Raw genomic sequence first — 57,671 nt, 5'->3', positions numbered from 1 at the left:
CATCTTCAGTTTTAGCAAAAAGTGCATTTACTGCTACGCTTGAGATGAATAGGGCGCCTGTTATTTTTAGCGCAAAAGATCTAGTAAATTTATTCAAAATATCTCCTATATTTTTTGGCTCAATTTTATTAACATTTGGCTAAAAAAAGCATAAATTTAGCCTTATATTTTTAGCTTTTGTCTATTTTTAACACAAATTTATAACAGCAAATTTTAGCAATTAAATAAAAAGAGTGACAAATGTTATAAAAATACTTGACAATATAAGACTAAAGTTATATAATGCTGCCATTATAAAATAACTTAAGGAGCTTTAATGGCTGACATAACAGAAAATTTAACAGCGCAGATGCAAGAGACACTTGAAAAAGGCGTTAGCTTAGCGATCTTTTCTAAAAATCCACAAGTTGTGCCACTTCACGTCTTTTGGGCTTTGCTCGCTGATAGTAATTCTATTTTAAATCAAGTATTTAACAAGATGAACATAAGCAAAGACGCAGTCGAGCTTGAGATAAAAAGCAAGATCTCGTCACTCCCAAGCAGCTCAAACGTCACAAAAGATAACGTTTCAGTTTCAAGAGAGCTTATAAATTCACTTGAAAATGCAAAAGCTTTAATGGTAAGCATGGGCGATAGCTACATAGCTGTTGATACATGGATCATCTCGGCTCTTGAGCTTAGTGAGATCAAACAAATTTTAAGCAAATTTTGCGATATATTAGAGATCAAAAAGAACCTTGAGAGCATAAGAGGTGGTAAAAAGATAGATAGCCAAACTGGCGATGATACCCTTGATAGTTTAGAGAAATTTGGTATCGATCTCACACAAAAAGCGCTAAATAAAGAGCTTGATCCAGTCATCGGCCGTGATGAAGAGATCACTAGGATGATGCAAATTTTAATAAGAAAGAGCAAAAACAACCCTATCTTGCTTGGTGAGCCAGGTGTTGGTAAAACAGCCATCGTTGAGGGGCTAGCTGAAAAGATAGTTGCTCGAGATGTGCCAACAAGCCTTGCAAACAAGCGTGTCATCGCGCTTGATATGAGTGCAGTTGTAGCTGGCGCAAAGTATAGAGGCGAGTTTGAAGATAGACTAAAAGCTGTCATCGACGAGGTTAAAAAAGCTGGCAATATCATACTTTTTATAGATGAAATTCACACCATAGTTGGAGCTGGTGCGAGCGATGGCGGAATGGACGCTGCAAATATCCTAAAACCAGCTCTTGCGCGTGGTGAGCTTCACGCTGTTGGTGCGACAACATTAAAAGAGTATAGAAAATACTTTGAAAAAGACGCAGCACTTCAAAGACGTTTTCAACCAATAGATGTTAAAGAGCCAAGTGTAAATGAGGCACTTCAAATTTTACGTGGTATAAAAGAGCGCCTTGAAGTTCATCATGGCATCACGATAACAGATAGCGCGCTAGTTGCCGCTGCAAGACTAAGTGATCGCTACATCGCAAACCGCTTCTTGCCAGATAAGGCGATAGACCTTATAGACGAGGCAGCAGCTGAGCTTAAGATGCAAATAGAGAGCGAGCCATACGAGCTTTCAAAGATAAAACGCGAGATCGTAACGCTTCAAGTAGAAAAAGAAGCTCTAAAGATGGAGGATGCGGATAAAAATAAAGAAAGACTTGGCGAGATCGAAAAAGAGATAGCTGACCTAAATGAGAAAAAGCTAGCGCTTGATACTAAATTTGAAAACGAAAAGGCCGTTTTTGGCGGAATTTCAAAAGCAACAAAAGAGATCGATAGCTTAAAGTCACAAGCTGAGATAGCAAAAAGAAATGGCGATCTTCAAAAAGCTGCCGAGATAGAATACGGCAAGATAGCTGACGCTAAAAAACACAAACACGAGCTCGAAGAAAAATGGGAGCACATGAAAAAAGAGGGAGTGCTTCTTAAAAATCAAGTCGATGAAGAGCTTGTGGCTGAAATTTTGAGCAAATGGACTGGAATTTCAGTTAAAAAGATGCTAACAAGCGAAAAAGAGAAATATCTGCACATCGAAGAGCATCTAAGAGAGAGCGTTGTCGGTCAAGATGACGCACTACACGCACTTGCGCGTGCTGTTAAGAGAAACAAAGCTGGGCTAAATGAAGGTCAAAGACCGATTGGTTCATTTTTATTTCTTGGACCAACAGGCGTTGGTAAAACTCAGTCAGCTAAGGCTTTGGCTAAGTTCTTGTTTGACGATGAGAAGGCGCTTATCCGCTTTGATATGAGCGAATATATGGAAAAACATAGCGTGAGCAGGCTTCTTGGTGCGCCTCCAGGATATGTAGGCTACGATGAGGGCGGTCAGCTAACAGAGGCGGTTCGCAGAAGACCATACTCAGTCATACTTTTTGACGAGGTTGAAAAAGCTCACAAGGATGTATTTAACATACTTTTGGGCATACTTGATGATGGACGCGCGACTGATAACAAAGGCGTAACTGTTGATTTTAAAAACACGATCATCATTTTAACTTCAAACATCGCTTCAAATTTCATAATGGAGCTAAAGGGTGAAGACCGTGACGTGGCTGTTAAAAACGAGCTTAAAAACTACTTTAAGCCTGAGTTTTTAAATAGGCTTGATGATACTATCATCTTTAATCCTCTAAACGAGCAAGGCTTGATATCTATCGTTGAGATCATGTTTAAAGAGCTTGAAAAAACTCTTCATAACCGCGGTATCAAGGCGGTTTTAAGCGAAGAGGCTAAGAAATTTATCGCAAAAGCTGGCTTTGACATAGTTTATGGCGCAAGACCTCTTAGAAGAGCGCTTTATGAGCTAGTTGAAGATAAGATCGCTGATATGATTTTAAAAGATGAGCTTGAAAGTGGCGATGAGATCACCATTGATAGCGACAGTGAGAAGATTATCATTAAGAAAAAATAACTTCAAATTTACTTGGCAGGTCGAAATTTGACTTGCCAAGCTTTCATATAATATCTAGAAATAGGGCGGTTTAGCTATTTAAAAATATGACTAAACACCTAAAAATTTAGCAAGGGCAAAGTAAAATATAGCTGATGAGATAGCAGCTGCTGGAAGCGTGATGAGCCAAGCTAGGATGATAGGTCTTACCATTTTCCAGTTTGCATTTTTATTTACGATGCCAATGCCCAAAACCGCGCCTATTAGGATATGCGTCGAGCTAACTGGTATGCCAAGCTTTGTAGCTAGAAGTATGACGATACTTGAGGCAAGCTCCGCGCTAAAGCCAGTCGTAGGTAAAATTTCAGCTAGTTTTGAGCCGATAGTGGTGATCACCTCTTTGCCTAAAAACCAAAGTCCAACGACAAGCGAGATGCCAAAGGTTACCATTGCGATACTTGGTATGGGTGAGCTTTCGTTTATAGAGCCAGTCTTTAGCACATCAAGCACAGCAGCAAATGGTCCAACCGCGTTTGCGATGTCGTTTGCACCGTGTGAAAACGCAAAAGATGAAGCGGTAAAAATTTGAAACCATGAGAAAATTCTATTGATGCTCTTTTCGCTATCGTTTTTACTCATGACGTTTATGATAGCAAGGCTTGCAAGATACGCTAGAGCTCCGATGACGAAGATGATCCAGACTGTTTGGATGATGCTAAAGGCTAAATTTATATGCTCAAGCCCTTTAAAAAGCATCATTGACGAGATGACCATTGCGGCAAATCCAGCGATGATCGGGATGTGCTTTTTCATCGCTTTAAAGGTATCTATCTCTTTTTCGCTATCTTTCATGATGCGAATTTTTGAGCGATACTCGCTGTATTCAGTGGTTTCGATCTCGTCCTCATCGATAACTGCGATCTTTGAAAGAGTAGCTATCTGCTCCTCAGCCGGCTTTGTTTTTAGTGCTTTTACAAAGCTTTCTTTATATGCTTTTCTCTCAGCCTTTAGTGCTTTTAGATTCATTTTAAGTTCATGTGTTGGCTCAATAATCTTACTTTTTACATAGCCAAATATAATGTAAGACATCACGCCGCCAAGCAGTGGTGAGATAACCCAGCTAACGGCGATCCTGCCGATCTCACTCCATGAGACCATGCTAAATGGTTCTGGATCTTTTATCATAAAACCCATAGCAAGTCCTGCGCCAACGATACCGCCAACGATCGAGTGGGTGGTTGAGACTGGTAGACCTTTTTTGGATGCGTAAAATAGCCAAAGACCTGAGCTAAGAAGGGCTGAGATCATGATAATGACAAATTTCATCGGGTTTAGATCGCTTGGAAATTTCACGATCTCATTTCTAATGGTATTTGTAACCTCAGATCCAGCAAATATCGCGCCGCTAAGCTCAAAAATGGCGGCGATTACAAGAGCTTGTTTTAGTGTGAGTGTTTTTGCGCCGACGCTTGTGCCAAAGCTGTTTGCAACGTCATTTCCGCCGATATTAAACGCCATAAAAAGACCAAACATACCAGCGATCAAGAATAAAAAGTAGTTATTTGTCGGGATATATTGATAGCCCCAAACGAAAAATCCAACGCTGCAAATCGCAAAAATAACTAACGCCAAGAAGTTATCTCGAAGCAATCAAGCCCCCTTGTAAGAGTTTTTGGCAAAATTATATCTTGAAAATTATTAAAGTTTTTAGAATTTTCTCACTTTAAATGATACTAAATTATCATATGTTAGAATTTGGCAAAAATATTAAGGATAAATTTTGGTTATAGCGATCGATCTTGGCTCAAACACATTTCGGGTGGCGCTTATAAAAAAGGTGCAAAATGGCTTTGGTAATGAGCAAATTTATGAAAAAATAGTTGGAGCTGCAAGGGGCTTAAACGAAAGTGGCAAGATAGGCTTGGAGGCTAAAAATAGGCTTTTTGAAGCGATAGCGGAGGCTAAAAGCAAATTTGACTTTACTAAATTTAAATGCGTGGCAGTCGCGACTGAAGCTTTTAGAGTGGCATCAAATAGCGAAGAAATTTTTAGCGAGATAAGAGAGAAATTTGGCATAAATTTTCATATCATTGACGGGCAAGCTGAAGCAAAACTTACATTTTTAGGCGTGCAAAATGCCTTAAAAAAGCTTGGCATAAATGATAAATTTAGCATCATCGACATCGGCGGTGCAAGCTCAGAGATAGGCGAAGATGGAAAATTTATAAGCTTTAAATTTGGCATCATCACCTTTTATGAGAGGTTTAAAGCGCTTGATCTTATGCAAGAAAATGCAAAAATTTATACAAAAGAGGCAATGGAATTTTTAACAAGTCTTGACAACAGACTTATCGTGCTAACTTCTGGCGTGCCAACCACTATCGCAGCACTAAAACTTGGACTAAACTACGAAAGCTATGATCCAAAAAAAGTGAGCGGATATGAGCTTAAAAATGACGATCTTGCTTGGTTTGTAAATGAGCTTTTAAAGATGGATGACAAAAGCGCTGATGTAGCAGTAGGAAGAAGCAGAAAGTATCCGCTCATCGCTGGAACGCTGCTTTTAGAGGAGCTTTTAAGCGGGCAAAATGCGAAATTTATAGTAATAGACGATGGGCTTAGAGAGGGCGTTGGGGCGGCTTATCTGCAAGGCATATTTCAAGAAATTATCACAAAATTTTAGTTATTATTTCAAAAATTTAAAGGAGATAAAATGAGCATAAGAGAGCAAATTTTAGCCGACATAAAAGAGGCTATGAAAGCAAAAGATGAGTTTAAAAGAGACACCTTAAGGACGCTAAATGCAGCACTTAAACAGGTCGAAGTCGATCAAAGGATCGAGATGACCGACGAGGTCGTGCTCCCGCTACTTCAAAAAGAGATCAAAAAGAGAGCTGACTCGGTTGAGCTCTATCTAAAGGGAGCAAGAGAGGACCTAGCTAAAAAAGAGCAGAGCGAGATCGAGCTAATCAAGACATATCTGCCAGCTCAGCTAAGTGATGATGAGTTAAAAGAGAAGATAAAAAGCATAATTGAAAAGGTTGGTAAAAATTTAGGCGCTGTGATGAAAACGGCAAAAGATGAGATCGGAGCGAGCGCTGAAGCAAAACGCATAAGCATGATCGCAAAAGAGCTTTTGGCGTAAATTTAATATACATTTTTCTTAAAGCCTGTATTTTAAATTTAATGCGCAGGCTTTAAAACTACTTCGTCTTACATCAAATATTAATTTTGAGAGAGATAAATTTATAAATTTAGGCTAGGGCGGTTTGCTAAATTTAAATTTATGTTTTTGAGCAGGGATTTAAAATTTGATTGTTTTACTTTGAGGTTGGCAAACCTTTAAATTTTATAAACATTTTAGCTTTAGCGGCACAAAAGAAGCAAAAAACAAAAACAAACTTGGCTAAATTTAACTTTACTTTATAGCGGTATCTAGTGAATTTATAAATTTTATACTAAGCAGTTATCAAATTTTTTAAACATGAAGTTAAATTTAACACTTTTGCTTTAAAACTAGCTTTGGTTTGCTGGTGCATTATGTGCTAAAGAAGTAAAAATTTAAAGTGGTGGGTTGCTAAATTTAGGCTTTGTTTTGCTGTAATTATCTCGTCCTAAGAAATAAATCTACAATTCTCTCACACGTCTTAAATTTCTAGAGCATACCGTAACGTGCCTGCTGTTATGGGATGATAAAAGTCAGAAAGCTCCACTGTGAGAAATGAATAGCTTAAAAAGCAGAATTTGATATGCATAAGTATAGCCTAACAAAATTTAACCTTATTTTAACAGTGAAGAACTCCTAAATTTAAAAACAAAATCTCTTAAATTTACAGACTTTTATAAAAACAAATCTAGATAAATTTTAGTCTTGTTTTATGGCAACATTCTTGCTAAAAGAGGCAAATTTTAAAAATCTTTAATTTTTCAAAATACCCTTAAAAGCACAATAAAAAAAGAATTTGATATATAAATTTAAAAAGCTAGACCCAAAGCGAGTCTAGCAAATTTGAAGTTATTTTGAAGCAACCATTTCGTTGTATGAGTTAAATATCTCTCTACTAAGATCTTCAAGCTTTCTAAACTCAGTGACAAAATGTTTTAAATTTTTCTCGTTATAGCCCTTGCCAGCTTCTGTCAAGATGGCTTTGATGTTTTTGTTAAATTCATCCACTAAATGGCGTGATTTCTCATAAGTTTTAGTGTGGCTAAAGCTCTTTGCGCACTCGTTTTCATACCACGCTACAAGATCATCCGCGTCTTTTGCTATATCATCGCCGTAGCCTTGCTCATTTACAGTGTCTGAATAAACACCCACTTTATAGACGATGATAGCTATCTTAGCGATGATGCCAAAGGTCTTGTCTTCTACATATTTTGATCTTTGGGCTGTCTCTTTTGCATTTTGGTTAAAGCTAGCTAAAGTTTGTTTGAAATTTTCGACATTTGCTGTGGCGATCTTTGAAATTTCATCGATCTTTTTAGAGTTTTCATCTATATCTTTGGCTTCTTGCTGAAGTGTTTGGATATTTACGCCGATCTCGTGTGTCGCTTTTTGGGTATTTTCAGCTAGTTTTCTAACCTCATCAGCGACAACTGCAAAGCCGCGTCCATGCTCACCTGCACGCGCTGCTTCGATAGCTGCGTTTAGAGCTAGCAAATTTGTCTGCTCAGCTATATCTTTTATCAAATTTACAACCGAAGTGATATCATCTGTTCTACTATTTAGCGTGCTTATAGCGTGGCTTGAGCCCTCTATCAGCTCTTCAAGTGAGCTCATATTTACGCTTAGCTCATTGATGCTTTGCGTCGTATCCTCAGCGATCCTAGCCGTATCTTGTGCCATGTGCGCCATTTGGCTTAGGTTTTTGATGCTCTCATTTAGATCGTTTCTAACATCTTCTATGCCGTCGTTGCCATTGCCAAGTGCGTCAAGCTCTTTTGAAAGCAGGCCTCTTACTTTACTTTTGTGACTATCTTTTATACCAGTTACGCCGTTACTCATAGAGATGGCATTTTGTTTAAATATACCGCGAAATCCCTCTGTAAAGATATTTCTATATGTTAGTCCGCTTTGAGCAGCGTCTATTGAGGTTGAAATTTCTCTTTGGAGCGCCTCAACTTGATCAAGCAAGTCATTTATACCAAGTGCTACTTCATAAAGAGGGTCATTTTCTTTTACATTTACTATCCTAGGCTCTAAGATGCCGTTTCTAGCTGAGCCCACTACGCTTAAAATTTCATTTATAGAGTCAAGTTTTTTTCCAAACATCATTATAGCCTTTGTAGGTTATTTACAAATTCATCATAACTTAGATTTTTTTCTTTTAAAAAATCAGTTAAAAATTTCATCGAAGCATCCATGCCACCGCTCTTTTCTACCGATAACAACTTTTGATATATAGGCTCTATTATCTCAATCGCCTTTGGATTTGGCTTGCGTCTAACTGAGTAGTAGCCAACTGGATTGTTTTGCACATCAAGCGAAGTTGTGATATTTGCAAAAACCCAGTAGTACCCGCCATCAAAGCTTTTGTTTTTAACATAAGCGAAAATTTCTTCTTTATTTTTTATGCGCTCCCAAAGTAGCTTAAAAACAGCTCTTGGCATATCTGGGTGTCTTATGATGTTGTGAGGCTTACCCAAAACTTCAGCTTGCTTTGCTCCAACTATCTTTAAAAATGGCTCGTTACAATACGTAATACGTCCTTTTAAGTCGGTCTTTGAGACCAAAAAGGCGCTCTCTTCGACCATGTGTTCTTTATTTTCAGACATCTTCTCTCCTTTAAGATTTTAATTATTTTAGTTTTTAACAGCTTTTGATAGATCCCACATCGGCAAAAATATACCAAGAGCTAGTAAAAGCACCATGCTCGCTATAAAAACGAGCAAGATAGGCTCGATATAGTTTGAGATGTTATCAATAATATCGTTAAATTTCATCCTGTAATAGTCAGTTACTTTTCTGGTCATATCATCCAAGCTACCGCTTTGCTCGCCAGCGCTTATCATCTGTATGAGCATATTTTCATATAAATTTGTATCTCTAAAGGCCTCCGTTAGGCTAACACCCCTACCAACAAGTATCTTAACGCCGCTTAGCTTCTTTTTGATATCCTTGTTTGAGACCGTTATCACAGCTGTATCAAGAGCATCTGCTATAGGCAAACCAGCTCGAACAAGCTCTGTAAAGATGAGGTTAAACCTGCTCATATTCGAATAAAATATGATCTTGCCGATGAGATAGACTTTCAAAAGGTATTTATCGACCTTATCTTGAAATTCTTCACTCTCAAGGTAGTATTTTCTAAGCAAATATCCGATAAATGCAAGTGCTCCAAGGATATAAAAGCCGTAGTTTGTCATGACATATTCGATATTTAGCAAAATTTTAGTTGGCAGTGGCAGCTCTGCATTTAACTGCTCGAAAATTTCTCTAAACTGCGGCACAACAAGTATCATAAGGATGACAAAGGCTATGATGATCGCACAAATGACTGTTATCGGATAGCGGATAGCTTTTTTAAATTTTTGCTGATTGTCCCAGACCTCTTGCAAGATAGAGGCGAGCTTTGCAAGCGCGTCAGCCATATTACCAGTGCTTTCCCCTAGTCTTATCATCGCAAGCGTCACGTCGCCAAGCTCTTCTTTAAAATTTTCTATACTATTTGTGAGGCTTGAGCCTTGATTTAGCTCCTCATCTATAGTTTGAAATATAAATTTAAGGCGCTTATCCTCGGTGGAGTTTGCAACCTCTTTAATACTATCGTGGATAGAAATTCCAGCATTTGTCATAACGCTAAGCTGCCTTATGGTGGCAACTAAATTTGGGATTTTCACCTTTGGATTAGTAAAAGCCTTTGCGATCACGTTTTGTAAATTTTCAAAGTTATTTATGCTAGAAGTTTGCGTCTCTTTGATCTTTACGATCATGCCAGTAACATTTGCTTTATCTTTGATCTCACTTTTATTGTTTGCTCTTAGGCTCATCTTATGGCGTTTGCCGTTTTGGATGTACTCAACCTCAAAGTATTTCATATCTTAGCAACTCTATAAACTTCTTCAAGCGTGGTTATGCCATTTGCTGCTCTTATGACGCCATCATGAAACATATCTATAAAGCCCTCTTCGTAAGCAACGCTTTTAAGCTCATCTTTAGAAGCACCATTTGCAACCATGCTTGCTATATGGTCACTAATAGGTAAAATTTCACTTATCATCTCACGTCCCAAGTATCCTGTTTGTGAGCATTGCGGACATCCGACGCTTTTGTAAAACTGATAGTTTTCAGGGATAAATTTCTTAACCTCGTCAAATGCCTTTTGAGATAGAGTGATCTTTTGTTTGCAGTGTGGGCAGAGCTTTCTAACTAGCCTTTGAGCCTCTATGCAAACGAGCGCGCCACTTACTAGATAAGACTCGATGCCCATATCTATCATACGAGGAAGCGCGCTTATGGCGTCGTTTGTGTGAAGCGTAGAAAAGACAAGGTGACCAGTAAGTGCCGCTTGTATCGCTATGCGAAGCGTCTCTTGATCCCTGATCTCGCCTATCATTATGACATCTGGATCTTGCCTTAAGATGGAGCGAAGGGCTGAAACAAAGGTAAGTCCAGCCTTTTCATTTACATGCACTTGTTGAATCATATTTAGCTGGTATTCGACCGGATCTTCAACTGTGATGATCTTAGTTTTTACGCTTTTTATATCATTTAGAGCGCCGTAAAGTGTCGTTGTCTTTCCTGAGCCTGTTGGTCCAGTAACAAGGATGATGCCATAAGGTGCTTTCATGCTCTTTTTAAATTTAGCAAAGTTATCTGGATGCATGCCAAGATCTTCTAAGTTTATAATGACCTTTGACTTATCCAAAATTCTTAAAACTATACTTTCGCCATTTAAGATAGGTAGCGTCGAGATACGAAAATCATACTCTTTGTCTAAAATTTGAGCTGAAAATCTACCATCTTGTGGTCGGCGGCGCTCTGCGATGTCCATATTTGATAGTAGCTTCATACGGCTAACCATCGGCGGATAGATATCTTTATCAAATATAAATGTTTCGCTTAGCATACCATCGATCCTGCTTCTTACGATGCAGTTTGTCTCGGTCGGCTCGATGTGGATGTCGCTGGCTCTGCTTTGGATAGATGTTTTTAAGATGATCTCTATAAGCTTTAAAATTCCAGAGTTTTCAGTGTTTTGACCTTGACTAGCTGAGCTTGAAAGCTCTCTTCTGATCTCTGTTATCACATCTTTTATGCTCTCATTTAGCGCTAGCTTGCTTATATATTTTTCTATCTGAGTTGGCTGAGCGATGGCAACTTTTAGTAGTTTTCTATTAAATAAATTTTGCACCTTATCTTGAGCGATAACGTCAAACGGATTTTTAAAAGCGACATATACGCTTATCTCATCTTCTTTTACTGGGATCGCGCTATATGTTTTTAGCTGAGCGGTGCTTAGCTTCTCGCTTATGCGGTAGTCGATGTCGATATCATCAAGGTCAAAGTATAAAACCTTAAATTTCTCGCTTATAAATTTAACAAAAGCCTTTATATCAAGCTCAAGATCGTTTGAAATTTCATCGATATTTACATGCCCTCTTCTATAAATATCAGACAAAATTTCCATAAAGTCTTCATCATTTAGTAAATTTTCATCTCTTAAAATTTTAACAAGGCCTTTGCCTTCTTGCTCGCTTATCTGCTTTATCTTTTCTATATCTGATGTGCTTAGTTTGCCGTTTTGTTCTATATTTTTTAAGATTACATTTTCTACATTTTTCATTATCTATACTCTATTTGTGATTTCAGGTCGTTATTTTTAAAAATTTTAAGCACTAGCTTTGGTATTTGTCCATTTGTTGGGCTTATCTCATATCTTGTGTCAGAATTTGGCTCTTCAAAGATAAATGTGCCAAGCTCTTCAACATACTCTTTTTTTACAAATTTATCAAACAAAAATGAAAGTATATAATCACTCTTTGGAAGCCTGATATAGCTTATATCAACGCCATCTATCATAGCGTGAAATAAGAGCTTTTTCTTAAATAAGATGTCAGCAAAATAGGCAGCATTTTCTCTTGATTTTTCGCTCTTTACTAGCTTATCGATCGGAGTTGCTAGCCTGTTTAGATCGTTCATCTTTATGCAAGCGATACCAAACATAGAAATTTGCTCTTCGTTATTTTGTGTTTTTAAAAATTCCTCAACCTTTTGGTTGCAGACTTTTGCATAGTTTGCGCTGTTAAAGTCATCCCTTATCTCAGTCAGGCTAACAGCAAAAACTTCACAAACAAAAACCAAAAAAATAACAAAAAATTTCATAATGTTCCACTTTTTATCTTATTTATAAGCTCATTTATCGAAGCTTTGTTTAAGTTTTTATTATACTCCCTTAGAGCTTTGACGGCATCATCGCTTTGTTTTAGCTTATATTTTGACTTTGCAAAGATGATCCACGACTCCTCTAAGCTATTATCTATATCGTTCGCAGCAAGCGACCACTTTATAGCTTCTTTGAAATTATTATTTCTAAAATTTAATCTTGCAAGCTCGAGTGCGATAGTTGGATTGTTTGTTTTTAAAAACTGCTCCCTTAGCACGCTCTCTTCATTTGATGCTGACGTTACTTGTATATTTACACGCTTTCTAGCTGGTTTTGACTCAAGATCTATCACTTCATCTTGTGGCACGCTCATGCCGTTTATGCCATTTTGTTCGCTAAGCGGCTCTTTATCAGGGATATTTAGCTTAAGCCAACCTTGTGAGCTTCTTTGCCTTTTTGGGTCATTTTTTGAAGTATCGTTTGTTTCGTTTATCTTTACAACCTCTTCTAGCTTTTTAGCTATCTTGTCAGCTAGCTCATCTTGTTTCTTGCCCTCTTCAAATTTAGCCTTAGCAACCTCGCTCTTTTGCTTTAGCTCGCTAAGCATGCTTGCATTTGTTTCGTTTTTTTCTACCATTTTTACTGCGGTTGCATTTTTGGCTAAAATTTTATCACTTTTGCTAGCAAGGCTTGGAGTTTTCTCTATGCTTAGCGCTATCAATGCAGCCAGCAAAATGATGATAAGTAAAAGCTCGATGATTAAAATTTTAGAGTTTTTGGCATTAAAAATTTTATGCAAAAAGCCACCATTTTTTTTCTTGTAGCTCTCATAAAGCTTTTCTAGTCTTTGAATTTCTTGTGGTTTAAGCATCGATTAGCCCCGCATCAAGTGCAGCCATGGTGAGTATCATGGTATTTGTCTTATCACCGCTAAGCTTTGAAGGCTGATACTGCTCGTAATATTCGCAAATTTCATAGAATTTATACATTATCTTGTTTAGCGTTCTTAAATTTCCACCGCAAAATGAGTAGGCGCACTCGTAGTCTTTTTTCTCAAATTTAAGATATTTGTCATAGTTTTTTTGACTAAGCTTTCTTTGCAAGTAGATGATGATCTCATTTACATCAGCGCTACTTAGCTCGATGCTCTCCCAAATTCTAGTCTGAAAATAATCTTTTGCCAAAATATCTTCGTTTTCGGTTTTGTGTATCGTAAAGAGAAATTTAAACATCCTAGTATCAGCCATAAGCCTTATCTTCTCGATAAGCTCAGTCGGATAGAGCTGCGCTTCATCTAGGATAACCGTCATTTGATTTTTTAAAATTTCATCTTTACTGCTAAAGTCTTTTGAATAAAATTTTATAAAGCTCTCAAAGTTGTTTATATCTTCAAGCTTTTTGCCATAAATTTGCTCACAAAGTGCCTCGATAAAAGTCGCCTCACTAAAAAAAGGATGCGGAAAAAAGATGAGACTTTTATCCTCTTTTAGATCATTTGCGATCTTGTTTAGCAAAAAGGTTTTGCCGCTACCTGGCTTGCCATAAAATAAGATGAGCTTTAGTGGCTTTTTTAGAGCTAAAACTATCTTGTTGTAGCAGCTTATAGAGTTGTCTAAATTTACGAAATTTAAACTCTCGTCTTCATCTATGAAAACATCTTTTATATGTGTATAAATATTTTCGTTACTCATAGATCGATTTAGAAAATCCTAGATCTTTTAGCGACTGCTGAACTGGTTTTGGATCTTCAAGATCAACAACTCTTGGCGTGATAACAAAGATAAGCTCAGTAGTTTTTACGCCATCTCTTGTGCTTTTAAAGACGCTTCCTATCAAAGGTATGTCAGCTAGAAGTGGTACAGCTGTGTTTTGCTTATTTTTAGTCTGACCGATAAGTCCGCCAAGTATGATCGTATCGCCACTATTTACCTGAACGACGGTTGAGAGCTTTTTCTGAACTGTATCAGGTGCGATCTCTCTAATGGCTGTATTTTGTGACCTTATGTCGTCTTCTGCATACTTAAAGCTGCTTAAGCTTGGGTTGATGCGAAGCATGATCTTGTTGTTATCTGAGACTTCTGGAAGTAAATTTAACAAGATACCGATAAATACAGAGTATTGCTTATAAGTTGTTGTAAGCCTGTTGTTATTGTTATTGTTGCTACCATTATCTGTCTCTTCCATTACGCGGTAGTTTATATTATCACCCACAGAGATTAGCGCTTGTTGGTTGTTTAGAGTGGTTACTTTTGGACTTGAAACGACCTTTGTTTTGCCATTTGTTTCAAGGAAATTTATCATACCATCAAGGCTAAAGTTTAAATTTGCAGCGATATTTAGTGTACGACCAAAGCCATCGCTTAAGCTGTTGCCCTTGTTTGTCCAGCTTGCACTTGAGCCGGTACTAGAGCCTTGGTTGCCTATATATGAGTTAAATCCAAGCTCAAATTTACTCCAATCAACACCTTGCTTATACTCATTATTTAGATCAACTGCGATGATAGAAACATCGATGATGACTTGTTTTTTAAGTCTTCTTTGCATCTCCGCTATATATTTTTCAACGCGTTTTAGCTGTGACGTGGTGGCTGTAACCGTGATAAGTCCAGCATTTTGGTTTATGATAGGATCTGGCGCCGTGATGTGCTCGCTGCTATTATTTAAGATAGCTTTTAGCTCAGCATCAAGCTTCTCCCAAAAGTCAAATTTCTCAGTTGTTCTTATCAAGTTGTTTTCATTTTTTATGTCGTTTGAGCTAGTATCACTGCTTGAGCTATTGCCTACTTCTGACGGAGAGGCATCAACTGAAGCTTTTGTGATAGCTGTGCCCTCACGGATAGAGGTGATATAGTCTATTTTAAAAATTTTTGTTTGAAGCGATGAGATTTTTAAGACATTATTTGAAAACTCATAGCTTAAATTTTTCTCGTTTAAAAGCAGATCAAAGACTTCGCTTAGGCTCATATTTCTTATATTTACGCCAAAGACTTTATCATCAAGCTCTTTTTTGCTATAAGCATCTTTTGCAACGATACTAAAATCACACATTTCAGAGAGCTGATTTAAAACATCTCCAAGACTTATATCGTCTGTTATCTTCATACTAAAATTTTTACTCAAGCATGTGCTTGGTTTTGCCATTATAGGGGTAGCTAAAAATGAAGCTAACGCCGCAGTTATAATAAATTTACTTAATTTTGATACCAACATTTTTACTTCCATTTTTAAGAGTTAGTTCTTGTTTTTCATCATCTTTTACGATGATAACCTTACTGCCTTGAACACTTGTGATATTGTAATCATCAATCATATCTCCCACTTTATACCACTTGCCATTTATATTTGCTTTATTTAGCAAAATGGCCTTTAGCATAAACCCTCTTGCAGAAGAGTATTTTGTAGTGTTTTGATCGCCTTTTGGAGCAACTGGCAAATTTAGCTTGAAAGGATCTTGCAAGCTAGAAATTTCACCGCTGTTAAGCCCTTTTCTTTGCTCCTTTATCTTAACAAAAACTTCATCATAGTTTTTCATCTCGCCTTCAAACTCATTGCCAAATAGGCTTAGAGCTAAAATTAAAAATAAACCAAATTTTTTCATCAGTACTTCATACCCCACACAGAGATAGAGAGCTTAGCTCCTAGATCTTTTTGAGTGGAATTTATATCCATTTTGTGAAGATCTACTACTAGTTTTGACTCTTCAAGTCCGTTTATATAGCTAAGCATATCTTTAAAATTTCCAAGGCAAGTGACATCTATATTTAAAATTTGCTCTATCTTTTGGAAATTTGGCTCTTTTATATCGCTTTTAAGCTCTAAAATTTTTATATCATTTTGTTTTGCCAAAAGCACGATACTATCTATATAGTTTGCCCAGTTTTGATTGTCAAAAAGTAAAAATGAAAGCTCTTTAAGCTTTGAGTCAAAATAGGTATTAAATTTCAAAATATTCGTGTAGCGAAGTTTTAGATTGCTTAAATTTCTATTTTCTTCGTTTATCTTAAAATTTCTATCGCCATCAGGGGAGCTCACTGAGGCTAGATAGTTTCTAGTATTTTCTAGCTTTGTAGAAATTCTCGTATGTTTATCAAGCTTTTCATCAAGGAAATTTTGTGCAGGATCAAAGCATAACATATAAACAAGATAGGCTATGATAAGCGCTGAGCCAAGAAAAATAAGGTTTGTTTCGTTTGGCTTTTTGCTATCAAAGTATTGATCTATTTTGCTTAAAATATCTTGTCTCATTGTCTAATCTCTATGCTTATATTACTTTCATACTCGTGTTTAGCGTCATCGGAGCGAATTTTTTTAGTATTTACCAAGTATTTTTCATCTTTGCTGATATCTTTGATCAACTGAGTTATCCTTTTTTCATTATCGCTAACTGCAGTTATGGTCAAATTTCTATCGTTATTTACGATGTTTGTGATATGAACTGCGTTTAGATTTAAAATATCGGTAATTTTAAAAAGATTTAAACCCTTCATAGCGTAATTATCTTTTTTATTTTCGATCTCAGCAAGCAGACCTTTTCTGAAATTTAGCTTTTCATTCTCTTTTTGAGTTTGTTCTTTTACCGCCTCTTGTTCTCTTGAAATTTTAGCTAGCGTCTCTTTTATCTGCATCTCTTGTGCGTTTAGGACGCTATATTCGTCATTTAGTCTTGCGCTGTCTTTTTCTAAAACAAGACCAGCTATGTAGTTGTAAGCTGGATATAACATACTTAGCGCAAATGCCGCAGCGCAAGTGAGCAAAAATTTACCACTTTTTCTTTTGACAAATGGATCTGGGCGGAGCATATTTGAGAGGTTAAAATTCTCATAAAATGGCTCTTTGGTATAAAATCTACCAAATAAAGCCATAACGTTATAACGCTCATTTATAGTATAGTTTTTGTTGTTTATCGCAACTTTTATGTTTATATACTCTGCATACAAACCAAGTTTGGTTGAGATGAAATTTGCAAAATTTTTGATCTCATAGTCGCAATCTATGTAAATATTTTTAATTGTTATTTGATAGTCTCTATTTATTATATTTATAATGTCATTTATATAAAAAACACAATCTTCAAAAATGGCGTTTAGATCATAATTAAAATCATTTCTATCTTTATTTATAAGACCACATTGAGATAATATCTCCTGAAATCTCTTGCTATCTAGACGCTCACCACTTTGTTCGAAAAACCTATTATTTAAATAAGATAATGTATAACGAATTTTCTTTGAGGTTAAAAATTCTCCATCTGTATAGACGCTTAAAAAAGACTCTTTATCTTTTAAAGTAACAAAACAATCAACTTGAGTACTAACAAGCAAACCCTTTTTGTAAAGAACAGAATAGAGTAATGGCTCTGGCACCATGCAATCTATATATGGAATTTTTTTAGCTATATTTTTAAAAATTTGTTTTAAAGCATCATTTTTTACAATGAAAACATTAAAAAATCTATCATTACCTTGGAGAACTCTATTTTCAATATAACATACTTTATAATCTATAGTGGGATCAAGTTGAAATTCCTCATAATATTTCTCAACTATTTCGTTTTCCAAATATTCATCTTCAATACTTCTAGGTATCTTAAGTGTCGCTGTTTTTAGGCTTTCATACTCGATATATGAAATAAAAAAATCATGCTTATTTACTGTTTTTAAAAAGTTAAAAGCTTCTACTTTACTATTGTGGTAACAAAATCCTTTGTAATCATACGGATCCAGTACGATAACAGAATTTTTATCATTTTTTATAATTTTTGCCATATATTAAAACCATCTTACAAAATTGCAGAAAATATTTTAATATCTTCAAAATAAAAAATCAATAGCCGATTATCTGATTTAGGCTCTTTTCTTCTTTGCTCCAGCCTTTTTTAACGACTACATCGAGCTTTAGAAAGACCTTTGTGTTGGTTAAATTTTGTATTAACTTTCTTGCAAAAATTCCTATTCTTTTAATGGTTTCACCATTTTTTCCGATTATCATGCTTTTATGGATCTCACGCTCCGTGATGATACTCGCATAAATTTCAGTTATGCCTGTTTTTTCTTTTACGCTTTTTATGATCGCGTCGCTAAGATAAGGGATCTCGTCACTTAAATTTTCATAGATCGCTTCAAGTATAAATTCTCTAAAAATTTCTTTTTCATTTGTCGGCGTGAGAAATTCTGGATCATAAAAGTACTCATGCTCTGGCAAAAGCTTGCAAATTTCATCAAGAAGTGGCTTTTTATAGGTAGGCTGCTTGGTGCTAAAAGTAAGCAAAGCTGCAAATTTATCTTGAAATTTCTGGTACTTTGTGATCTTTTCAAGCACTTTAGCATTTGAGCTCTCATCGACTTTTGTTAGCACTAAGATATGCGGTTTTTCAGGATTTAAAGCTAGAAATTTCTCATAGTCACTTGTGTCATCATGGATAGGCGCTAAAAATACGATGAGATCGCAGTCTCCCATCGATTTTATAGCTTGGCTTATTAGTAGTTGATTTATCGCCTTTGTGCTCTCATGAAGCCCTGGCGTGTCAGTGAAGATGATCTGATCTTCACCATTCATCACGATGCCATTTATCTTTCTGCGAGTTGCATTTTGTTTGTGCGAGACGATAGCTATCTTTTCGTTCAACAAGGCATTTAAAAATGAGCTTTTGCCAGCATTTGTGCGTCCTATGATGCTAACAAAGCCTGATTTCAAAGTATATACCTCGCTAGATCTTGATCTTCGACCACGTCTTTTAGGCGCTCTTTTACAAGCTCTTTTGTGACATTTATCTTCTCGCCGCTCTTTTCACTAGCCTCAAAGCTGATATCTTCTATCACGCGCTCGATCACTGTATGAAGGCGTCTAGCACCGATGTCTTCCATCTTTTCATTTGCTGCGTGAGCGATCCTGGCTATCTCTTTTATCGCTTCATCGTCAAATTCTAGCTCAATATTTTCGGTTGAGAGTAGGGCGATGTATTGTTTTAAAAGCGAATTTTTTGGCTGGGTTAAAATTTGATAAAGCGCGTCTTCATCAAGGCTATCAAGCTCGACTCTTAGTGGAAAACGGCCTTGAAGCTCAGGGATGAGATCGCTTGGTTTGCTTATGTGAAAGGCACCAGCAGCGATAAATAAAATATGATCTGTCTTTAAATTTCCAAATTTAGTATTTACATTTGAGCCTTCAACGATAGGCAGCAGGTCTCTTTGTACGCCTTCTTTGCTAGGATCTTGTCTATTTGAGCTACCTGAGCCAACGGCTACTTTGTCGATCTCGTCTATAAAGATGATACCTTCGTTTTCAGCCCTTCTTAAAGCCTCGGTTTTTACGCTCTCAAGGTCTAAAATTTTATCATTTGCTTCGCTTTGAAGGGCTTTTTTGGCGTCTTTTACCTTCATCTCTTTTTTGATGTTTTTACCGCCGATGCCAATTATCTTTATAAAGCTCTCTTGCATCTGCGCCATATCAGGTGGCACATTTGAGCCAGCTTCAAGTGGGTTTTGCTGCACCTCGATCTCGATACTTAGCTCGTCAAGCTCGCCGTTTCTTAGTCTATTTAACATTTTTTCATAGCTCTTTGCGTACTCTGCTTGTTTCTCTTCACTTGCACCTTTTGGAAGTGGTGGAAGTAGCTTTGAGACGATCTTTTCTTCGATGTAGGCGTTGATTTTATCTTGATTTTTCTCGCTTTGCTCGTTTTTTACGAGATTATATGATGCCATAGCAAGATCTCTTACCATGCTTTCAACATCACGGCCAACAAAGCCAACCTCGGTATATTTGCTAGCCTCGACCTTGATAAATGGTAGCCCCATCATCTTTGAAAGACGCCTTGCGATCTCAGTTTTACCAACGCCAGTTGAGCCGATCATCAAGATATTTTTTGGCATGATGTCATCTTGCAAGCTCTTTTCAAGCTTCATGCGGCGGTAGCGGTTGCGAAGTGCGATCGCTATAATCTTTTTGGCGTCCTTTTGACCGATCACATAGTCATCTAAAAATTTAACAATTTCTCTTGGTGTTAAGTTCATTTTCTCTCTTATTCTAAAACATAAGTTTTGATGTTTGTATTTGTATAGATGCAAATTTCGCCAGCTATCTTAAGGCTCTCTTTGACTAGATCCTCTTCGTCGATATCGGCAAATTTATCTAGGGCACGAGCCGCTGAGAGAGCGTAGTTGCCGCCGCTTCCGATAGCTGCTATCTTGCCATCTTCTGGCTCGACAACATCACCAGTGCCACTAAGTAAGAAAATTTTATCCCTATCAAGCACAAGCATCATCGCCTCAAGCTTTCTTAGATACTTGTCTTTGCGCCACTCTTTGCTAAATTCTATCACCGCCTTTAGCAAGTCCCCCTTTGTATGCTCTAAATTTTTCTCAAACATATCAAAGAGATTAAACGCATCAGCAGTACTGCCAGCAAAGCCAGCTAGGACTTTGCCGTTGTGAATTTTGCGGATTTTTACGGCATTGCCTTTTAAGACGGTGTTGCCAAAGCTCACCTGTCCATCACCGCCGATGACCGCCTTATTTTTGCCTTTGTAGGCTAAGATGGTTGTCGCATGAAACATCTACTCTCCTTGCACATCAACCTTTAAGGTCGCATTTATCAAGTGTCCAAGCTTTATAGAGACATCATAAAGACCAACTGCTTTTAGGTGAGTGTCCAGGTCGATAGCCTTTTTCTCAACTACCAAATGATGTGTCTTTTCAAGCTCTGCTGCGATCTCCTCTTTTGAAACTGAGCCAAAGAGTGAGCCATTTGCACCAAGAGTTTTCTTGACGACGACTGTCACTTTTGCAAGCTCTTCTTTAAGCTTTTCTAAATTTGCTATCTCATATTTTAGCTCTTCAGCCTTTCTTTTTTGAGCTGCTTCGTATTTACGAAGGACATCTGGAGTGGCTGCTTTTGCGAAGCCTTTGCCGATTAAGAAGTTGTTGCCATAGCCGTCTTTTACCTCTTTTATCTCGCCAGCTTTGCCAAGCGCCTTTACATCTTTTATTAGCAGTACTTTCATTTTTATCCTTTTAAATTTTATTTTTAGTCAAATTTTCGCTCATTTTTGCGTGCGATGATGAAACGAAGCGCATTTAGCTTGATAAATCCAGCTGCATCTTTTTGATCATAAACGCTATCTTCTTCAAATGTGCAGTATGCCTCGCTAAATAGGTTATCATTTTTGCTACTTCTACCAAGGATAGTCACGTTGCCTTTGTAAAGCTCAACTTTAACAGAGCCATTTACGTGCTCTTGGCTCTTGTCGATGAGAGCTTGGAGCATATTTCGCTCAGGCGACCACCAGTAGCCGTTGTAGATTAGCTCGGCATATTTTGGCATGATCTCATCTTTTAAGTGAGCCGCACCGCGGTCAAGTGTGATGCTCTCGATCGCTCTGTGAGCTTTTAGCATTATAGTACCGCCTGGAGTTTCGTAGCAACCGCGGCTCTTCATACCAACTGAGCGGTTTTCTACGATGTCAAGTCTGCCGATGCCATGTTTTGCGCCAAGGCAGTTTAGCTCGGTTAGAATTTCAGCTGGACTCATTTTTTTGCCGTTTATGCTCACTGGATCGCCTTTTTCATAGCCGATCTCGATGATCTCGCTCTTATCTGGAGCTTCTTTTGGACTTACTGTCCATCTCCACATATCATCTTCTGGTGCGTGACTTGGGTCTTCAAGCACTAGACCCTCATAGCTTATGTGAAGTAAATTTGCGTCCATTGAGTATGGGCTTTTGCCTGGTTTTTTAGTGATATCTATGCCGTTTTTCTCAGCGTATGCTAAGAGCTTTTCACGGCTGTTTAGATCCCACTCGCGCCATGGAGCGATGATAGTTAGGTTGTCGCCAAGTGCGTAGTAGCCAAGCTCAAAGCGAACTTGGTCGTTGCCTTTGCCTGTTGCTCCGTGGCTAACGCCGTCAGCGCCAACAAGTCTTGCGATCTCGCTTTGGCGTTTTGCGATTAGTGGGCGCGCGATTGAAGTGCCAAGTAGATATTCGCCCTCATAGATTGCATTTGCTCTAAACATTGGAAATACATAATCACGTACAAATTCTTCTCTTAAGTCTTCTATAAAAATATTTTCAGGTTTTACGCCAAGTGCTAGGGCTTTTTTGCGTGCAGGCTCTAGCTCTTCGCCTTGTCCGATGTCAGCTGTAAATGTGACTACTTCGCATTTGTATTCGTCTTGAAGCCACTTTAAAATAATACTTGTGTCAAGTCCGCCTGAGTATGCTAAAACAACTTTTTTTACATCTTTTTTCATAGCTGTCCTTTTGTTGAAATGGTCGTATTTTAGCCTAAATTGATTAATCTTTAATAAATTAATCTAAATTATAATGTAAGCATTATTTCAAAAACTCCCTAACTATTTTTATAGAAAATTATCATTTAAAATTATGATAATTAATATTGTTTTTATGCTTGCTTTGTTAAATTTGCGTTTCGCTTTCATTATCAAAGATTAAATTTAACAAAAGGATATCCGTGAATAGATCAAAATTTATCGCCATTTGCCTTAGCGCTTGTGTGGCAAATTCTCTCTATGCAGTAGAGAAAGAGAACAACGAAACTAAGCTAGATGGCGTCGTAGTAAGTGCGAGTGGCTTTTCGCAGCAGATCAAAGAAGCCCCCCGCAAGCATCAGTGTGATAAGTGGCGATGAGCTTACAAAAGATAGCTTTACCTCACTTCACTCAATCGCGCAAAAAGTGCCAGGCGTAAATGTCGTCGGTGGCGAGGACGGGGCAGCTAGTGGCATCTCGATACGCGGCATGGAGAAGTCTCAAACGCTAGTTTTGATTGATGGCAAAAGAGTAAATTCAAGTAGTGCAAACCCAAAGGGCGGAGCAGGGGATATGAACTCAAATTCCATCCCGCCAGCTGAGGCGATCGAGCGTATAGAGGTCATCCGTGGCCCTATGAGCTCACTTTATGGTAGCGACGCGGTTGGAGGCGTTATAAATATCATTACTAAAAAAGACTTTTCAAAATTTAGCGGCAACGTCGGCATCTCAACCACGATAAACACTCACAAAGGCATAGGAGACGGCAGGCAAGGCGACTTTTATCTAAATTTACCTCTTTATAAAGAGCTTTTTGCGCTTCAGCTTTGGGGCTATAAAAAGCTAAGAGATGAGGATAGTTACGTTGGTGGCTACCAAAAGAGTGATAAGAGAAATTTAAGCGCAAAGCTTTGGATGACGCCAGATGAGCACAATAAATTTTTCATCCTTGGTTCAAACGAAAGGCATGACTATTCGCGCACCCTTGGCAAGTCAGCCGATCCAAATCCAAGAATGAACGTCTTAAACGCTTATGACTACGAGAAAAAGAGCTATGGCGTGGGTTATCTTGGCGAATTTGATAGCCTAAATGCTGATCTTAGCTACATCTATGATGAGACACAAAGAAGTAGCCTTTTTGACAAATTTATACCAGCAAAAGTTAAAAATCACAACTTTAACTCCAAATTTACAACATTTTTTGGCGCACATGCACTAACTTTTGGTTATGACTTTCATAAGCAAAATGTAAATACAACCTTCATCGTCTCAAATGCCTCAAAAAACGGCCTTGAAAGCCCAAAAAGCTACTCTATGAGTGAGCATGCTGGATTTATCGAAGATGAGTGGCAAATTTTAGATGAGAAGCTCTTTTTAACGCTTGGCTCAAGGCTCACGCACAACGAATTCTTTGGCAACCACCTCTCGCCAAGAGCCTACCTAGTCTATAACGCCACAGACACGCTAAGCCTCAAAGGTGGCGTCGCGACTGGCTATAAAACACCAGATGTCAATCAAATTTCACCTGAAGTAGGCACTATCCAGGGTAGCTGGAGCATAGTTGATTTTGGTAATAAAGACCTAAAACCAGAAAAGAGCACGACTTATGAGGTTGGGGCGTATTATGACAATCAGGCTGATTTTAGAGGCTCGGTAACGCTTTTTAGAAATGAATTTAAGGATAAAATCCTAGACACCGACAGAAGCAATGTGAATAACATACCAGCCTTTGGCGCTTGCCCAGCAATGACAAGGGTAAAAACAGTGGGTTGCCCTGGCTGGGGAACTTACTTTAACATTGAGGGTGCGACCGTTTGGGGCGTGGAGCTAAGTGGCGACTATGACATCCTTTCAAATCTAAATTTAAGCTCAAACTACACCTATAATAAGTCAAAGATAAAAACTGGCAACCCAACGATAAACACGCCAAGGGGCGCTATGAAATTTAGCGAGACAAATCTTGCCAGACTTGACGCAAAAAGCCTTACCGCAACGCCAGAGCACGCACTTCACGCCACGCTTACATATAAGCCTGTAAAAAGCGTTAAAACATTTTTTAGTGCAAACTACGAGAGCAAGCTAACAAGCGTACAATTTGGCCCTGGTAACAGAGTAAGAGAAAATGAGAAAAATTTACTTACATTTGATACAGGCGTGAGCTGGGAGGCAAATGATCACCTAACGCTTAGTCTAAATGCCTATAACATCTTTGATAAAGTAAGATACGATGAGGCGCTAGCAGACGACGGCAACTATTACTGGTATCCGCAAGAGGGCAGGAGATTTTGGTTTAAGGTCGCTGCAAAATGGTAAGAACCTTTAAATTTTTGCTTTTTACACTTGGTGTGATGCAGACTTTGCACGCAGGACCTAGCCAAACGCCTGAGCCACTTAGCCAAAAAGCTGCTAGTAAATTTGAAATTTCAACCTTTAAAATGAGTGCAAATGATGAAATTTATAAAATTTTCACAGCCAAGCTAAAGGGGCAAGATAAGTTTAAAAATGTGCTTTTCTTGCTTGACGCAAACGCCCAGTTTAACATGCTCTTAAATGAATTTGATGGCAAGGCTGCCCCACTAATAATAGGCATAGGATATGACAGCGACAAAAGCTACGAGGTAGAAAAACGCACAAGAGATCTCACGCCAAAGGCAGAGGGCGAGGAGTTTAGCAAAGGTGGTGGGGCAGATGCGTTTTACCACTTTTTAACTAAAAATTTAGTGCCACTAATCGATGAGAAATTTAACGTGCAAAGCAGCCAAAAAAGCCTTTATGGACACTCTTTTGGTGGGCTTTTTACGCTCTATGCCTTGCTTAAAAATGATGGCGTATTTTCAAATTTCTTTATCGCTTCGCCATCTCTTTGGTGGGGTGAATCTGAAATTTTAAAGCAAAATGTGAGTGAGGGTAAATTTAAAGAGAAACTAAAGGCAAAATTTGTCTTTCTTAGCGTTGGCGAGCTTGAAAAGAGAAAGGGCAAGACAGACAAAGCTGGCATTTTAAAGGCGAGTGATCTAGCCCAAATTTTAAAGCAAAGTGGCGTAAATTCTCACTTTGAGCTTTTTAAAAATGAAACCCATGGCAGCGTTATACCTCTAAATTTAAAAGAGCTTTTAAAATATCTAAAGGATTAAAAATTTAAGGCTATTTTTGTTAAAATCCGCCGCATGAGAGTAGATAAATTTTTAAACGTAGTAAATATCACAAAAAGGCGTGCCGTTAGCGAAGATATGTGCAAAAGCGGCGTTGTGAGCATCAACGGCGTGCAGGCAAAAGCGGCAAAAGATGTTAAGGTTGGTGATGTGGTTAGCATCAAATTTCTAACGCGCGAGGCGAGATACGAGGTGCTAGCGATCCCAACTACAAAAAGCATACCAAAAAGCGCTCAAAGTGAATATGTAAAAGAGCTTTGATGGTTTTTGAGCTTTTAGAAAATGAGCTTGATCGGCTTGTGCGGGTGCTGCCAAAAAGTGGCGTGGTGCTACTAAGCGGCGATCTAGCAAGTGGCAAAACGACGCTTGTAAAGGCGATCATCAAGGCTCATGGCATAGAAGAGAGCGTGACGTCGCCAACATTTTCTTTGATGCAAATTTATGGTAAAGATATCTACCACTACGACATTTACCAGATCGGATTTGACGGGATGGCAAAAAATGGCCTTTTTGAAAATTTATTTGAAGAGGGGCTTCATCTAGTAGAGTGGGGCGATGAAAATTTAGAAAAAGCTCTAAAGAAAAACGGCGAGAGCTATACATTAGTAAAAATTTCTCCTAGCAAAAATGGCAGAAAATACGAGGTTATAAGTGCATAAACTAGAAGTAAAAGATCTAAAAAAGACGATTAAAAAAAGTGAGATCATAAAAGGCATATCTTTAGAGGTAAATAGTGGCGAAGTGGTGGGGCTTCTTGGGCCAAATGGCGCTGGAAAGACGACCACTTTTTATATGATCTGCGGGCTCATCTTGCCAACTAGCGGAGATGTCTTTTTAAATGACGAAAAGATCACAAACGTCCCACTTCACAAAAGAGCGCACCTTGGTATTGGCTATTTGCCGCAAGAATCAAGCATATTTAAAGAGCTAAGCGTTGAAGAAAATTTGCTCCTTGGGGCTGAAATTTTAAATCAAAGCAAAGAAGAGATCTCTAAAAGAGTAAATGAGATGCTAAATATGCTAAATATCGAGCCTATCCGCCTAAGAAAGGGTGTTAGCCTAAGTGGTGGCGAGCGCAGACGCTGTGAGATCGCAAGAAGTCTCATCATAAAGCCAAAATTTTTGCTGCTTGATGAGCCATTTGCAGGCGTCGATCCTATCGCAGTTAGCGACATCCAAAGTATCGTTAGAGACCTTAAAAAGCTAGGTATCGGTGTTTTGATAACTGACCACAACGTCCGTGAGACACTAGCCATTTGCGACAGAGCCTATGTCATCAAAGATGGCTCACTACTAGCAAGCGGCAGTGCGAGCGAAGTGGCAAACAACAAGCTCGTTAGAACGCACTATCTTGGCGAAGAATTTAAGCTGCTTGAGTAGATGATGCTAAGGCAAAAGCAAACTTTAGCGCCAAAGATCAAACTAAACCAAACGCTAAGAAGCTGGCTTCCTATCCTTCAAAGCGGGCTTGATGAGCTAAAAGAGACGCTTGAGCCTTTCATAAAAGAGAACCCATTTGCTACGATCGAACATAAAAATTTAGAAAAAAGCGAAAAAAAGCGAAATTTTTTCGAGCAGGTTAGCAAAAACTCGGTCAGCGAGAGTATCGAAGCTTTAAGCATCTATAAAGAAAGCCTCTATGAAAAGCTCGTTAGCCAGATAAATCCACCACTTTTCCCCACGCAAAAGTCCCAAGATATCGCATATAAGATCATCGAGTGCTTGGATGATGAGGGCTATTTTTCTTATGATGATGAAATTTTTGCGGGTTTTAATGAGAATGAGGTGGAGCGAGTTAGAGCGAGATTTGCCTACCTTGAGCCCTGTGGCGTGGGCGCAAAGGATGTGAAAGAGAGCTTTTTGTTTCAGCTTGGCGAGACAGAGGCAAGTGAAGAGATCATAGAGTGCGCAAAAAAGATCATCTTAAATTTTGAAAATATAGAGAAGCTTAGAAAACTTAAATTTTACGACGATGCGCTAAAGATCATAAAGAAATTTAAAAATCCCCCAGCTATTGAGTATCTTGAAGATGAAAAAGAGGCGGTGCCTGATATCTTCGTGCTAAGCACAAGTAGCGGCATAAGCGTGCAGATAAATGACGAGTACTATCCTGAAATTTCTATCGACACCGAGGGACTAGACGAGAAAGAGACTTTTGTAAGCTCGCGCATAAAAGAGGCAAGCGAGCTCATAGACGCCCTTGAGATGAGAAAGGCGACGCTTTATAAGATAGGGCTCATGATAGTTGAGTATCAGTATGACTATTTTTTGGGTGGCGACATAAAGCCTATGAAGCTAAAAGACCTAGCTGACGAGCTTGGACGCAACCCTTCAACCATCTCAAGAGCGATCGCGAACAAATATCTAAGCTGTTCAAGAGGCACGGTTGCACTTAAAAATTTCTTCGCAACTGGCTTTGACGAGGAGACTTCAAACGCCGCGATAAAGGAATTTTTACTAGAGCTTATAAAAAACGAAGATCATAAAAAACCACTTTCTGATCTAAAAATCCAAGAGCTTATCCAAGCTAAATTTAACATCCAAATCGTTCGCCGAACTATCACCAAATACCGCAAAATCCTAAACATCGGCAGCTCAAGCCAGCGAAAAAAGATCTATCAGATAAACGGCTAGCTACCACTCATTTATGGCAAAAAGCGTGGCTTTTCGCATCTGCGTAAAAAGCTCACTGCTAAGCTCATCATACTCTTTGCCTCGTCTTTTATGCTGCGCCAATCCTGCTGCGTCGTCGTTCCAAGAGCCCATGCCACCAAAGACATCTGCCGCGCTTGCCGCAGTAAAAAGAGCTAAATTTAGCTTTGGCATAAGTGGCGCATTTAGGACATTTTGCTCTATCTTTTCTGGCTCATTTAGCGCTTTTAGCCCTTTTCTAAAGCAGTCACCAAAGTTCTCACACTCTATCTCATCTGCAAATTTAGTGGTCTTAGTTAGGATATCTTTAAACTCCAAAGTGTTATCGCTAAATTTTTGAATTTCTGGTGTGCCATCTAGGCTAAATTCTTTATAGACTATGTCCCAGCCCTTTTTATCTTCTTCAAAGCTCCAGTGCGGTACGAAGTAGCTCATCTTGTCTTTATAAATGCAAAGAATTGACTTGTGGCTTACATTTGAAAAGCCTTGCAGCGAGCGCTCCTCTGATGAGATAGCCAAATTTGTAGCAAATCTCACATCGCTTAGCCCAAGCTTTTTGGCATGCTTAAACCACTCATTTATGCTAGTTTGCTCTCTTTTTTCTTGCTCATCCTCCAAAATATAGTCAAAAACTAGGCTTTTTATATATTTTTCGCCTTTGTAGCCTAACTCTAAATTTGACCTTAGAGCTTGCTTTATGGAGGCTACGATAATGCAAGCGTTAAAAACTTCACCATTCATTTTTGCTCCTTTTTTGAGATATTTTATTAAAAGAAGCATAAATTTATCTCTTTAAGGATTGCAAGCGAAAACTTCAGCTTTTTATAGTAAAATAGCCAAAAATTTCAAAGAGGCAAAATGGATTTTAATGAGATTGAAAAGCTGATAAATACGCTTAAGAAAAACTTGGAAGTTATCGAAAACAACGGCGTTGTCGAGCCAGAAACAAAGATCGATGCGCTCACTTTTAATAAAAATGTCGAAGAGATCAAAAAAAGACTTTACAGCACAACAGACGAGGGCAGTTTTTTTAAAAATGTCTTTAACACTGAAGATTACTACGAAAACATTAGCTCATACCTCGAGCAGACAAACAAAAGCCTATATTACAAGATAGAAAAGGCTGGCGTGAGCCTAAGGACTAATCAAAACCTGCAAGAGAGCCTGACAAACATCTCAAACATCATGCAAATTTTAGTCGCTGAGTATCAGATACAAAATAAAAAAAAGAAAAAGAGTATCTTCTCAAGAAGTGGCGATACAGCGATGATAAGAGGGCTACTTGCCGAGTTAATGGAGCTGCAAAATAGGATGAATAAAATTTTACATCTCGACTCTCAAATCGTCTCAAACGTAGTTTTGGAAAATTTTAAAACTATCTACACATTTTTTTACAACTGCATAAGAGTGGCCAAACAAAGGGGCGATGAGCTACTTTTGGTTGAGATCGCTGGCATCACAGATAGGATCATCGAGATGATAAGACCAGTGCTTTCAGGCAAAAGCCTAAAGACAAATGAGCTTATCTATCACTACCTCATTTACGAGCTACGAGAGCTAAAAGCCTACGCTATAGGCGAGGATCTAGCTTAAAATTTTATCCACTATCTCTTTTGCCCCATTTGGCAAAAGGATATCTTTTAGAGCTTTGCTGCTTTTGCTTAGATCAAAACTCTCGATCATTTTTATGACTTCATCTTTGTCTAAATTTTCGCCATTTTGCAGGCAAATTTCAGCTATGCCTTTATCTTTTAGAAATTTAGCGTTGTAAAACTGGTGATTGCCAGCGGCATAAGGAAATGGCACAAAGATAGATGGCAAGGCGTTTGCGCAAAGCTCCCAAAGCGAGCTAGCTCCAGCTCTTGATATGGCAAGATCAGCCTCGCTCATCTTCTTTTCTATCTCTTTGCTAAAGTCAAAAATTTCTAAATTTGCCTCGCTAAAGTCAAGCTCATAATATCTTTTTTTAAGCTCATCAAGGGTGTTTTTGCCGCATTGATGAATGATTTTTATACCTTTTTCTTTAAGATATGGGGCTAAATTTATAGCTAGCTCATTTATAGCTTTTGCACCTTGTGAGCCACCTAAAAATAGTATCGTTTTTAGCTCATTTCTAACTCTTTGGCTTTCAAAAAATTTATTTGCCACTGGGTAAGGGCAGGGCGAGAGCTCATCATAAGAGCTAAAAAAGCCTTTTGCGTATGGCTTTAAAATTTTATTTAGCTTGCCAGTTACGGCATTTTGCTCGTGGATGAAAAGCGGTGTTTTTGAGATGATGGCTGCTATGGCTGCTGGCGCTGCTGAGTAGCCTCCCACGCTGATGACTGCTTTAACGCCATTTTCTTTAAAAATTTGCCTGCATTTTAGAGCTAGGCTTATGATGTTTGTTAGTGATTTTAGCTTGGCAAGGCCTCTTTTATTTACGACGCCACTGCTTGGTAGAAAAAATTTCTTTGCAAATTTATCATCATTTTCAAACCAAAATTTATCCTGACCGCTAGTTGATCCGATAAAAATAGGCTTTATGCCTCGTCTATTTAGCTCCTCACAAAAGCTTCTAGCAATCGCCAAATGCCCACCAGTGCCGCCACCACAAATAACTATCATAGTTTTGCCTTTTTACTGATCATTAAGACCATGCCGATGCCGATGCATATAGCAAGCACGGAGCTGCCGCCGTAACTAAGAAATGGCACAGCGATACCTTTTATCGGCGTGATCGATGTGATGCCGTAGCTATTCATCAAAAATGAAAACGACAAGATAAGCCCGATACCAAGTGAGAATAGGTGATAGACCTTGTTTTCGCTCCTAGCTGAAATTCTAAATATCCTATAAAGTAGCGTGATAAAGATCGCTGTGATGCATAAAATGCCAAAAACACCGACCTCTTCAGCTATGCCAGCTAGCACGAAGTCTGTATGCACCTCGCTTAAAAAGCCAAGCTTAAATATCCCAGCTCCAAGCCCCTCGCCAAAAAACTCGCCGTGTTTAATTGCATTTAGTGAGTGAGAAATTTGATATGGCTCTGGTGCGTCTGCCACTCTAAGCACGTTTGCCACGCTATCTGGCAAGAAAGAGAGAACCATGTTTTGTATCGTGCCCCACCATGACTTTATACGTAAAATTCTGTGCTCAGAGCTAACGATCGCCACCGTCATGACAAAGGCAGCGCCCAAGATACCGATACCAAAGAGCCTAACGCTAGCCCCTGCAAAAAGCGCCATCGTCACAAAGGTAAGTGCCAAAACTACAACCTGACCAAGGTCGTTTTGCATAACGGCAATAAGAAAGACAATTACAACAAATAGACCAATATAAGGCCAAAGTATCCTGATCTCATCTGCTAAAGTCCTCTTGCCGTCGCTAAATTTTCTAGTAAAACTCCACGCCAAAAAATAGACAAAACCGACTTTGAAAAACTCAACAGGCGCAAGTGAGAAGCCTGGCAGCCTGATCCAGCGTCTAGCACCTCCAGAGTCAGTCACCATCGAAGCTGGCAAGGCGTGCATGAGCCCCATAGCGATACCGCATGAGATAAGCAGTCCAAAACCTATCCAAACGAGCGCTTTGTCGGGATTTAGCCTAGAGAGCCACCACATGAGAAAAATTCCTATGCAGCCGACTGCAAACTGGCGGATAAAAAAGTGAAATTCGTCGTAGTTAAAAAATAAAACTGTAAAAACTGGCAAAGATAGTGAAAAAATGATGCTTATGGCGATCAAAGTCGCACAAAGATAGAAAATAACCTTATCAACTGCCAAATTTAGCTCCAACTTTAAAATGAGCCAAAGTATAATAAAAAACGGCTTACAAAGATATTATTTGCTATAATTGCAGGCTTTAAGGATGGGCATGAAGATAGGTATATTTGACTCGGGGCTTGGCGGACTTAGCGTCTTAAACGAAGCTTTAAGCAAGCTTAGCGAGCATGAATTTTTATATTACGCAGATGTGAAAAATGTCCCATACGGACAAAAGAGCAGAGATGAGATCTTAAAATTTAGCTTTGATGCGGTGAAATTTCTTGTCAAAAATGGCGCAAAAGCTGTCGTAGTAGCTTGCAACACAGCAACAAGTGTAGCGATAAAAGAGCTTAGAGCAAATTTAAGCGTGCCGATCATCGGCATGGAGCCAGCTGTAAAAAAAGCTCACGATCTAAGCCACGATGATGCCCTAAAAACGCTTGTCATCGCCACTCCAGTCACCGTAAATGGCGCAAAACTAAAAGAGCTAATCACAAATTTAAACGCAAAAGATAAAACCGAGCTGTTAGCTATGCCTAGGCTTGTAAATTTTGCTGAAAAAGCTGAGTTTGAGAGTGAAAACGTGAAGTCATATCTAAAAGATGAGCTAGCTAAATTTGATCTAAGTAAATTTGACTTTTTGGTGCTTGGCTGCACGCATTTTAACTATTTTAAAGATAGCTTAAGAGAAATTTTGCCTCCAAATGTAAGCATAATAGACGGCAACGAAGGGACGATAAAGCGCCTTATAAGCGAGCTTAAACTTCAAATTTCAAATATAAAATTGACTCCAAATATAAAATTTTTCTACTCAGGTGACGAGGTTTGCGAGCAAAACGAGCTAGAGAAAATTTCAAGAAATTTAGCTCGCCTAGAAAAAATGAGAGCGATCAGCTAGGCTAAATTTAGCTAAAAATTTGAGCTAAATTTGCAAAATACATTAAATTTTATGTATTTTTATATGTATTATTTCTTTCTTTGCTTCATTATATAGACTGCACTTATTATCGCAACCACTGCCAAAAGAGCGATTGTAATACCTAGAAGCGTCTGTTTGTCAGGATTTGAACCTAGAAAATAGCCAACTCCAAGCAAAACCGCGCACCAAATCCCAGCGCCAAGTGTGGTAAATAGGCAAAATCTAAAAATGTTCATCTTAGCAAGTCCAGCTGGCAGGCTTATATACTGACGAATTCCAGGGATTAGTCGTGAGTTGAAGGTCGAAATTTCGCCGTGTTTATTAAAAAATGCTTCAAATTTATCCATCTTTTCATGAGTGATGCCTACAAATTTGCCGTATTTTAAGACGATCTCGCGTCCAAAAAAGTAGCAAAGATAGTAGTTAAAAATGGCTCCAAGCAAGCTGCCAAGCGTGCCTGAGATAAAAGCAAGCGCTAGGCTCATCTCGCCTTTGTAAGCTAGATATCCAGCTGGTATCATCGCCACTTCGCTTGGAAATGGAAAAAATGAACTCTCCAAAAACATCATCACAAATATGCCAGCATATCCCCAGCTGCTAACGCTTGAGACTATAAAATCAATAATGTTATGTAGCATTTTTACTCCGAAATTTATCTTAAAATGAGGCATTGTAGCAAAGCTTTATTTACTAATAGTAACTAACAAAAGCGATAAATTTTAAAAAGGTTTAAATTTAAAGGCAAAAGTAGGGCGAAAACTCGCCCCGTTTTAAAATGCAGGTATGACCTCGCCTTTGTAGCGAGTGATGATGAAATTTTTAGTATCAGGGCTAAGCACCGCATCGACTAATGCTTTGATCTTAGGATTGTTCTCGTTGCCAGCTCTTGTGACGATGATGTTGGCGTAAGGACTGTTGGCATCTTCAAGTAAAAGTGCGTCTTTTGCCACGCTCATGCCAAGATCAAGGACGAAATTTGTGCTAATAGCAGCGATATCGACATCGTCAAGCGTTCTTGGGATCTGAGCGCCTTCTAGCTCGACAAACTGCAAATTCTTAGGATTTTTAGTTATGTCATTTACAGTTGCAACTTTTACGTTTTTATCGATCTCGATAAGACCAGCTTTTTCTAAAATTCTAAGCGCTCTGTTGCCATTTGATGGGTCGTAAGCGATCGCTACTTTTGCGCCATCTTTTAGATCTTTTATGTTTTTTATCTTTTTAGAGTAAAAGCCAAGTGGCTCGACATGGACATTTGCAACGCTTACAAGATGCAGGCCTCTAGCCTTGTTTTGCTCCTCAAGATATGGCAAATGCTGAAAGAAATTTGCGTCTAAGCTGCCATCTTCTGTGGCGACATTTGGTATCGAATAGTCTGAAATTTCAGAGATAACAAGGTCGTAGCCTTTATCTTTTAGCTTTGGTTTTACAAATTCTAAAATTTCAGCGTGTGGCACTGGTGAGACGCCAACAATGATAGTGTGGTCCTTGTCGGCTGCGTGAAGGCTTAGAGCAACTAAAGATGCGGTTAAAAGTTTGATAAATTTCATTGTTTTTCCTTTTTTTGTTTTGGTAAAGCGACGCTAAAAAGGTAAAAGCTTTTACGTCGCTTTTTTATAAATTTGATTAAAACGCTGGGATGATAGCGCCGTTATATTTTGTCTCGATAAATTTCTTAACTTCTGGTGAGCTGATCGCTTTATCAAGAGCCTTTATTTTAGGGCTGTTCTCGTTGCCAGCTTTTACAACTACGTAATTTACGTATGGGCTATCTTTGCTCTCGATCACAAGCGCGTCTTTTGTTGGATTGAGATTTGCATTTAGCGCGTAGTTTGTGTTGATAACTGCGATAGTAACGTCATCAAGCGTTCTTGGCACTTGAGCAGTCTCGATCTCTTCAAATTTAAGCTTCTTAGGGTTATCAACTATATCAAGCGGAGTTTTTAATGGGTTGTTGTTTAGCTTGATAAGTCCAGCGCTAGCTATGATGTCAAGTGCGCGGCTCTCGTTTGTTGGGTCATTTGGGATAGAGACCACTGCGCCATCTTTTAGCTCTTTGATATCTTTGATCTTTTTAGAATAAACTCCCATTGGCTCTAGGTGCACGCCAACTGTTTTTACAAGGTGAGTGCCCTTGTTTTTGTTAAATTCTTCAAGATATGGGATGTGTTGAAAGAAGTTTGCGTCAAGGTCGCCGTCCTCTGTCGCAAGGTTTGGCGTGGTGTAGTCGTTAAATTCTTTGATCTCAAGTGTGTAGCCATCTTTTGCCAAAATAGGCTTTACAACCTCTAAAATTTCAGCATGTGGGATAGGTGTAGCACCGACGATTATTGTTTTTGACTTGTCAGCAGCATTTGCGCTAACGCTAAGGCCTAGGGCAACTAAAGAGGTAAGAAGTAGTTTTTTCATTTGTTATCCTTTTTTAAAATTTGCCAAGCACCAAAAAAGGATAAATTTAAGCTAGAAGGTTAAATTTCTTTTTAAGCGCTTAAGCTAGTTCTAAGCACTTAAAAAGAAATTCTGCGCTTAGAGATTAGTCTTTCGACGACGCGTTTTTTAGTAGGCGGCACATCTGGCACATATCTGATTTCATCTTTTGTCCTTTCAGCTAAAATTAATTTTGCAATTTTAAGAAAAAAAGCTTAAAATCAGATAAAAAATGTGGCCTTATTTTTTTGAAATTTTATAGAGATAGTTGCCTAAAACTTGAAAAATTTGAACCATAATGATAAGAATAACCACGGTGTAGAGCATGATATCTGGGCGAAATCTCTGATATCCGTAGTTTATAGCAACAGATCCTAGTCCGCCACCGCCAACTGCACCAGCCATCGCTGAAAAGCCGATATTTACGATAAGCGTTAGCGTAAATGCCGAGATGATGCCAGGAAGCGCCTCTACAAACATCACACGAAAGATGATCTGAAATTTTGAGCTACCAAAGCTTTGAGCAGCTTCGATGATGCCTTTATCAACCTCTTTTAGAGCATTTTCAATGAGCCTTGCCACAAAGGGAGCCGCTCCGATAGTTAGCGGAACGATCGCAGCCGTGGTGCCGATGCTTGTGCCTACTATCATTTTTGTGACCGGAAAGAGCACAATGATCAAAATGATAAACGGAAAGCTTCTAAGCACGTTTATAACGATATCGAGCACAAAATAAAGCTGCTTGTTTGGCTTTAGCCCGTCTTTGTCTGAAAGAATGAGCAAAACCGCAGGTATGAGGCCTATGGCAAAGGCGAGCAGGGTAGAGACTATGCTCATATATAGCGTCTCGCCGATAGCTGGCAAAAGTATCCTAGAGAAAACATCTGGAAATTTAGAAAAATCAATACCAAACATCAAGCGACCTCCCATAAAACGCCACTTTGCTTGATATAGTTAAGTACGTTTTCTTTATCTTTTTCATCTATGTTTATGACAAGTGAGCCAAGGACGTTGTCGTTTAGCTTTTCAAGCTTGCCCCAGACTATGTTAAAGTCGATATTTAGGCTTCTTGCCATGTGCGTGATCACGCTGTTTTGAGCCACTTCTTTTGGGAAAAATAGTCTGATATTTGTGCCAGTGCTTGGAAAAATTTCAACTTCACCCAAAAACTCTTTCATCTTCTCATCTGGCTTTAAAAATAGCTCTTCGATGCTTCCAGAGCCTATGATCTTGCCGCCTTCTAGCAAGATCGCTCGTTTTGCGATCGATTTTACGACCTCCATCTCGTGAGTGACGATGACAACGCTGATATCTAGCTCTTTGTTTATCTTTTCAAGCAGCTCTAAAATTTGATTTGTCGTGTTTGGATCAAGAGCCGAAGTCGCCTCGTCACTTAGTAAAATTTTAGGATTTAAAGCAAGCGCTCTAGCGATCGCCACACGCTGTTTCTGGCCACCGCTTAGCTCGCTTGGATAGCTCTTTGCCTTGCTTTCAAGACCGACTAAATTTAAAAGCTCTCTCACTCTTTTTTCAGTTTCATCGCTTTTATAACCCCAAAATTTAAGCGGAGTAGCGACGTTTTCAAAGACGTTTTTTCTAGCCATCAAGGCAAAATGCTGAAATATCATCCCAACATCTCGCCTTAAATGTCTCTGCTGTGTCTCATCTAAATTTTTTATCTCTTGATCAAAGACTTTTAAGCTGCCACCTTGATAGCTCTCAAGTCCGTTTATGCACCTTAAAAGCGTTGATTTGCCAGCACCGCTGTGCCCCACGATAGCAAAAATTTCGCCCTTTGCAACCTCCAAATTTACATCATAAAGTATCTGCGTACTGCCATAAAATTTGGTTAAATTTTCTATTTTTATCACTATTTTTCTCCAAGAGCTTCTAACTCTTCGCATACTTTTTTAAATTTAGCCTCAGCGTTCTCTAGCGCCTCTTTGTTTGTCTCTATGACCTCTTTTGGTGCGTTTGCTACGAAATTTTGGTTATTTAGCATACCTGAGAGTTTGGCTATCTCTTTTTCAAGCTTTGTCTTTTGAGACCTTAGCCTTGTGATGATGCCGCTCATATCAAGCCCTTCAAGTGGGACAAATGCCTCTAAATTTTCGCTCACATCTCTTATTGAATTTTCGATCTTTTCATCTACAAAGCCGATCTCTTCGCATTTTGCAAGCAGCTTGATATACTCTTTAACCTCGTCAAGATCTATTTTTTCGTTAAATTTAACAAAGGCTTTTGCGATCTTTGAGTTGCCAAGATCTATGGTAGCTTTTGCACGGCGAATAGCCACGATCGCTTCGATAACTAGCTCAAATTTCTTCTCAACATCTAAATTTCGCTCTCTTGCCTCTGGATAACTCATCACCATTATTGATTTTGCATTTTCAAGCTGTGTGCCGCTAAGCTCTTGAAATAGATACTCTGAAAGAAACGGCATGAAAGGATTTAGCAGTTTCATCGCCTCTTTAAATATACTTCCAAGCTCTTTTACGCTCGCTTTGTCAGCCTTGCTAAGCTCGATGCCCCAGTCGCAAAACTCATCCCAAAGGAATTTATAAAGCGTATTTGCTGCGTCATTGAAGCGGTAGGTGTCGATGTTTTCGCGCACCTCTCTTACGCACTCGTTAAAGCGGCTATTCATATAAATTCCAAGCTTTGTTTGAAGCTTGATATCCTCTAAATTCTCAAATTTACTCTCATTTAGCATGAGGTATTTGCTCGCATTATAAAGCTTGTTGGTGAAATTTCTTACCTGCTTCATCTTAGCGTCGCTTAGCTTGATATCGCGTCCTTGAACGGCTAGAAGCGTTAGCGTAAAGCGCAAGATATCGGCGCTATACTCATTTATGCTATCAAGTGGGTCGATGACGTTGCCAAGGCTTTTGCTCATCTTTCTGCCAAACTCATCTTTTACAAGCGCGTGCAGGTAGATGTCGTCAAATGGCAGCTTTCCAAGGGCGTTTTCACCCTGAAACATCATCCTAGCAACCCAGAAAAATAAAATATCAAAGCCAGTTATGAGAAGGTTGTTTGGATAAAACTCAGCGAGGTCTCCCTCAAACCATTTTTCATTTTTTAGCTCACTTTCATTGCCCCAGCCAAGTGTACTAAATGGCCAAAGACCAGAGCTAAACCACGTATCTAGCACGTCTGGGTCTTGGTGGATGTTTTTACTTTTGCACTTTTTGCACTCGCACGGCTCTCCCTCGTCAGCCCACATGTGACCGCAATCATCGCAGTAAAATACTGGAATTTGGTGTCCCCACCAAAGCTGGCGTGAGATGCACCAGTCTCTTAGCTCTCTCATCCACGCGTTAAAGCTGTTTATCCAGTGCGGCGGGTAAAATTTAGCAAGGCCCTCTGAGACCTTTTGTATTGCTTCGTCTGCGATCTCTTTTTTGACAAACCACTGCTTTGAGATGTATGGCTCGACGACGTTTTTGCAGCGGTAGCAGTAACCTACTTGATTTTCGTAGTCTTCTATCTTTTCGACATTGCCAAGTTTTTCAAGCTCGGCCACGACGATATCTCTAGCCTCAAGCCTCTCAAGTCCTGCAAATTTATCGCACTTGTCGTTTAAAATGCCTTTTTCATCAAATACAGTGATAAACTCAAGGTTGTGCCTTTTGCCAACTTCGTAGTCGTTTTGATCGTGCGCAGGTGTTACCTTAACAAGACCTGTTCCAAACTCCATATCGACGTGCTCGTCTGCGATGATCTCGATCTCTCTATTTATGATAGGTAGCACCACCTTTTTGCCGATTAAATTTTTATAGCGCTCGTCGTTTGGATTTACCATTACGGCCGTATCACCAAAGTAAGTTTCAGGACGAGTAGTCGCAACTACTATATAAGCGCCTTGTCTCGCATGCGCCTTTGCTGGAGACTGCTGCTCGTTCTTCACTGCAACGCACGAAGAGTGCGCTTCATTCGAACTCGCATCGCAACCAGCAAATTCATCATGTGATACTTCTGCTTGATAGTTTTCTAAATTTTGTCCATCTGCAAAGTAGTATCTCAAATGATAAAGCTTACCCTTATTTTCTTTGTGCTCGACCTCGATGTCAGAGAGTGCGCCGTCATGTGTACACCAGTTTATCATGTAGTTTTTCTGGACTATTAGCCCTTTGTCGTATAAATTTACAAAGGCTTTTTTCACAGCTTTTCTTAAGCCCTCATCCATAGTAAATCTCTGGCGTGACCAAGCCGGAGTGATGCCAAGCTTTCGCATCTGATGGACTATCATGCCGCCACTTTTTTCTTTCCACTCCCACACTTTTTCTACAAATTTCTCACGTCCAAGCTCTTCTTTTTTGATCCCTTGAGCCAAAAGCTGCTTTTCAACGACGTTTTGAGTAGCGATACCAGCGTGATCAAGGCCTGGCTGCCAAAGTGTCTTGTAGCCGTCCATCCTCTTGTAACGAGTCATGATATCTTGAAGTGTGAAGGTTAGGGCGTGTCCGATGTGAAGCGAGCCAGTCACGTTTGGAGGTGGCATCATAATGCAAAATTTACGTCCATCTTTTTGGATATCTTTGTTTGCGTCTATCTCGAAATATCCGCGTTCTTCCCAAATTTTATAAAATTTGTCTTCTGTCTCTTTTGCATTGTAAAATTCTGCCACTTTTGTATCCTCTTTCGTTTAAAAAATGCTTAATGTTATCTAAAATTTGTTTAAAAAAATCTTTGCAAAAGTGGGGAAATATGGGCTTGGGGCGGTTAAACGCCCCGAAGTTTAAATAGCTATTTGACGTTAAAGCTTCGCTGGGCTAGGTCGTAGTCGTTTTGTCTTTCGTTATACATATTTTCAGTTGTGACTGCACCAAGCGAGCATTTGCCACCAAGTCTTACGCGATAAGGTGTGTAAAGTACGGCGTCTTTTTCGTCGCTATTTAGCGTGTAAAAGCTTAGCACGCGGTCATCTTTTATGCTTTTATACTCAACTTGCAAGCTGTTTTTTAAGCTCTTGCTAAAGTTGCTTAAATTTTCATTTATCGGCTCAAAGCAGCTACTTACGATCTCGTTTATAACGCCGTTTCTAACCATTGTTTTTGAGTTTATCACTACTTTTGAGTAGATGACGTCATTTACTTTTAGGCTGTCAAGACCCAGCTCTTTGCCTTTTTCATCGACAAAAACGCGGTAGATGTCAAGCTCTTTTGGCTCGATTTTATGTTTGATCTCAAGTGGCAAGTAAGCGTAGCTTAAGATAGTTGCATAAAGCTTATTTGAGCCTAGTGGAGTGATGCTAAATTCACCATTTTTTGTAGTAAAAGAGGTGCTTAAAAGGCCGTCAAATTCTTTGCTTTCTCCGTTGTAGCTAAGCTTAAATTTATTATTTTTCTCGCCGCTATCTTTGCCAAAGTAGGCATTTAGAGCTCTTAGCGTAAATGCACGCTCTTGCGTTGAGCTAAGCTCATTTAAATTTACTATCAAGAAATTTGCAAGGTCGTCTGAGTAGTCGTTTTTCTCAAAGTATTTTGCGTGCAGATATAAGATAAATGCGTTATCTCTTACTTTTGAGCTAAAATCAGATGGATTTTCTTCGCTTGTTTTAGCATTTTTGATATCTTTTAGTGCGACCTTTGCCTCGTCATTTAGGCCGTTTAGCTTTAGAGCTGCTGCCATTAGGTATTTACTTAGTGCTGTTTTATTGTAGGCTTTGTCGTCATAAATTTTATTTAAGATTGATCTATCGGCCATACTTGCACGTGAGCTTACATAAAGAGCGTAAAGTGCCTCAAGGTCGTTATTTGCGTATTTTAAGAGCGAATTTAGAGCATTTTGTTTGACACCTTTACTTACCTCATATCCAGCCTCTTCAAGGTCAAGAAGTACGTCTGTTGCAAAGATGCTTGCAAATGCATTTGTCTCGCCTAGATCGCTCCAGTAGCCAAAGCTGCCGTCTGGTTTTTGCATCTTGACTAGCTCATCTATGCCGCTAACGATAAATCTCTTTTGATCATCTTTTTCAAGCTCATCTTTTGGTTTTAAATTTAAAAGCGCAAGCAGTCTTGAGCTTCTTTGCTCTGCGCATCCGTAAGGATACTCTATTAAATTTTTAGAAGCTGCTAAAAGCACGCTTGAGACCGAGCTTGACGCATCAACGCTCACATCGTGATAGCCTTTTGGTAGTGAAATTTTACTCTCTTTATCAAAGACGCTGCTCTTTGCGTAGGTGCTGATCGTATAAGGGCTAACGACGTCAAGTAAATTTTGAAGCGTTTTTGAGCCATTTTTATCGCTTATTGTGACATTGTATTCGCCAGCACCTGTTTCAAGGGCTGAAATTTTAAGCACAAATGCCTTGTTTTCAAATGGCTTTAGGTTAGCATTTTCTTGCGTTTTGATGTTTAAATTTTTACTTGATGCTACATTTATAGTAAGGTTTTTGTCGGCATTTGTCGTACTTATAAGCCTTAAGTTTGCGCTTAATTCATCGCCTTTTAAAAGATAGATCAAAGCGCTTGGCTTAATGATCACATCATCTTTTACTTTTATCTCGCTACTTACGGCGTTCATTGCAGTTGCGTCATTTGCCACAGCATCTACTCTAATGGCGCCGTTAAAGCCATTTGGCGTTTTAAACTCGTATGAAATTTCGCCTTCGTCGTCTGCTTGAATGCTTACTAAATTTGCATAAGTTTTTACATTTTTGCTATCAACTGGGCTTGCATGCTTTGCCATTTTTGCAGCCACTGCCATCGCCGCAGCATCACCACCAAAGCTTAGCGTTTTGCCCTCCACCTTGTAGTTTGTAAGCATATTATAGATGTCGTAGTCAAAGACGCCATCAGGTAAAATTTTGTCAAAAAACTTAAGCGGATCGGCTAGTTTTTGTGAAGTGATATCAAGCACGCCAACATCTGTGATAAACAAATCTACATAAGCTTTTGGCTTTGTTTTTAGTGAAATTTTGATATTTTCCTCGCTCTTTGCCGCTTTTGGCGCTTCTAAGCTAAGCTCTATCTTTCTTGAAGATTTATCGCCGTTTGCATAGACCTTGCCGTAGGTTCTAAACGGAGTTAGCCCAGCGTCAGTCATGCGGTAGATATTTGCACTCACATAAAGGCCGTTAAAGTCAAAGTCAAGTTTAAATTTAACATTTGCCGAGTTGTTTTTGATTTTCACGACTTTATAGGCTTTGACGCCAGCGTCTTCAAGCGTGACAAGCGCGATGCCTTCTTTTATAGCTGAGCTTATGTCTGCGCTTAGTTCGTCGCCTTTTTTATAGACGCTTTTGTTTAGCTTTATCTGAGACTTGCTAAGCTCTTTTGTAGGCGCTAGAGTTGAGTAGTTGTAGCCGCTTATGTCGATGTCTAAGCTCGTGCTCGCGCCACTTACTAAATTTGTAGCAGTGATGACGTATGAGCCACTTTGTGTGAATTTATAGCTAAATTCGCCACTATTTTTATAAAAGCTATCCACATCTTCAAGCGTTTGGATCCATTTTATATAGCCATTTGCGTCCCTTTGATACTGCCATGAGACACGTTTTATATCAAATTTCAAATTTGACTTCACTGCCTTTTGGCTTGGCATATCAACGACGACTGTTCTTATCTTTACATCTTCGTTTGGATCAGCAAATGCCGTGCTAGCAGCGATGCCAACCATATCTTTATAAGGATAGAGTGTAAAGCTTTTTGCGTCACTTACATTTTTGCCATCGTCATTTACGTTGAAATTTATGACGCCTTTTATGATAGAAGGTGCGTTTTTGGTGTTAAAGCTAAGATCTATCATCTGGCTTGATTTGCCATCTTTTGAAAGAGTTAGATCATTTTCTATGCTTGGATAGGCAGCCGCTTTTAGGGTGTCGTTTTTAAATTTATACTCTTTAAATTCGCTATTTTTATACTCATCATCAAAGAAGCTAACCTGCATGCTGCCAGCTAGGTCGCTAGCTGCTCCGCCAAAGAGGTAGCTACTTGTCAAATTTACCTTTACTAGCTCATTTGAAAAGAATTTATCCGCATCTATGGCTATGTCATTTTTTATCTTGCTTGGCACGAAGCTCTCGACGTAAAATGGCACGCTTGCTATTACCTTGCTAGCGTAGATTATCTGCATGTTAAATCTACCGCTTAGATCGCTTAAAATTTCTTTTTCAAAATTTATCATGCCAACATCATTTGTATTTTGCGTGATCTGGGCGCTACTTTTGCCTTGCGGATCGATAAATTTGATCTTAACTGGCATATTTTTAAGCGGGTTAAAGTCCCTATCTCTTAGATAGATAGCCCCTTTTAGGCTCTCGTTTGGTCTTATGATATTTGAGGCAAAATGCGTGTAAGCATCGATGCTCTCGCTTGGATTTTGGCTGATGAGCTTTGCCTCATTTAGCGCTTCGCCATCTTTTATGATGAGGAAATTTTGCTCCTTGCCAAGTGAGACGACGATCGATGAGATCTCTTTGTAGATATCTTTTTTATTAAATTTAAAGACGCCGACGTCATTTGTCGCGCCAACTGCGATCTCTTCGTTTCTTTTGCCATAAATTTTTACATTTGCGTTTGGTAGCATTGTATTTTCGCCAAGGCGGTTTGCAAAGACGAAAATTTCATCCTTGCCAAGCTTTGCATTTATGGCGATGTCGCTTAGATAGACGACCTTTGAGACGCTCTTATCTTTGCCGTAGTTTAAGCTTATCTTATAAACGCCGTCTCCTGCTCCTGCAAAGTCAAGCTTGATCTTGTTTAGTGAAATTTCGTTTAATGCACCCTCTAGCTTGTAGCTTTTGCTCGCTACTTTTGAGCTAAAATTGCTTAGATCTTCGCTATTGTCGTTGAAATTTAAAAAGTATCTAAAATTTTGATCGCTTAATTTTTCAACGCTTACATTTAGCTCAGGTAAATTTGCACTTCTGATGCCGATCTCGCCCACGCTTGAGATATATGGCTCTTCGTTTGTGAAATTTGCAAATGGAGTGAAGTTGCTTGCAACCACCTCGTAGGTTTTAGCCTCTCTTACGACATTTCTATCATCTCCAAAGCCCGGTTTTATCGTGATCTCATAGCTATTTTGTGGCTTAAACTCATCGCTTGTGATATCGATGTAATAATCAAACCCCTCAAGCTCAGAATTTGGCGCGCCGTTTTCATCGTCATTTTTATATGCCACGTCGCTTATGCTAAAGCTTTTTACGCCTTTTATCTTTATAAATTTCTTTAGATTATTATCATCGCTTAGCCACTCTTTTAGATAAATTCTAAAGGCCAAGATGCCGTTATCAAGGCTTGTCGGATAAATTTTAGCTATCTCAAAGCTTTTTGCCTCAGCGTTTATATTTACGCTCTCACTGCTTGCTTGCTCACTAAATTTTATCGCGCCATCGCCTGCTAGCTTAGCGCCAAATTTACTCTCAAAATTTTCTCCAAGATCAAAAGTAGGCTCGCTTATATTTTTATCAAGGTCAAGCTCAAAGCTGTTTTGAGAGAGCTGCAAGGCATTAAAGCTTGCACCTTTTACAGCTATTTTTTTCACAAGCTCGTCACTAACTTCGTCATTAAATTTAAGGATAAATTTGCTATCAGAGAGCTTTTCTATCTTCTCAAGCGCAAATTCTTTCGTCTCAAAGCTAGCACTGCTGCCATTTTCTAGCTTACAGCTATACTCTACGCCTGCGTGCATATCTTTTGTAAAGAGCGTAAGGCTTTGAGCGTTAAATTTCACCGTGCCACTTAGCGCTGGCTCACATGAGATGAGTTTTTTCTCGTTTAGCGTGCCTATGAGATTTTTACTAACATCATCTTCTAACCCAAATTCTACGCTTAAAGACGACTTTACCTCGGCGGTGCCATTTAGACTTAAAGCATATAAATTTACTGCTCCTAAAAGTGCTAGAAGTAGCGCTTTTTGCTGCATTTTATCTCCTTAGTTTTATTGTTATTTCACTTTGATTTGAGTTTTGATCAAGGCATTTTAAAGTATGCTCGCCAAGAGTTAGATCTAGCCTTTTTTCGCTTGCATTTTCTATCTTAGAAAAGTTCAAATCATCTACTTTCAGGTAAATTTCATCACCTAAAAACGCGTAGCATTTTAGCATAATTTGTGTTACATTTTCATCTGTCACGATCTCTTCGCCGTCATACGGATAGGCAAAAACTGGCTTTTTGTCTTTAAAAACTTCAGCACAAGGGCTATTTTTGACCTCGTCTTTGTCTAAAAAGCCATTTTTTATCAAGAACTCAAGCTCCTCGCCTCTTAAACTCTCGCATTTATCTTGCAGTTTAACTCCAACTATCCTATCATCAAGCGCCGTTTTTTTGCACATTTCATAGCTAAAAGCATCAAGACAAGTTGGCACTTTTTCGATGCCATCTGGCTCACTCATAAAGCTTAAATTTCTTTTTTGAGCGATGAGCTTAAACATATCAAAAACGATCTTTGAGACGTCATTTAGCCCAGTTAGTTTGTCGGTTTTTTCAGCGTTAAAGTTGCCCACCCAGACGGCTATTGTATAGTCCTCATCAACTCCTATGGCGTAAAGATCGCGTGAGTTTGCGCTTGTGCCTGTTTTAAAGGCTATTTTTGGCGTATTTTGCGCGTATTGCCAAGCATTTTTTAGATATGACCTTGAGGCCTCACTCATCATTTTGGCGGTTAGATATGCGCTTTGAGGCGAGATGAGAGCTATGTTTTTATCTTCATTTTTGTAGCTTTTGCCAGCAAACTCAAGTGGTCTATAAACCCCGCCATTTGCGTATATCGTGTAAAGATGTGCAAGATCAATCAGGCTCATCTCAGCACTGCCTAAAACTATCGAAGAGCCGTAAAACTCCTTGTTTTCATCAACTAAATTTACCTTTTCAAGCAGCTCATAAAGCGAGTTATCTTTTAGCTTTAAGTCTAAATTTATAACTGGGATATTGAGGCTAAAATTTAGAGCGTCCTTTGCGCTTACAAGCCCCAAAAAGTCGTTACTAAAGTTCTTTGGCACATATTCATTTAGATAAATTTGCGTATCGATTAGCTGCGAGTTTGGCGTGATGAGCCCGCTATCAAGCGCAAGCGAGTAGATAAAAGGCTTTAGCGTGCTGCCGGTGTTTCGCTTCATATTTAGGGCTGAGTTTTTGCCGTCGCGTGCGCGCTCATCGTGCGAGCCGATAAATGCAACAACGCTCATTTTTTTGTTGTCGATGACTACCGCTGCGGCGTTGTTTGCGTTTTTAGCCTTTAGCGAAAACATCGCATCTTTTAAAATTTTAAGCATATCTTTTTGTAAATTTAGATCCAAGTTCGCCTTTGAAATTTGGTTTTTAAAAGCGACATTTGCATAATCATTTGCATTTACGATGGCTCTTATCCTTACATTTTTAAATGGCTCAGCTTGAGCTCTTTTAAAGGCACTAAGATCTATCAATTTTGCCTTATAAAGCATCTTTATGACCCTGTTTTTTAGGGCGTTTATGTTTGAAACGCGGTCAAGTCTATTTTTATTTGGATTTTTGGGTATTGTGCTTAAAAGTGCCGCCTGAGCGTAACTAAGCTCGTTTAGCTCCTTGCCAAAGTAAAAGAAGCTTGCCGCCTTTGCACCCTCGATATTGCCGCCATACGGGGCTAAATTTAGGTATAAATTTAAAATTTCATCCTTGCTAAAGTGAATTTCTAACTGAAATGCTCTAAAAATTTCTCTTATCTTATTTTTATAGCTCCTATCACTTGGCTCAAGCATCCTGGCTACTTGCATCGTGATAGTGCTAGCTCCTATGCGGTTGTCGCTTCTTAAGTTGTGGAAAAATGCTCTAAAAATGGAGGCAAAATTTACGCCAAAATGGTAGTAAAAGTACCTATCTTCAAAGAGAACAACGCATTGTTTTAGCGAGTTTGGGAAGCTTTGCTCGTGAAATCTCCAAATTCCGTCGCTACTAAGCTTCATATTTATGATCTCGCCATTTTTATCAAGCAAAATTTTGGCTTCGTCTTTTTTAAGCGCATCTAAATTTAGTGGATAAATTTGATCAAGTATCAAAAAAATAGCAACTAATAGAGCCAAAAATAGGGCAAGAAATTTTAGAAATTTAAACTTTTTCATCCGTGTGATTATAGCTGTTAAAGTTTAAGTAGCTATAATTAGGCCTTTTTAAAAAGAGGAAACAATGCCCTTATCTAGGTTAAACAAAGAACAATACACCGCCGCAACTGCGCCATTTGGACACAATCTCATCATCGCTTCAGCTGGCACTGGCAAGACTAGCACGATTGTCGCTCGCATCGCACATCTTTTAAATTTAGGCGTAAAGCCAGAGAAAATTTTGCTTCTAACATTTACAAATAAGGCTGCAAGCGAGATGATAGAGCGTTTAAATAGATATTTTGACAAGGCCATAACCTCCAAAATCACCGCAGGCACCTTCCACTCGGTCTCATTTTCGCTTTTAAAAAGCCTTGATAAAGGCGTCACGCTAAAGCAGCCAAGCGAGCTAAAGACGCTTTTAAAAAGTCTTGTTGAGAGGCGTAAATTTTACCATTTAAGCGACGTCAAACCTTATGGCGGGGCCTATTTGTACGATCTTTATTCGCTTTTTCAAAACAGCGAACAGGGCACTACATTTGGCAAATGGATAAGCGATAAGAGCGAAGAGCAGGGCGTTTATGCTGAAATTTATGAAGATGTTTTAGAGGAATTTGAGGCTGAAAAGGCTAAATTTTCTTACGCTGACTTTAACGACCTTCTCATAAAAATGCGAGATGAGCTAAAAAAAGGGGCAAATTTAGCTTATGATGAAATTTTGATCGACGAGTATCAAGATACAAACACGCTTCAAGGTAGCCTCATAGACGCATTTGCGACGAAGAGCCTCTTTTGCGTGGGCGATTTTGACCAGAGTATTTACGCATTTAACGGCGCAAATATCGAGATAATAGGCTCATTTAAAGATCGCTTCCCAAATGCAAATATCTACGCTTTAAATGTAAATTACCGCTCAAGTTCAAGCATTCTTGCCCTTGCAAACAAGGTCATCAATAACAACCCAAGGCTTTATGAAAAGCACCTTACAGTAAGCCGTGAGGGAAATTTCAAGCCTCCAAGACTGCTTGTCTATAACGAGCTTTTTGATCAGTATCAAAACATCGCCGACATCATCTCGCTCTCGCCATTTAATAGAGAAGATATCGCTATCATCTTTAGAAATAACTCATCAGCTGACGGCATCGAGGTCGCGCTAAAAGAGCGAGGCATCGGCTCAAAGCGAAAGGGTGGGGTGAGTTTTTTTGAGAGCCGTGAGATCAAGGCGCTCATCGACATCATAGGAATTTATGTCAATCCAAAAGATATAATGGCATTTATCCACATCTGCGAATATGCAAAAGGCGTTGGTAGCGCCGTTAGCAAAGAAATTTTTGACGCACTTCTTAAGCTTGGGCATGGAAATTTGATAAAAGGAATAGTTGAGCCAGATGAGAGCGTAAATATCTCATCAAATAAAAGACGAAACTACCAGCTTGGCCTTTTTGACGACCTTGACGAATTTGCCGAGGTTTCGAGGTTTTCTAAGCTTGGCTTTAGCGATAAATTCCTAGGACACCCTGTGCTAAAACTACAAAAGCTAAGCGAGAGTGGGGCGCAGTTTTTATATGAAATTTACAACTTTTTAAGAGGCATGAGAAATATCACAAAGCCAGCCACGATGATAAATGAGATAAAAACTAGTAAAATTTACTCGCTTATAGTTGAAAGTCTCAGCACAAAAAGGGCAACCCTAAAAAACGGAAATGTTGATCTTGCGCTTAAAGAAGAGGTCAAAGAGCGCATAATGGCAAAGAGCGTGGTGCTAAGCGAGCTAGCTAAAAAATATCAAGATATCAGTAAATTTTACAACTTCTTAGCCCTTGGAAGCAACGAAATGAGCGAAGGGCAGGGCGTTAGCTTGCTCAGCGTGCATGCGAGCAAGGGGCTTGAATTTGACCAAGTTTTCATCGTCGATCTCGCGCAAAACCGCTTTCCAAATTTAAAGCTAATGAGCATGGGTGGCAGTCTAGAAGAGGAGAGGCGGCTCTTTTACGTAGCAGTAACAAGGGCAAAAGATGAGCTATATCTTAGCTACGCGAAATACGACAAGATAAAGAAGGTGAATTATCAGCCAAGTAGGTTTTTGATAGAGGCTGGCATGGCAAAAGAGGAAGCTTAAAGAGAATTTTAATCTTATTAAGTAAAATTGACCAATTTTTTACAAAGAGAAGCGATGAAAAAATCTAAAATTTTGATAATCCTGCTTATTTTAGGCGTCGGTGTATATTTTATTTACGATAAATTTTTTAAAGTAAAAGACGAAAAGGTGGAGTTTATCACCAAAAAGGCAAAAAGGGGTTCATTTAGCAAAAAGGTCGATGCGACTGGAGAAATTTTCGCTACCGAGCTAGTCGATGTGGGCGCGCAGGTGAGTGGCCAGATAAAAAAGCTATACGTTAGGCTTGGAGATCAGGTAAAAAAGGGCGATATGATCGCAAGCATCGATAGTTCGACCCAGCAAAATAGCATAGATAATAAAGAAGCACAGCTTGCCATCTACAAAGCTCAGCTTGAAAGCGCAAAAGTGGCTCTAAATATAGCTAAAACGCAGTTTGATAGAGAAAATGCACTATTTTCTAAAAACGCCACTTCAAAGCAAGAATTTGAAAGCGCAAAAAACACATATAGTGCAAATAGCGCCAAGATAAAGGAGCTTGAAGCACAGATCAAGCAGACAAATATCGAGCTAAGCACAGCTAAGATAAATTTAGGCTACACAAAGATCACCGCACCAAGAGATGGCACCGTTGTAAGCGTGCAGGTCGAGGAGGGTCAAACTGTAAATGCCAACCAAACTACGCCAACTATCGTAAATATCGCTGATCTTAGCCATGTAAAGATGAAGATGCAAATAGCAGAGGGCGACATCACAAAGATCAAAGTCGGCACGCCTGTTGAATACTCGATCCTCTCTGAGCCAACGAAGAAATTTCAAACGACTGTTAGCTCGATCGACCCTGGGCTTACTACACTAAGTGATGGTAGCTACGGCTCAAGTAGCAGCAGTAAGTCTTCATTAAGTAGCTCAAGCAGCAGCTCGGCAGTCTATTACTACGCACAAAGTATCGTTGATAATAAAGATGGAATTTTAAGAATAGGTATGACCACACAAAACGAACTTTTAATAGCAAACGTCGAGGATGCCATCATCGTGCCAAGCATCGGCATCAAAAAAGATGAAAACGGCACTTTTGTCTATGTGCTAAAAGATGGCAAGCCAGTAAAAACAGCGGTCAAAACCGGCATAAAAGACAACCTCGATACGCAGATCATCAGCGGCATAAACGAGGGCGATGAGATCATCACATCTCAAGGCTCATCAAGCGAGATCGCTAAGATGATCGCAAAAGAACATAAGAAGTTTTAAGTGATAAGCCTAAAAAACATCACTAAAAGCTTTAAGCTAGGCGATAATGAGATAGAGATCCTGCATGGCATAAATTTAGAGATAAAAAAAGGTGAGTTTATAGCCATCATCGGTCAGTCTGGCTCTGGTAAATCAACCCTGATGAACATCCTTGGCTGCTTAGACAGCCCAAGTGGTGGGCAATACCTGCTTGATGGCAAAGATATATCAAAATTTGATAGCGACGCACTTGCCAAGCTTAGAAGGGATAAATTTGGCTTTATCTTTCAAGGATATAACCTTCTTAGCACGATGAACGCCCTTGAAAACGTAGCACTGCCTAGCATCTACGCAGGGGCAAACAAGAGTGAGCGAGAGAAAAGAGCTAATGAGCTTCTTGGCTCACTCGGACTTAGCGAAAAAGCGAAAAATTTACCAAACAAACTCTCAGGCGGACAACAGCAAAGGGTCTCCATAGCAAGGGCGCTGATGAATGGCGGCGAGATCATTTTAGCAGACGAGCCAACTGGCGCGCTTGATAGCAAAAGTGGGCTTAAGGTGATGGAAATTTTAGTCGATCTTTACAAAAAAGGCCACACTATCATCATCGTCACGCACGACCCAAAGATCGCAGAGTACGCGAGTAGGGTGATAGAGATAAAAGATGGCAACATCGTAAGTGACAATGTCAAAAATAGCAAAATTTATGAAGCTAGCAAGCAAACTCAGCCAGAAAAGAGCAAATTTACCTACTATAAAGACCAGCTAATAGAGAGCTTTAAAATGTCGGTAAATGCGATGCTAGCGCACAAACTAAGATCGCTTTTAACGATGCTTGGCATTATCATTGGCATTACAGCTGTAATTAGTGTCGTTGCCCTTGGCAAAGGCTCACAGGAGCAAATTTTAGCTGGTATCAGAAAGATCGGCACTAACACGATCGACATCATGCCTGGTAAAGGCTTTGGCGATATGCTCTCAGGCAAGGTAAAAACGCTCTCCATTAGCGATGCAAACATGCTTGCTAAGCAGTCCTTTTTAGACTCAGTCACGCCAAATACAAGCACCTCAGGCGTGCTAACCTATGAAAATATCTCGCTAAGTGCGAGCCTAAAAGGCGGTGGAGTAGGGAGCTTTGATGTAAATGGGCTAAAGCTAGAAGAGGGCAGAATTTACGATGATGACGAGGTTTTAAACTCAGCTTCAGTCGCACTAATCGATCAAAACACCAAAAATAGCATCTTTAAAAATGATGATCCTATCGGCAAGATCATACTTTTTAACAAAAAGCCACTTCGTATTATCGGCGTTTTGCAAAAGGATGATTTTAAGATGGGCGACTCAAGCACGCTTAAAATTTACGCTCCATACACGACCGTGCTAAACAAGGTCACAGGAGATAAATTTATAAGCTCGGTCACCGCCAAAGTAAATGAAGGTATCAATGCGCAAATCGCCGAAAAAACACTAACCGAGCTTTTAGAGATCAAGCACGGCAAAAAGGACTTTTTTACAAGAAACTCAGACAGCATCAAGCAAACGATCGAAGAGACCATCTCGACCATGCGCCTTCTCATCTCAAGCATCGCCGTCGTCTCGCTCGTAGTTGGAGGCATAGGCGTCATGAACATCATGCTAGTCTCAGTCACTGAGCGCACCAAAGAGATAGGTATAAAAATGGCGATCGGAGCTAGACAGAGCAATATCTTGCAGCAGTTTTTGATAGAGGCCGTGCTACTTTGCCTTATCGGCGGAGCCATCGGCATCGTCCTATCCTACGCGATCGGCTATATCTTTAACAACTTCTTAAACGGCTTTAGCATGATCTTTTCAAACGGCTCGATCGTACTTGCACTTGTCACGTCGATGGCTATTGGCATCATCTTTGGCTACATGCCAGCTAAAAACGCCTCAAAACTAAATCCAATAGATGCGCTTTCAAGGGAGTAATATGAAATTTCTAAGCCTAGCTTTAGTGCTCGTTTTAAGCGGCTGCGCTGTTAAAAATATAGATGAAAACTACAAACAAATTTTACTTGAAGATAACGCCAGTGGCGAGCTAAATTTAGACACTTCTTGGTGGAAGCAGTATCAGCAAAGCTACCTTGATGAGCTTGTAGAACTTGCGCTTAAAAACAACACCGACCTTGCAAAAGCTGCTATAAATGTAAATAAAGCGCTCGCTCAAGCTGGCGTTTTGCAGGCAAATCTCATCCCAAACTTTAATGCTGGTTTTGAGGCTGGAAGTAGCAAAAATATAAAAGAGGGCGGCGCGGTCACTAGAAGTTTTGGCTCAAGCATAGGGCTTAGCTATGAGCTTGATCTTTGGCAAAAGCTAGCAAACAGCAAAGATGCAGCGATGTTTGAAGCAAAAGCAACTAAATTTGATCTGGAGGCTAGCAAAATAAGCGTCATAAACTCCGTGGCAGACGCTTATTTTCAAATTTTATATCTAAACGAGAGCGTCAAAACTTATGAGCAAATTTTAGAAATTTATAACAAGCTAAATGAGATAGTTGGGCTTAAATTTAAGCTTGGTAAAGAGGAGGCGCTAAGCCTAAAACAGATAAACTCACAGCAACTAAACGCTCAAAATAAGATAGAAAGTGCCAAAAAAGAGCTTGTGAGTGCTAAAAAAACGCTTAGGATTTTACTAAATGAGAGGCCAGAATTTGAGCTTAAATTTGAAGGCCTCATGCTAAGTCCCGTTAAAAGAATGGGCGTTGATCTTGAAGTGCCAACAAGCGCCATAGCAAACCGCCCTGATCTAAGAGCGGCCATTTACCGCATAGAAGAGGGCATCTTAAACTACAAAGCGAGCCAAAAAGAGTTTTATCCAAGCATCACGCTAGGAGCCAGCCTCAAAAACAGCACCGACAAAAAAGAGGAAGCCTTTAGCCTTAAATTTCTAAATGGCAATGTCGCTCTAAATTTACCATTTTTAAACTACTCTAAGCTAAAGTCAAATTTAAAGGTTAGCGAGGCAAATTTTGAGCTTGCAAAACTAAACTACATAAGCACTCTAAATAGCGCATTAAACGAGATAGACGCATTTTACAAAGGCTATTTGTCCGACGAAGCACTACTTGCAAACTACCAAGAGCAGATAAAAAACTACGAGGAAATTTCAAAAATTTACGAGCTAAAATACTCTTACGGCAAGGTCGAACTAAAGCAGTTTTTAGAGGCTAAAAATAGCGAGCTAGAGGCTAAAATAGGGCTACTAAAAGCAAAATACACACTTTTACAAGACGAGCTAAATATCTACAAAGCCATGGCAGGCAAATTTAATAGGTAAATTTATGAGCTCGGCTTGGGACTACGAGGCAAATGCGTGTAGCAGTGATGGCAAATTTAGCGCCAAATTTGAAGGCTGTGAGGTCGCTATGGGCGCTCCAACCCTTGGCGAGCTACGACTTTTTATAAATAGCAAGCACTATCTAAATTTAAAAAATGAGCTTTCAAACCACGCAAAAACATCATCAGTGGATCAAAATTTAGTTAAAGATGGTAGCGCCCACCAAATTTCACTTAGTGAAAGAGCGACTGCTTGCTTTTTGTTTTCAGAGGACTCTAAATTTCTAGCTTTTTCTGAATGGACGGCAGATAAAATGCAGATCGTAAAGGTAGTGCGGCTAATCGCAAAAGAGTAGTGGAATTTCTCTCATTTGATGATGGCTTGCTTGAAATTTTAGACTCACCTATATTTATGCCTAAAAACTATACACTAGATATCCACACACTTTTTGACGATAAAATTTAATTACGCACTTTAGCTTGAAAAATAGTTTTCATGTGTGTTTTCATAGTAAATTTAACTCCTAGATCTTAAATTTAGCACACAAGATCGCTCAAATCTAAAATTTAACACAAATTTTGGTTTTATAGTTGCCTTTGAATGCTAATTTAACCCATTTGCTTCAAAATTTAACGCACAAGATAACTTTTTGGCACTCAAAAACAAATATCACTCATTTATTCTATTTTATGCTGCTCTTAAATTTAGCACGTATAAGATCGTCTTATCAGCTTTTAAAAAACACTCGCTTTGGATTAAATTTACATCCAAAAACGCCAGCTTGAGCGAGCGTTATACTTAACACTTATCCATCGCTTTTGCAATGGGTCGGTGCTCTGCGTTTAAAAGCAAGAACCACAAACTCCAAAGATAGCTCTCGCTCACATTTTCAAAATAGGGTAGATCAAGTTTTAAGTTACGTATAAGATAAATGTAAATTTCACAATTTTTGAAAAGTGTAAAATTTAACTCATTTTCTTACAAATATTTTTACGCCAAATTTAATGGATAAATTTAGATCACACAAAAGATAAAATGCAAAAACTAGCCAAATCTAGCCATTTAAAACTTTCAAAAAAGCAGAATAAAGATTTTAAAATATCAATTTGAAAATTGTAGTTTTCAATACAAAATATATAATATATCTTGTATTTTACCTTTTGTCATATTTTGGCATTACAATTATGGTTGATTTTAAATTTGCTTTTATGTTTGGTAATTTGAACTTGAAATGGTTAAATTTTAAAAACTGGAGTGATAAATTTTAAAATTTGAGTAGAAAATGTTTTTTGATTCAAAAGCAAAACTTGCATTTGAAAAATCAAATAAACAGATGTCCTTTTCGTCTTTCAAATTGCAATGAATAAATTTGCAGATTTTTAATAAAACTTATCTTTGATGTTTCTTTGGGTGGTCAAAAAACAAAGCTTTTGCACTGCCCTCTTTTAGCTCTTTAAATTCAGACTTAAACTCAATGCAAAATATGCCTGAAGTTGGGATATTATCGATCGATGAGTCGCTTAGATATTCGCAAATTTCAGTTATGCTAGGATTGTGCGTGATGATGAAAATTTCATCTAAATTTTTGTCTAAATTTCTTACGAACTCCAACAGATCCTCAAAGCTTATGTCGTAAAGCTCATCTTTTATCTCTATGGATTTTTCTTTAAATTTTAAAGTTTTAGCGATGATTTTTGCTGTTTGCTCGCATCTTTTAGCACTGCTTGAAAAGATAGCTCCTGGCATCACATCATACATTTTTAGCCTGCTAGCCATAAATTTAGCGTCTTCTTTTCCTTTTGGGCTAAGCTCTCTTGAAGCATCTTTTGCGCCGTCTTTGTTCTCATCAACTGCTTTTGCGTGCCTTATGAAGTAAATTTTGCTCATGATCTATCCTTTGAGAAATTCTTTATCCAACTAAGCTCTTCCTCGCTAAATCCTGCCTTTAATCGGTCTTTTTCGTTGATCTCTCTCATACTTTTAAATGAATTTGGATATAAATTTAAAATAATGTCAAAGTAGCTTTTCTCATCGACGCCCTCTTTTTTGCAGGCAAATTTAAACCATTTATCACCCTTATAAACGTGAGAGACTTCCTCTTTTAAGATGACTTTTAGGCACTCAATAAACTCTTCTTGCCCGCCCTCAGCTTCTAGCCTTTTGATGATGTGAGCGTTTGCATCAAGCCCGTTTGCTTCCATATATCTTGGCAGTAGCGCCATGCGGCTAGTAAGCCTATCTGAAGTTTTTTGAAGTGCGATAAAAAGGCCATCATGCACGCTTAGCTCGCCATATCTGCCGCCCTGCTTTGTGAGCAAATTTTCTATCATACAAAAGTGCCTGATCTCATCCTCAGCCACCTCCAGCCAGTCCTCGTAAAACTCCCTTGGCAGCCCTCTAAATCTATAACAAGCATCAAGCGCGATGTCGATAGCGCTAAATTCGATGTGAGCGACTGAGTGGATGAAATTTAGGTTTTTATCTTTTGGCTTTATCTTTTTGTTTAGCTCTTTCATGCTAACGACGTCGCAAAATTTAGCGTAGCATGGCGTAGTTAGCTCATTTGGCGCAGAAATTTCATCAAAGCAAATATCTAAATTTGATCTAAATTTCTCGTAAAATAGCTCAAATTTTAAAAATTTAAGCTCCACGTCGCCTTCGTTTAAAATGTCCCAGATCTCATCAAAAAATCTCATCTGCTCTCTTTAAGTAAAATTTAGCATACAAACAGCCGATGCCCCAGCCTATAAAGTGTGCGTACCATGCGACATTTATGCCCATAAGTAGCGGCAAAAAGCTCATGGCAACAACGATGGCAAAGTAGCCAAACCACGCCTTTTTGTCTGAGTAAAGCATCGAGGTCGCCAGCATGCCAAAGAGCATACACAAAGCCCCGCTTGCACCGACTAAATTTATAAATTTCTCATTTTCAAATGCAAAATATATATAAATAAAGCTTAAAATTTGCGTCAAAACGCCGCCAACAATATAAAAAATGATAAATTTCTTCGTACCAAGATATAGCTCGCTCATTGAGCCAACTTGATATAAAAAGAGCATATTCATAAGCAAGTGACCTGCGCCTGCGTGTATAAAGATAGATGTGAGGGGCTGAAATAGATAGAGTTTTTCTAAAAAATAGATGTTTAAACCAAACGCAAGCCATAACTCACGCGAGTGCAGAAAGGTGACGCCAAAAAATGCAGCTAAATTTAAAAGGATAAGCGCAAATGTAGCTGGGCTACTTAGCTTTGCCATATCCAGCAAATCTGTTTGCCGCTAGGCAGCTAGCGTTTGAGCACCTTACAACGTAGCTATTTATCTCTTTGTCGCCTTTTAGATGCGTGTTTTTTTGTTTTAAATTCATATAGCTGTGGATGATCCTGCCGCCAGAGTTGTGGATAAATTTCACCGTCTCATCAGGAAGTATAGCTGTCACGATGCCAACGTGAGTGACATTTTTCTTGTCTTTATTTTTTTGTATGCCTTTGCCAAGGGTGTTTGAAAAGAAGATAAGATCGCCTTTTTTTGGATTTTTATGAGTGATCAAATTTTGGCTTTCATAGAAGTTGTAGATGGCTTTTGACTTTCTGCCACCCTTGCTGTAGTAGTTATTGATGGTTTTTTCATCAAAATACATATTTTTAT

The 57,671-nt window shown here is 39.0% G+C and carries 49 protein-coding genes and 1 pseudogene (2 of these 50 running past the window's edge); 17 read left to right on the top strand and 33 right to left on the bottom strand.

Annotated features, from left to right (window positions below):
- Positions 1-97 carry the beginning of a S41 family peptidase gene (locus CYO90_RS09300; RefSeq protein WP_103579297.1) on the bottom strand. The gene continues 1,211 nt to the left of window position 1, outside the view, so the window shows 97 of its 1,308 coding nt (coding positions 1-97); it begins with the start codon at positions 95-97; its stop codon lies off the left edge, out of view.
- A gap of 219 nt (positions 98-316) precedes the next feature.
- Here CYO90_RS09300 and CYO90_RS09295 point away from each other — a divergent pair, with 219 nt between their 5' ends.
- Complete coding sequence (locus CYO90_RS09295; RefSeq protein ID WP_103579296.1) at positions 317-2,890, top strand: ATP-dependent Clp protease ATP-binding subunit; 2,574 nt, start codon at positions 317-319, stop codon at positions 2,888-2,890.
- Between the two features lie 90 nt (positions 2,891-2,980).
- Here the strand turns inward: CYO90_RS09295 and CYO90_RS09290 are convergent, their stop codons facing one another.
- Positions 2,981-4,519 (bottom strand): inorganic phosphate transporter, encoded by a 1,539-nt coding sequence (locus CYO90_RS09290; RefSeq protein WP_103579295.1) that lies wholly within the window; start codon positions 4,517-4,519, stop codon positions 2,981-2,983.
- Between the two features lie 130 nt (positions 4,520-4,649).
- Between CYO90_RS09290 and CYO90_RS09285 the strand changes: the two genes are divergently transcribed.
- On the top strand, positions 4,650-5,552 hold the full coding sequence (locus tag CYO90_RS09285) for a disulfide bond formation protein DsbA (RefSeq protein ID WP_103579294.1): 903 nt from the start codon (positions 4,650-4,652) through the stop codon (positions 5,550-5,552).
- Between the two features lie 30 nt (positions 5,553-5,582).
- Entirely contained in the window at positions 5,583-6,014 is a 432-nt protein-coding gene (locus CYO90_RS09280) for a GatB/YqeY domain-containing protein (RefSeq protein WP_103579293.1), read from the top strand.
- Between the two features lie 870 nt (positions 6,015-6,884).
- Here the strand turns inward: CYO90_RS09280 and CYO90_RS10815 are convergent.
- The 16 genes and pseudogenes from CYO90_RS10815 to CYO90_RS09200 form a co-directional block, all read right to left on the bottom strand.
- Positions 6,885-7,592 (bottom strand): annotated as a pseudogene (locus CYO90_RS10815) (methyl-accepting chemotaxis protein); the annotation flags it as partial.
- A gap of 551 nt (positions 7,593-8,143) precedes the next feature.
- Entirely contained in the window at positions 8,144-8,644 is a 501-nt protein-coding gene (locus tag CYO90_RS09270; RefSeq protein WP_002940448.1) for a PAS domain-containing protein, read from the bottom strand.
- A 27-nt stretch (positions 8,645-8,671) separates the two neighbouring features.
- Positions 8,672-9,907 carry a type II secretion system F family protein gene (locus CYO90_RS09265; protein WP_103579292.1) on the bottom strand — a complete coding sequence of 412 codons (1,236 nt, stop codon included), beginning with the start codon at positions 9,905-9,907 and terminating at the stop codon, positions 8,672-8,674.
- On the bottom strand, positions 9,904-11,655 hold the full coding sequence (locus CYO90_RS09260) for a GspE/PulE family protein (protein WP_103579291.1): 1,752 nt from the start codon (positions 11,653-11,655) through the stop codon (positions 9,904-9,906). The genes CYO90_RS09265 and CYO90_RS09260 overlap by 4 nt, the downstream gene beginning before the upstream one ends.
- Complete coding sequence (locus CYO90_RS09255; protein ID WP_009293846.1) at positions 11,655-12,194, bottom strand: hypothetical protein; 540 nt, start codon at positions 12,192-12,194, stop codon at positions 11,655-11,657. The genes CYO90_RS09260 and CYO90_RS09255 overlap by 1 nt, the downstream gene beginning before the upstream one ends.
- Positions 12,191-13,066 (bottom strand): CDC27 family protein, encoded by an 876-nt coding sequence (locus CYO90_RS09250; protein WP_103579290.1) that lies wholly within the window; start codon positions 13,064-13,066, stop codon positions 12,191-12,193. The genes CYO90_RS09255 and CYO90_RS09250 overlap by 4 nt, the downstream gene beginning before the upstream one ends.
- On the bottom strand, positions 13,059-13,886 hold the full coding sequence (locus CYO90_RS09245) for an ATP-binding protein (protein WP_103579289.1): 828 nt from the start codon (positions 13,884-13,886) through the stop codon (positions 13,059-13,061). The genes CYO90_RS09250 and CYO90_RS09245 overlap by 8 nt, the downstream gene beginning before the upstream one ends.
- Positions 13,879-15,405 (bottom strand): pilus (MSHA type) biogenesis protein MshL, encoded by a 1,527-nt coding sequence (gene mshL / locus CYO90_RS09240; protein WP_103579288.1) that lies wholly within the window; start codon positions 15,403-15,405, stop codon positions 13,879-13,881. Before mshL ends, CYO90_RS09245 begins: the two co-directional genes overlap by 8 nt.
- On the bottom strand, positions 15,383-15,793 hold the full coding sequence (locus tag CYO90_RS09235) for a hypothetical protein (RefSeq protein ID WP_103575907.1): 411 nt from the start codon (positions 15,791-15,793) through the stop codon (positions 15,383-15,385). Before CYO90_RS09235 ends, mshL begins: the two co-directional genes overlap by 23 nt.
- The gene (locus CYO90_RS09230; protein WP_103579287.1) at positions 15,793-16,440 is read right to left on the bottom strand and encodes a pilus assembly protein PilO; all 648 of its coding nucleotides are present in this window, start codon (positions 16,438-16,440) and stop codon (positions 15,793-15,795) included. The genes CYO90_RS09235 and CYO90_RS09230 overlap by 1 nt, the downstream gene beginning before the upstream one ends.
- Positions 16,437-17,960 carry a C4-dicarboxylate ABC transporter gene (locus tag CYO90_RS09225; RefSeq protein WP_103579286.1) on the bottom strand — a complete coding sequence of 508 codons (1,524 nt, stop codon included), beginning with the start codon at positions 17,958-17,960 and terminating at the stop codon, positions 16,437-16,439. Before CYO90_RS09225 ends, CYO90_RS09230 begins: the two co-directional genes overlap by 4 nt.
- 58 nt (positions 17,961-18,018) lie before the next feature.
- Positions 18,019-18,888: a GTPase Era gene (gene era, locus CYO90_RS09220; RefSeq protein WP_103579285.1), complete on the bottom strand. Its 870-nt coding sequence runs from the start codon at positions 18,886-18,888 to the stop codon at positions 18,019-18,021.
- Positions 18,885-20,207, bottom strand: coding sequence for an HslU--HslV peptidase ATPase subunit (gene hslU / locus CYO90_RS09215; protein WP_103579284.1), 1,323 nt, complete (start codon positions 20,205-20,207; stop codon positions 18,885-18,887). The genes era and hslU overlap by 4 nt, the downstream gene beginning before the upstream one ends.
- Positions 20,208-20,215: 8 nt before the next feature.
- Complete coding sequence (gene hslV / locus CYO90_RS09210; RefSeq protein ID WP_103579283.1) at positions 20,216-20,749, bottom strand: ATP-dependent protease subunit HslV; 534 nt, start codon at positions 20,747-20,749, stop codon at positions 20,216-20,218.
- Positions 20,750-21,196 (bottom strand): 50S ribosomal protein L9, encoded by a 447-nt coding sequence (rplI, locus tag CYO90_RS09205; protein ID WP_103579282.1) that lies wholly within the window; start codon positions 21,194-21,196, stop codon positions 20,750-20,752.
- Positions 21,197-21,219: 23 nt separating this feature from the next.
- Positions 21,220-22,443: an argininosuccinate synthase gene (locus tag CYO90_RS09200; protein WP_103579281.1), complete on the bottom strand. Its 1,224-nt coding sequence runs from the start codon at positions 22,441-22,443 to the stop codon at positions 21,220-21,222.
- Positions 22,444-22,664: 221 nt separating this feature from the next.
- Between CYO90_RS09200 and CYO90_RS10600 the strand changes: the two genes are divergently transcribed.
- Genes CYO90_RS10600 through CYO90_RS09170 form a run of 7 tightly spaced genes read left to right on the top strand, consistent with a single transcriptional unit; the run spans position 22,665 to position 28,247 of the window.
- Positions 22,665-22,841, top strand: coding sequence for a hypothetical protein (locus tag CYO90_RS10600; RefSeq protein ID WP_258030711.1), 177 nt, complete (start codon positions 22,665-22,667; stop codon positions 22,839-22,841).
- Complete coding sequence (locus tag CYO90_RS09195; RefSeq protein WP_258030710.1) at positions 22,825-24,774, top strand: TonB-dependent receptor domain-containing protein; 1,950 nt, start codon at positions 22,825-22,827, stop codon at positions 24,772-24,774. The genes CYO90_RS10600 and CYO90_RS09195 overlap by 17 nt, the downstream gene beginning before the upstream one ends.
- Complete coding sequence (locus tag CYO90_RS09190; protein WP_103579280.1) at positions 24,768-25,595, top strand: alpha/beta hydrolase; 828 nt, start codon at positions 24,768-24,770, stop codon at positions 25,593-25,595. Before CYO90_RS09195 ends, CYO90_RS09190 begins: the two co-directional genes overlap by 7 nt.
- A 33-nt stretch (positions 25,596-25,628) precedes the next feature.
- Positions 25,629-25,874 (top strand): RNA-binding S4 domain-containing protein, encoded by a 246-nt coding sequence (locus CYO90_RS09185; RefSeq protein ID WP_072594226.1) that lies wholly within the window; start codon positions 25,629-25,631, stop codon positions 25,872-25,874.
- Entirely contained in the window at positions 25,874-26,272 is a 399-nt protein-coding gene (gene tsaE, locus CYO90_RS09180) for a tRNA (adenosine(37)-N6)-threonylcarbamoyltransferase complex ATPase subunit type 1 TsaE (protein ID WP_103579279.1), read from the top strand. The genes CYO90_RS09185 and tsaE overlap by 1 nt, the downstream gene beginning before the upstream one ends.
- Positions 26,265-26,993: an LPS export ABC transporter ATP-binding protein gene (gene lptB / locus CYO90_RS09175; protein ID WP_103579278.1), complete on the top strand. Its 729-nt coding sequence runs from the start codon at positions 26,265-26,267 to the stop codon at positions 26,991-26,993. Before tsaE ends, lptB begins: the two co-directional genes overlap by 8 nt.
- Positions 26,994-26,996: 3 nt before the next feature.
- Positions 26,997-28,247, top strand: coding sequence for an RNA polymerase factor sigma-54 (locus CYO90_RS09170; protein ID WP_258030717.1), 1,251 nt, complete (start codon positions 26,997-26,999; stop codon positions 28,245-28,247).
- Here the strand turns inward: CYO90_RS09170 and CYO90_RS09165 are convergent, their stop codons facing one another.
- A complete protein-coding gene (locus tag CYO90_RS09165; protein ID WP_103579276.1) occupies positions 28,248-29,006 on the bottom strand; it encodes a hypothetical protein in 759 nt (252 codons plus the stop codon).
- A gap of 117 nt (positions 29,007-29,123) precedes the next feature.
- Between CYO90_RS09165 and CYO90_RS09160 the strand changes: the two genes are divergently transcribed.
- The gene (locus CYO90_RS09160; RefSeq protein WP_103579275.1) at positions 29,124-29,858 is read left to right on the top strand and encodes an imidazole glycerol phosphate synthase; all 735 of its coding nucleotides are present in this window, start codon (positions 29,124-29,126) and stop codon (positions 29,856-29,858) included.
- Here the strand turns inward: CYO90_RS09160 and murG are convergent.
- Positions 29,850-30,872, bottom strand: a complete 1,023-nt coding sequence (murG, locus tag CYO90_RS09155; RefSeq protein ID WP_103579274.1) for an undecaprenyldiphospho-muramoylpentapeptide beta-N-acetylglucosaminyltransferase — start codon at positions 30,870-30,872, stop codon at positions 29,850-29,852. The two genes, CYO90_RS09160 and murG, sit on opposite strands and share 9 nt — an antisense overlap.
- Positions 30,869-32,029, bottom strand: a complete 1,161-nt coding sequence (locus tag CYO90_RS09150; protein ID WP_103579273.1) for an FtsW/RodA/SpoVE family cell cycle protein — start codon at positions 32,027-32,029, stop codon at positions 30,869-30,871. The genes murG and CYO90_RS09150 overlap by 4 nt, the downstream gene beginning before the upstream one ends.
- Positions 32,030-32,120: 91 nt before the next feature.
- Between CYO90_RS09150 and murI the strand changes: the two genes are divergently transcribed.
- On the top strand, positions 32,121-32,909 hold the full coding sequence (murI, locus tag CYO90_RS09145; protein ID WP_103579272.1) for a glutamate racemase: 789 nt from the start codon (positions 32,121-32,123) through the stop codon (positions 32,907-32,909).
- 68 nt (positions 32,910-32,977) lie between these two features.
- Here the strand turns inward: murI and CYO90_RS09140 are convergent, their stop codons facing one another.
- The 8 genes from CYO90_RS09140 to pbpC all read right to left on the bottom strand — a co-directional run bounded on the left by CYO90_RS09140 (position 32,978) and on the right by pbpC (position 47,400).
- The gene (locus tag CYO90_RS09140) at positions 32,978-33,568 is read right to left on the bottom strand and encodes a DedA family protein (RefSeq protein ID WP_103579271.1); all 591 of its coding nucleotides are present in this window, start codon (positions 33,566-33,568) and stop codon (positions 32,978-32,980) included.
- A 132-nt stretch (positions 33,569-33,700) separates the two neighbouring features.
- Entirely contained in the window at positions 33,701-34,480 is a 780-nt protein-coding gene (locus CYO90_RS09135; RefSeq protein WP_021089150.1) for a MetQ/NlpA family ABC transporter substrate-binding protein, read from the bottom strand.
- A 76-nt stretch (positions 34,481-34,556) separates the two neighbouring features.
- On the bottom strand, positions 34,557-35,339 hold the full coding sequence (locus CYO90_RS09130) for a MetQ/NlpA family ABC transporter substrate-binding protein (protein ID WP_103579270.1): 783 nt from the start codon (positions 35,337-35,339) through the stop codon (positions 34,557-34,559).
- A gap of 258 nt (positions 35,340-35,597) precedes the next feature.
- Positions 35,598-36,272 (bottom strand): methionine ABC transporter permease, encoded by a 675-nt coding sequence (locus CYO90_RS09125; protein ID WP_021086223.1) that lies wholly within the window; start codon positions 36,270-36,272, stop codon positions 35,598-35,600.
- The gene (locus CYO90_RS09120) at positions 36,272-37,228 is read right to left on the bottom strand and encodes a methionine ABC transporter ATP-binding protein (protein WP_103579269.1); all 957 of its coding nucleotides are present in this window, start codon (positions 37,226-37,228) and stop codon (positions 36,272-36,274) included. The genes CYO90_RS09125 and CYO90_RS09120 overlap by 1 nt, the downstream gene beginning before the upstream one ends.
- Positions 37,228-39,987, bottom strand: coding sequence for a valine--tRNA ligase (locus tag CYO90_RS09115; RefSeq protein WP_103579268.1), 2,760 nt, complete (start codon positions 39,985-39,987; stop codon positions 37,228-37,230). The genes CYO90_RS09120 and CYO90_RS09115 overlap by 1 nt, the downstream gene beginning before the upstream one ends.
- Before the next feature lie 119 nt (positions 39,988-40,106).
- Complete coding sequence (locus CYO90_RS09110; RefSeq protein WP_103579267.1) at positions 40,107-45,230, bottom strand: alpha-2-macroglobulin family protein; 5,124 nt, start codon at positions 45,228-45,230, stop codon at positions 40,107-40,109.
- 1 nt (position 45,231) lies between these two features.
- Positions 45,232-47,400 (bottom strand): penicillin-binding protein 1C, encoded by a 2,169-nt coding sequence (gene pbpC, locus CYO90_RS09105; protein WP_103579266.1) that lies wholly within the window; start codon positions 47,398-47,400, stop codon positions 45,232-45,234.
- Positions 47,401-47,464: 64 nt separating this feature from the next.
- On the opposite strand from pbpC, the gene CYO90_RS09100 reads away from it, so the two are divergent.
- Genes CYO90_RS09100 through CYO90_RS09080 form a run of 5 tightly spaced genes read left to right on the top strand, consistent with a single transcriptional unit; the run spans position 47,465 to position 54,378 of the window.
- Positions 47,465-49,498: an ATP-dependent helicase gene (locus CYO90_RS09100; protein WP_103579265.1), complete on the top strand. Its 2,034-nt coding sequence runs from the start codon at positions 47,465-47,467 to the stop codon at positions 49,496-49,498.
- A 54-nt stretch (positions 49,499-49,552) separates the two neighbouring features.
- Entirely contained in the window at positions 49,553-50,746 is a 1,194-nt protein-coding gene (locus tag CYO90_RS09095; protein WP_103579264.1) for an efflux RND transporter periplasmic adaptor subunit, read from the top strand.
- Positions 50,747-52,675, top strand: a complete 1,929-nt coding sequence (locus tag CYO90_RS09090) for a MacB family efflux pump subunit (RefSeq protein ID WP_103579263.1) — start codon at positions 50,747-50,749, stop codon at positions 52,673-52,675.
- A 1-nt stretch (position 52,676) separates the two neighbouring features.
- Positions 52,677-54,023 (top strand): TolC family protein, encoded by a 1,347-nt coding sequence (locus CYO90_RS09085; RefSeq protein ID WP_103579262.1) that lies wholly within the window; start codon positions 52,677-52,679, stop codon positions 54,021-54,023.
- A 4-nt stretch (positions 54,024-54,027) separates the two neighbouring features.
- Positions 54,028-54,378 carry a hypothetical protein gene (locus CYO90_RS09080; protein WP_258030709.1) on the top strand — a complete coding sequence of 117 codons (351 nt, stop codon included), beginning with the start codon at positions 54,028-54,030 and terminating at the stop codon, positions 54,376-54,378.
- A gap of 1,034 nt (positions 54,379-55,412) precedes the next feature.
- Here CYO90_RS09080 and CYO90_RS09075 read toward each other — a convergent pair.
- The 4 genes in view from CYO90_RS09075 to CYO90_RS09060 are tightly spaced (each overlapping or abutting the next) and all read right to left on the bottom strand, a layout consistent with a single transcriptional unit that may run on beyond the window.
- A complete protein-coding gene (locus CYO90_RS09075) occupies positions 55,413-55,910 on the bottom strand; it encodes a SixA phosphatase family protein (RefSeq protein WP_103579261.1) in 498 nt (165 codons plus the stop codon).
- On the bottom strand, positions 55,907-56,719 hold the full coding sequence (locus CYO90_RS09070) for a ferritin-like domain-containing protein (protein WP_103579260.1): 813 nt from the start codon (positions 56,717-56,719) through the stop codon (positions 55,907-55,909). The genes CYO90_RS09075 and CYO90_RS09070 overlap by 4 nt, the downstream gene beginning before the upstream one ends.
- Positions 56,706-57,281, bottom strand: coding sequence for a rhomboid family intramembrane serine protease (locus tag CYO90_RS09065; RefSeq protein WP_103579259.1), 576 nt, complete (start codon positions 57,279-57,281; stop codon positions 56,706-56,708). The genes CYO90_RS09070 and CYO90_RS09065 overlap by 14 nt, the downstream gene beginning before the upstream one ends.
- A protein-coding gene (locus tag CYO90_RS09060) for an NlpC/P60 family protein (RefSeq protein WP_009293799.1) crosses the window boundary here: on the bottom strand, positions 57,265-57,671 show its 3' portion. Its footprint extends 274 nt past the window's final position; only the last 407 of its 681 coding nucleotides appear in the window; its start codon lies off the right edge, out of view — the gene reads right to left on this strand; the stop codon is at positions 57,265-57,267. Before CYO90_RS09060 ends, CYO90_RS09065 begins: the two co-directional genes overlap by 17 nt.

Origin of the sequence: Campylobacter concisus (assembly GCF_002913745.1) — a bacterium.
Lineage (GTDB): Bacteria > Campylobacterota > Campylobacteria > Campylobacterales > Campylobacteraceae > Campylobacter_A > Campylobacter_A concisus_R.
Note: the sequence above shows the minus strand (reverse complement) of the source record. Positions and strands in the feature narration are given on the sequence as shown.

What these genes read in the sequence shown, in the direction of transcription:
- CYO90_RS09295 (WP_103579296.1), top strand. Translation starts at nt 317, where the DNA reads ATGGCTGACATAACAGAAAATTTAACAGCGCAGATGCAAGAGACACTT.
- CYO90_RS09280 (WP_103579293.1), top strand. Translation starts at nt 5,583, where the DNA reads ATGAGCATAAGAGAGCAAATTTTAGCCGACATAAAAGAGGCTATGAAA.
- CYO90_RS09270 (WP_002940448.1), bottom strand. Translation starts at nt 8,644, where the DNA reads ATGTCTGAAAATAAAGAACACATGGTCGAAGAGAGCGCCTTTTTGGTC.
- CYO90_RS09265 (WP_103579292.1), bottom strand. Translation starts at nt 9,907, where the DNA reads ATGAAATACTTTGAGGTTGAGTACATCCAAAACGGCAAACGCCATAAG.
- CYO90_RS09260 (WP_103579291.1), bottom strand. Translation starts at nt 11,655, where the DNA reads ATGAAAAATGTAGAAAATGTAATCTTAAAAAATATAGAACAAAACGGC.
- CYO90_RS09255 (WP_009293846.1), bottom strand. Translation starts at nt 12,194, where the DNA reads ATGAAATTTTTTGTTATTTTTTTGGTTTTTGTTTGTGAAGTTTTTGCT.
- CYO90_RS09250 (WP_103579290.1), bottom strand. Translation starts at nt 13,066, where the DNA reads ATGCTTAAACCACAAGAAATTCAAAGACTAGAAAAGCTTTATGAGAGC.
- CYO90_RS09245 (WP_103579289.1), bottom strand. Translation starts at nt 13,886, where the DNA reads ATGAGTAACGAAAATATTTATACACATATAAAAGATGTTTTCATAGAT.
- mshL (WP_103579288.1), bottom strand. Translation starts at nt 15,405, where the DNA reads ATGTTGGTATCAAAATTAAGTAAATTTATTATAACTGCGGCGTTAGCT.
- CYO90_RS09235 (WP_103575907.1), bottom strand. Translation starts at nt 15,793, where the DNA reads ATGAAAAAATTTGGTTTATTTTTAATTTTAGCTCTAAGCCTATTTGGC.
- CYO90_RS09230 (WP_103579287.1), bottom strand. Translation starts at nt 16,440, where the DNA reads ATGAGACAAGATATTTTAAGCAAAATAGATCAATACTTTGATAGCAAA.
- CYO90_RS09225 (WP_103579286.1), bottom strand. Translation starts at nt 17,960, where the DNA reads ATGGCAAAAATTATAAAAAATGATAAAAATTCTGTTATCGTACTGGAT.
- hslU (WP_103579284.1), bottom strand. Translation starts at nt 20,207, where the DNA reads ATGAACTTAACACCAAGAGAAATTGTTAAATTTTTAGATGACTATGTG.
- hslV (WP_103579283.1), bottom strand. Translation starts at nt 20,749, where the DNA reads ATGTTTCATGCGACAACCATCTTAGCCTACAAAGGCAAAAATAAGGCG.
- rplI (WP_103579282.1), bottom strand. Translation starts at nt 21,196, where the DNA reads ATGAAAGTACTGCTAATAAAAGATGTAAAGGCGCTTGGCAAAGCTGGC.
- CYO90_RS09200 (WP_103579281.1), bottom strand. Translation starts at nt 22,443, where the DNA reads ATGAAAAAAGATGTAAAAAAAGTTGTTTTAGCATACTCAGGCGGACTT.
- CYO90_RS09190 (WP_103579280.1), top strand. Translation starts at nt 24,768, where the DNA reads ATGGTAAGAACCTTTAAATTTTTGCTTTTTACACTTGGTGTGATGCAG.
- CYO90_RS09185 (WP_072594226.1), top strand. Translation starts at nt 25,629, where the DNA reads ATGAGAGTAGATAAATTTTTAAACGTAGTAAATATCACAAAAAGGCGT.
- tsaE (WP_103579279.1), top strand. Translation starts at nt 25,874, where the DNA reads ATGGTTTTTGAGCTTTTAGAAAATGAGCTTGATCGGCTTGTGCGGGTG.
- CYO90_RS09170 (WP_258030717.1), top strand. Translation starts at nt 26,997, where the DNA reads ATGCTAAGGCAAAAGCAAACTTTAGCGCCAAAGATCAAACTAAACCAA.
- CYO90_RS09165 (WP_103579276.1), bottom strand. Translation starts at nt 29,006, where the DNA reads ATGAATGGTGAAGTTTTTAACGCTTGCATTATCGTAGCCTCCATAAAG.
- CYO90_RS09160 (WP_103579275.1), top strand. Translation starts at nt 29,124, where the DNA reads ATGGATTTTAATGAGATTGAAAAGCTGATAAATACGCTTAAGAAAAAC.
- murG (WP_103579274.1), bottom strand. Translation starts at nt 30,872, where the DNA reads ATGATAGTTATTTGTGGTGGCGGCACTGGTGGGCATTTGGCGATTGCT.
- murI (WP_103579272.1), top strand. Translation starts at nt 32,121, where the DNA reads ATGAAGATAGGTATATTTGACTCGGGGCTTGGCGGACTTAGCGTCTTA.
- CYO90_RS09140 (WP_103579271.1), bottom strand. Translation starts at nt 33,568, where the DNA reads ATGCTACATAACATTATTGATTTTATAGTCTCAAGCGTTAGCAGCTGG.
- CYO90_RS09135 (WP_021089150.1), bottom strand. Translation starts at nt 34,480, where the DNA reads ATGAAATTTATCAAACTTTTAACCGCATCTTTAGTTGCTCTAAGCCTT.
- CYO90_RS09130 (WP_103579270.1), bottom strand. Translation starts at nt 35,339, where the DNA reads ATGAAAAAACTACTTCTTACCTCTTTAGTTGCCCTAGGCCTTAGCGTT.
- CYO90_RS09125 (WP_021086223.1), bottom strand. Translation starts at nt 36,272, where the DNA reads ATGTTTGGTATTGATTTTTCTAAATTTCCAGATGTTTTCTCTAGGATA.
- CYO90_RS09110 (WP_103579267.1), bottom strand. Translation starts at nt 45,230, where the DNA reads ATGCAGCAAAAAGCGCTACTTCTAGCACTTTTAGGAGCAGTAAATTTA.
- pbpC (WP_103579266.1), bottom strand. Translation starts at nt 47,400, where the DNA reads ATGAAAAAGTTTAAATTTCTAAAATTTCTTGCCCTATTTTTGGCTCTA.
- CYO90_RS09100 (WP_103579265.1), top strand. Translation starts at nt 47,465, where the DNA reads ATGCCCTTATCTAGGTTAAACAAAGAACAATACACCGCCGCAACTGCG.
- CYO90_RS09095 (WP_103579264.1), top strand. Translation starts at nt 49,553, where the DNA reads ATGAAAAAATCTAAAATTTTGATAATCCTGCTTATTTTAGGCGTCGGT.
- CYO90_RS09085 (WP_103579262.1), top strand. Translation starts at nt 52,677, where the DNA reads ATGAAATTTCTAAGCCTAGCTTTAGTGCTCGTTTTAAGCGGCTGCGCT.
- CYO90_RS09080 (WP_258030709.1), top strand. Translation starts at nt 54,028, where the DNA reads ATGAGCTCGGCTTGGGACTACGAGGCAAATGCGTGTAGCAGTGATGGC.
- CYO90_RS09075 (WP_103579261.1), bottom strand. Translation starts at nt 55,910, where the DNA reads ATGAGCAAAATTTACTTCATAAGGCACGCAAAAGCAGTTGATGAGAAC.
- CYO90_RS09070 (WP_103579260.1), bottom strand. Translation starts at nt 56,719, where the DNA reads ATGAGATTTTTTGATGAGATCTGGGACATTTTAAACGAAGGCGACGTG.
- CYO90_RS09065 (WP_103579259.1), bottom strand. Translation starts at nt 57,281, where the DNA reads ATGGCAAAGCTAAGTAGCCCAGCTACATTTGCGCTTATCCTTTTAAAT.